Here is a 57,671-nt window from a genome sequence, read left to right on the forward strand (position 1 = left end):
ATTTGCTTCCAAATAGGCATAGGTATGCCAGGAAGCACAAACATATTTTTTTATTCATGCTATATTAGGGTTGGGTAGAGAGGATGACCCTATCGGGAGTTGTCACGATGTCCTAACACGCAGCGCATCTGTGACCACCAGATTTACCAAGAACACATTAATTGATCAAGGCCTTATTAAAAAGGTCATCAACTTTCTACCTGGATAAGAAATAAATTGAATATCACTGGTCTCCTTCCGGTATCCCGGGCAACCGGAAAAATGGACAGCAGTGCTAGCCTCCCGAAGGCGGCCAAAAATCACTTGCCGAAAAGCAGACAAGGAACAACTAGGAAAATGGGTCAAGCCGAGAGCAGGCAAAAGCACCCATTGTATAATCGGTTATATTGGATTTTTTGGTTTACGACGGAATACGATCTCGAAATTGGTGATTCCTTGCTTGATTTGTATGTACAAGGTTCTTTTTGGATAAACCCAAGCAGGAATATCAATTTGATTGTCTTTTAATAAAAAAGGATATACAATAAGTCCCATATTTGTAAAGTCTTTTATGGAACGTCTTTCGCAAAAAATAAAGCGTGAGCTCTCCTTCTTGCCGAAACTGAGGTACGACCAAGCACCTTGGAACGAACAAGCGAGTAGCTCACGCCAATGGCGTGAGCATTTCCCCACTTTTTGTCTCGTTCCTTATGAATTGGTCGTTTCCAGTTTCAAGACGCAAAGTGCGAATGCTTCGAATGTCTTACGAAAGATTCGCTAAATTAATTTATTCTTTTCAAGAAACTAAATCATGCAGGCATAGTTTTTTGTTTACAGTTTTTTATTGATAAATAAAGTTTAAAACACTAACTCAATACATAAATATACACTTAATTATACTAAAATACAACTTTTTACATATAGACTTTATACATAACGAATATTTACCTTGCATTTAAATAATCAGTATTCATAACAAGTACTATAGTGCATAGAGGTAAGGTATTAAAATCGATTATTAATTCTCATCCTGATTCTGGAAAAATTATTGCTAAAAGAGCAGGGTATGAACCTGGAACATTATATAAACATTATCAAATTGAAAATCTTTCCTACCAAATTATTACTAAATATGCTAAGGCAATGTGGCGAGACTTATCTTTTGAGTTTCCCGAGATAATTAAGGAAATATCTTTCCAATCATTTAAACAAGAATACGATAAAAGGAATAAGCAACTAAATGCAGAAACAGCTTATGAATGGAAAGATAAATACCATCGCCTCCTAGAAAGTCACAATGAAATTCTTAAAATGAATATGAATCTTAAAGAAGAAATTAGAATTCTTGAAAATGAATTGAAGAATTTGAAAAGGGAAAAAAGATAGAAATGGCAACCAGAATCAATCAGACTATCACTAAGTAAACACAAGGTTTTCAAAGGCTTAATCGCAGCAGCAATCACTTATAAATTTGGTCTTAATTGGGGGTTAGCTAACCCCTAGGGTTGACAACCAAGAAAAATCCCCTGCCTACCCAACAGAAAGTCAACTTTTGAAATCCCTTCCACCAAACTGTTGTCCGATAAAATGAAATCCCTTTACTTTGCAAAAGGCCGGAAATGGCGGATCGATTTCATATTCAAACATTCCCAATATGCCCAATCCCAAACTACAGGTTTACCTGATGGCCTTTATGGTGGTCGTAACCCTGGTCATCCTCTTTTGGAACAAGCTGAGGATGGACAGGTTCTCCATCAAGGAAGTTGCACGGCCAGAAATGGTCAAGGAGTATAAGCTGCTAAAAAGGATAAGCGGTTATTATTGGTTGATCTTTTCCTGCTTCGGGCTTATGACCATAGTATATGCAGGTTTGCCCCAATTCTATTATATATTCTTGCCGCTGGACGCCTTTGACTTACCTGTAATCAATACAATGGGGCTGCTTATTCTTGGGGTTTCACTGGTATGGATCATCATTGCCCAGATCCAGATCGACAAGGAACTTTACCGGCTTTCAAGAAATATTGAAAAGCTGGAAGCAATGGAAATGGTTCGGTTTTCCGAAAGGCTCTTGATATCGGGAATGTTTATCCTGTTCCTTGGTTTTTCTACCACCATCACCAATATTACGGGCATAGCCCTGGTCCTTATCAGTGGCTTTATCTATTTAAAGCAGTTTGGCACAAACAGGAACCTCTCCACCTAGCGTAAAGTAAATGACATTCCATCATCAAAATGTCTAAGGACCCTGTCCAATAGTGCTGACAGAAAAAGATGACAGGAACTTACCGGACCTCTTGTGAACACCTAAAAGTACACTTATTATATTATCCCCGCCAGTCGGTGATGGTCAATGGTCGGGATTTCTTAAAAAAAGGAACATTAAGTCAATTGGCAAGAAAACTTTATTTATCCACCTGTTTATCACTCCCAAGGATAAACATGGTAACGGAATCACACCAATTGGTTCAGTTGACCCGTTGGTCCAACATTTGCCCCATGCGGGAAGAGCGTCACCAGGACAGCAGGGACGACATGTTGTCCCACTTGAACTTTCATGGCCTAGTTACCCTCGATTTTTCACTTTTATTGGTCATTTCTGCCCTCTCTCAGGAACAAAAGGACACATCCACTTTTATTTCCTCAAGAATCTCACTGGAAAGGGGTTTTGCTAAAAAATCATGTACAATATCAATTCCCTTTGCGCGGTCAAAATCCCTGGGATCGATGGAAGATGATACAATAAAAACATGTAACCTATCTGTCAGCCCCCTTTTGAGCAATTCATCAATAAATTCCCACCCGCCCATTTGTGGCATATGTATATCCAGGAACAGGAGAAAACATGTCTTTGGATGGAGCAATATATAATCCAGGCAGCCCCTTGCCGATGTATGCACTTCCAATTTGAAGGAAGGGAAATTCTTTTTGATCATTCTTTGGTGCACAAGGTTGATCACCTGATCATCATCCACCAATAAAATTTCGCGGTTAAGCATAAAATGTCAGTTGAAATATAAAAAACGGCCAAAGCTTTCGAATCTTAGCAACCACCTTCAAAAACATTAAAAAAGTGGCCAATTAGTGCAATGACCGGGACTTCCAATCCCGAAAATGGTTCATTAGCCAACCAAAAAGGATGAGGATTAAAATCGATAACTAAAAAGCTCGGCATTTGTCAATCCCGCCTTGCAAATCCACTTGACCTCCCCTAGGCGACTGTCCTAAATTAACCATATTATTTATACATATACAACTTAATATTATATTATTAATATATCCCTGGAAAATCAGCACATACAACCTAATTGGCGCATTTCAGGTACGGCATAATTAATTTCACAACCAATAACGCTTGTCATGATCCTCCATTACCTCAAAAAACCATAAAATTAAGCCTACATTTTCCCTCATTTATACCAAAACAATTGTCTCAACTTTATTTTAAATGGACCTGGTTTATCATGTCTGCATGATGGTGGAAAAACAGCAGCACTAAAGGGACAACAAGTGAATGCGAACAAAAGGGCCGAAAGCTCCCGCTAGCGGTCGGATTTACCTCCATCTCATTGTTGTGCGGGCTTATTGAAAACTACTTTGCCTACTGTAACAGGCCTCCTTTCCGGATTTACTGACCATTCTGTAACATTGCAACACCTAATCATGAAAATGGAAAATAAAGTAATCGACATCCAATACTACATCCTGACATCGAAGCTTATGGTATTGGCAGGAAAAATACCGAACTCATCCATTCCCTTTCCGTATTCTTGACACCAACCTGCCGGGCACCTCTTTGAAAGTCCCATCCAGTAACATTAACGTGCTAAACAAGAATAAAAAAATGAGGCCTACAATCTCACGGAAACCATTGCCGACCTTGAACATTTCCCCCATACGCTTGCCCATGACATTCCATCCACGACAACAATCCGGGGATACCGTAGTAATTCGGGGACAATGCCTCCAACCTGCTCTCTTGGTGAACCTGAAGAACCAACCGAAGGCAACAGGCCAAGGCCTTCGCTTCAAGAAGGTTGTTCGGCCAATGGAAGGGCAAACCAGAACGTACTTCCCTTTCCCTGTTCCGACTCCACCCCTATTTTCCCATGGTTCATTTCCATGTATTGCCTGCTCAGCACAAGTCCCAGTCCGGTACCTATTTCATGGTGGGTACCTTCGGTGCTCATGTTCACCTCATCGAAGATATGCGGAAGTTTTTCGGCAGGAATCCCTGTCCCTGTATCCTCTACAGAGACCACCAACAACCTTTCCCCACTTTGGATACTGGAGCTAATTATGATCCCATCGCCCTTACCGGAATATTTAATGGCATTGGCCAGAAAGTTACGGACAACAATTTTGACCATTTCCACATCGGCAAAGACCATCCCTGGCCCTGTTCGGTCAAGGACCTCTATCCCTTTCCTTTTTGCGTCCGGGAGGAGCAGCGATATGGTCTTTTCCACTATTTCCTTTATTTCAAACCTGACCGGGCGTGCCGAAGCTTCGGTCATCTGGCTTTTCGCCCACAGGACGAGGTCATTTACAAAAAAATTTACCTCGTTCAATTTCATGCTGATATCATTGGTAAGCATGCCCATTTCTTCCTTGGTGAACATCCCTTCCCGGTACATGTCAACGGTACTTTTCAGGGAGTTCAACGGTGTCTTTACATCATGTGCCACTACCGACAATATCCTGTCCTTGAATTTCCCCATCCTTTCAAGCTCCCTGTTCTGCGCATCAATCTCTTCTTGGTGAAGTTTTTGTATCCTGTTGGTACGGCGGATATTCCGGAGATAGAGAAATAACAACACGACCATCACGACCAACAATATCGATAGGACAAGGATAAAATAGGTTAAATTGCGCTGGCGAAGCAACTGCTCCTGGTGCCTTTGGTTGACTGTCCTTATTTCCTGGCCATGCCGGAACTGCTCCTCGGCCCGCACCAGCTGCGTCCTTACCTCTTGGTTCATCAGACTGTCTCCAAGCGAGGTATATTCCCGATAACTGTCGAGTGCCGCTTTATAATCTCCCATAGCCGCTTGTATTTCACTTAAGACGAGTACTCCCTCCCTTGTCAAGGTCATATGGTTGATTTTCCGTGCCAGTCGGAGTCCCCTTTGCACCTGAACATATGCCTCTTCTGGTTTTCCTGTCCCAAGCAGGCACTTGGCTACTTTAAGGTCTGCTTCGGCCACTTTTTGTTCGGTTCCCAGCTTCATGGCAATGTTTGTTGCCTCGGCATACTTTTCCATGGCCTCCGTTGGATTTCCCGTCTGTTCCAAAAAGTCCCCTAAGGCCATAAAGGACCTGACCATGCCGGCCCTGTGGCCCAGGTCCCTACTTTCTTTCAGGGCCTTTTCGTAAAACTCAAGGGCTGTTGCAGGCTGGTTTTCCTTGAGGTAAACCCGGCCTATCCTTATATCCAACATGTGCAGGAGATCCTTGTAACCTGCACGGTCATAAAGGGCCTTGCTCCGGGCAAAGGACTTCCTTGCTTCATGCAAATTCCCCTGAAGCTCATGGACCTGCCCAAGGGTCCAATGGTTGCGGGCCACCTGCTTGTCATAACCGTTCTCAGTGGCGATTTCCAGGCCCCTATAGGCCAGTTGCTGTGCCTTTTCGTACAAACCGATGTCCATGTAGACCATCGACAGGTTTATGCACAATACCCCTATTTCCTTTCTGAGCCCCATCTGTTCGGCCCGTATCATGGCATCCCTTTCCACCTCCATGGCCTCTTGGAAGTTCCCTTTTTCATAATGGGCCGTACCGATATTGATCATTGCGACCACCACTCCCCTTTGGTATCCTATGCGGTTGCTGAACAGGAGGGCCCTTTTTGATATGGCCATCACAGAATCCGGAACGGTACTCCAATACCGATAGGCAAGATGGTTCAGGGCCTTGATATAGGCTGTGTCTTTCTTGTAACCGGGTGTTTGCTGAAACTGCTCTACTTTTTTCCGCAAACTATCCCTGTCCAGCTCCTGTCCGAACGTTACGGAGGACAGTACAATATTTATTGCCCAAAGGTACCAAGATGCTATACAGGACTTACGTACCATAAAAATGTACACTTTAGTTTTCTTGCTCTTGATATACAATAAATAGGGCATCTTGTTAATTAGCTAAATCACTGATTCTTAATAAACAGGGTTGCGGAAAAATAACTCAAAAACCCCGAAAATCGTCCAAAAGGGCTTTTTCCGGGGTTTTATTTTTCGTATTTTTTGTTTGCAGACAAAAATACTATGAAAGATACCATACAGCTCCCTATTTTCAAAGACTTTGACGGATACTCTCCAAAGTATCACTTTTTCAAGAATTCCTTGCTTGGCCAGATCCATGACAGCCTGCCATGGGAAAAGCTTTCGAGCCTTGTTCCTGAAAAGCTGCAGGGGCCTGGTGCCCCAAGGTGGTTCGGTGCCAAGGGCATGTTTGCCCTGATGTTTTTGAAAGCCTACCTGAATACCTCAGACCGCCAATTGATTGAGCGTTTCAATACCGACTGGAGCCTTCAGTATTTCTGCGGGAAAGTATTGGCAGTAGACCAACAGATCCGGGACCTTACCATTATGACACGGATCAGGGCCTACATCGAGGAACACTGCCACTGGGAACAGGTCCAAGAGGTACTAATGGATCACCGGAAACAGGATGTGGACAACAGCCACGTCTTATTAATGGATGCCACCTGTTATGAAAGTTATGTCCGTTTCCCCACCGACCCCAAACTACTCTGGGAATGCTGCCAGTGGGTGTTTGAAAAGCAACTGTTCAAAAAATGTAAACAATTGGGCATAAAAAGGCCCCGGTCAAAATACAGGGAGCAGAAGACCAAACAGCTTGGCTACTTCCGTAAAAGACGCAAATCCTTTAAGGAAACTCTCAAAAGGAAAAAATCCCTGGTCTTCCTGTTGGAAAAAGGACTTGGCCAGTTACAAGAGATCCTGGACTTTTATCAAGGGGCGGGTTTTAGACCAAATGACTTTGCCTGTCTGAAGACCATCAAAAAAGTCTTGGTCCAGCAGCAGTTTTTGTTGGAAAATCCTCCCTCCGAACTTAAGGACCGCATCGTTTCCCTCCATAAACCTTATCTCCGGCCGATCGTCCGGGGAAAGGAAAACAAACGTGTGGAGTTCGGTATGAAAGCCCATATCCTTCAGACAGGCGGGCTATCATTTATCGATAAACTGGACTTCAACAACTTCAATGAATGTACCCGGTTGAAAATATCCACGGTAAAACATACCCGGGTTTTCGGACAGACTTCCCAGCTGGGTGCCGACCGGATTTATGCCACCAATGCCAACAGAAAGTATTGTACCTCCAAAGACATATTCACCGGCTTCCCCAAAAAAGGCCCCAGACCCCACAGCAAAGCCGAAAAGATGCTGAGTGCTGAAGTCTCCAAACAAAGGGCAACGGCAATGGAAGGGGCTTTCGGAAACCATAAAAACCACTATGGACTGGTTAAAATACGAGTAAAGGGAGATAAAAGGGAAAAGCTGGCCGTGCTGTTCGGCATTATGGCAGCCAACGCCGTAGCAGTTGCCAAACGAAGAAACCAACAGGAATCCCCGCCCACCAACAAAGCTGCTTGACAAAAACTACCGCCGGAAAGAAGAATTACAGGACAGGTGTGTCCAATTGTCAAAACCACCCCAAAAATCAACCTCTTCAATTCAGTAATTGTACTTTTCCTTACACAAATTGTACTCTTTATTTTACTTCAAAGTACCCTAAAAACAAATTAACCTTTCAGTTAAGTCACTAAAAGGTTAATTATATCTATTTTCCAAGGAGGCCTAAATAAACTTTAACATTAAAAAACCATTATTCCCCCTTAGAATTTTCGGAAAAACCACTATGCCACCATTGGTTTTGCCATGATGAATTTTATAAGAAAAGCCCATGTAAAGTCCTTCAATCCAAGAATGGAGGGAAACCATTTCTGAATACTAAAAGGCACCTTCGATACGGATTTCGCAATCCCTTGGCCTTTCATGAGCCTGCCCTATTTTACCATTCAGCTGTCTTACTTTTGCAATTCAACCATGGTTCAATCCGCTATGGGCTTCAAGTCACCAATTATGGACCTTTATCGCTTTCTGATGATCAGGCCTGCCAGTCCTGGGCTGTCCAGCATCCGGTCCAGTTCCGATTCTATCAGTTCGCTGACCTCGGATTTGATCCTTTTGTAATTATTGGCCACTTCGTGTTCGGTTAGTTTCCTGCATGGTGGAATGGGCTGGTACCCACTTTCTTCCCTTCGGATTGCCTCATGGTCATTTTGGATAGCGGCATGAAATCCTTTTAATTTCATGGGCTGATCGGGCGTATCGGCCACCATCCCCACAAATTCCCCCGAGGACAGGGAGGCGATCGTAGATTGGGGCACTGCAAGGTCAAGCTGTACCGAATGGCTAATGGTGGTATCGTTGGAATTGACGGACCTGCTCTGCCTGGGCTGTCGGATCTTCCCAAAGCGTTCGGACAATTGCTTTGCCGTATCGCCAAGCACCTGCCCCGATACGATATTGCCCACCGTGTTCATGATCACCTCTGCATGCTCCCTGCCGTAGTCCTTTTTGAGCTGGCTGTAATCCTGAACGCCCAAACAGGTCGCCACCTTGTTGCTCCTTGCCGTGGCGATCAGGTTATCTATCCCGTTAAAATAAATGGTCGGAAATTCATCGAAAACTAGGCTGGACTTGAGCTTTCCCTTCTGGTTGGCCAGCTTGGTGATCCTGGAAATATACAGGCTCAGCACTGCACCGTACACCTGTTGCTTTTGCGGGTTGTTTCCCATGCATACGATCTTCGGCCTGTCCGGATTGTTGATATCCAATGTAAATTCACTTTCGGAAAGCACATAGTAAAGCTGTGGGGAGGATAACCGGGCCATGGTGATCTTTGCACTGGCAATCTGGCCTTCAAGTTGATCGGCAGCCCCTTGCATAAATGCGGAGACAAAGGGATTGATCAGCACCTCTATCTCCGGTTCGCACCGCAGGACCGAAAACAACTTCTCGTACTCTACCTGCATCATTTCAATGACATGGGGAAGGGTACAATACTTCCCTTCCTTGTACCGTTTGAGAAACCAGATCACGGCGGTCAGGAAATTTATAGGCGATTCCACAAAAAAGTCCCCTTGTTTTTTTATCCATTCCCGGTTGAGTCCCATCATAATGGTCCTTGAAGCCTCACTGGCATCGGTGATGTCCAGCATGGTGGACGGTTCGAGGGGGTTGCACCGATGACTGCGGGAAAGGTCATCAAAATTGATGGTGTAGAAGGTCGGTGCTATCCTATAGGCTGCCCTGTTTTTTTGCAGGGCATTGTAGGCGATCCTGGAAAGGTCATCGTACTTGAAGTCATAGATAAACATGGAAAACCCCTTGGCGATATGCTGGGTGATCACATGGCGGATCACGAAATAGCTCTTCCCGGATCCCGGGGTTCCCAGTACCAAAAGGGCACGGAAAGGGTTGATGATATTGATCCAGCTGGCCCTTGTCTTCTGTTTCAGACGGTAGAGGGCCGGAAGGTTTATGGAATATTCATTTTCAAGCAGGCGTTCCTGTTGAGGGAAGGTCTCATTCTCATAGTTGAACACATCCTTTCCCACCTGTTCCTTTAGACAGCGGGACAACCTTCCCCCTCCCCACAGGACCATAAGGAAGCCTGCCACCATGGAGACCAGGTAGCAGTAGCCAAAAGCCACTAGGTCCGGTACTATTGCCTTCCAATAAACTGACACAAAAAACAGGATACTTCCCAGCACCAAGGCGGTCAAAGCAGGTGGCCATTTAACGGCAGTGTCTTTTTTTCCCTTTGCACCAAGCAGGCTGACATAGAGCAGTCCCAAACAAAGTATTTTGGCATTTTGGGCATCTCCCAGAAAGGGCAATTTCCCCACATTCTCCACAAACACCACCAGAAAGGGCCACGAAAGGCCCCACTTGGAAAACACGTATGGGAGTGCCAGGTAAAAGTGGATTAGCAGGACGGCAATGCTGATCTTGCGCGTGAGGTCAAGGATCTTGCGAAGGGCCTGTTGGTTCTCTCCTGTAGCCATTATGATTGTTTTGGTGACAATCTTTCTTTTTGGGAACCTTTGATCCGGGAAGACTTCCTGAACTGACCCCTCCTTATCCTGCCCACGTTTTCCATAAAATCCTGGAGTACCGGTGTGGCATCCAGGTTCCATACAGGCATCCTTTCCATTTCTTCCTCCCCACCAATACTGTTCCCCATTCCATCTAGAAGCAAAGGGTACTTCTCCTTCAATTTTACTTTCATAGGCCGTGAAACACCGCCCAACAAATTTCCCGAGACAGTAAACGCAGTCCTGTTAAGGTGGTCAATGGCTATGGCCCTTTTATCACCCCTTCCCTTTTGGATACTGATGGCAAATCCATTCTTTTTAAGGCGCCCGTCCAGGTCCGGGAACCTATTTTTGGCGATTTCATCCAGGACTTCCAAAAAGCGTTCTTTTGCTTCGGACACTTTGGAGATGAACCCGCTTTTCCTCCGTTCTATATGATTGGAGATATTCTCGAATGTGGGCCGTATGGAAAAGGAACTTGCCCTCACCAGACCGCCCACATGCTTTCCATTATTTCCCATTGGACAATAGGCCAGTCCACGGTTCCTCCACATCCTCCCTCCTCTTTTGCCCTGTACCAGCCCAACGTTGAACTGGCGCAAAACAGCTGCAAATTCAGGTATCGAGCCAAACGTATACAGGCGTAGGACATCTTTTATGATGTTCTCCATTGTACCAAGGGTTTCTGTTTTACCATACTCAAGTTTCTCCAAACGTGCCGGATATGAATATTGCTCCGGTCGTTGTGGAAAAGTATGACGTCCCATCTCGGCCACCAACTCCCTACGAGCCTTCTTAGAGAGGGTCTTTCCCAGATGATGGGTTTCCAACCGTTTTCCGTTTTTGGATATGGTGGTACTGAGGACATGTATGTGGGGATTGTAACTATCTGTATGGTTGAAAACCAAATAGGGTTGTTTGCCATAACCGATTCGCTTCATGTATTGCTGGGCAATATACCGTAACCTGTTTTTATTCAAACTGTCAGTTTTGGAAAAGTGCAGGAAGATATGGATGGCATTCACCTTTACCCTATTGTTCCTGCGGGTATAGGATCGAAAATACGCATTCAGTTCCTTTCGGTCCATACGCTCCCCCTGGCTCCCAAAGCCATGTACCGTAATCAACTCGGCCTTGCCTTCTCTGATCTTCCTGAAATGGTAATAAAGGATACTGTTGATGCTCCTACCTACATTTATTACTGCTATCATGTCCCGAAATGTCCCTGCACCATCTTCTCCAATACTTCCAATTTCCACAGTGCCTCTTTCAGCTTCCCTTCCAGTCGTCTGGCCATTTTCCGATCCTTGGGAGTACCACTGTTGACCAAAACGTCATGGACCATTTGGTCAACGTTTACCGCTATTTCCTGGATTTCCATCTGAATGGAATGCATTCCTTCCAGGACCCGGTCATAGGTCTGGTCATATGTTCTACACTTGACAGGCCTGTTTGAAAGGATTTGCCTTATCAGCGCACTCATGGAATGGTTGGTGGATTTCGACAACAGTACCAACAGCTCCTGGTAGCGGTCTCTGGATATCTTGGACATCACCACCACTTTTTCGGTCTTTTGCTTTGTCGCCATAAAACACTAGTTTTCGAGATTGTACAACCAATCATTGGCAGCTTCTTTCCAATTGTCCAGCGGCATCCCGTTCTCCTTGTGCCACCCGGTGGACTGGTAGTAAAAATAAAAGACTTCTGCCTCGGAAACGGGGACGGACTGTTGGATAAAAAATGACTTTACCTCTTCAAAATGTGGTGTCGAGGAAAGGACATTGTTTGATGATTTTGTGTTATAATTTGCCATGATCAATATTTTTTGATTCAATGGCAAATTCACAAACAGAAAGAAAACAATTTCACCATTTGGACCGGAGTCCTGAAAAAAAAGACAATAAAAAAGCCATTCACTTTCGCAAATGGCTTTCATCCAATTTATAAAACTGAAATTCTTCTATCTACATTCGGATTTTTTTTCGCTCCCATAATTTCCCTGGATAAACACATTTCTGGTGCAGAAAATTCAGAGCTTCTTCCACGGTAACCTTGTCCTCCGGATAGGTCACGCCAAACCAGGTCTTTCCACCTTCCAATATCTTGACGGAAGCCTTGTTTTCGGCAATAAGGTCATTCACCACGGTGGGGATATAGAATTCTGCTTTGATATTGTCCTTGTTTTCTTCCAAGAAAACTTTCCATCGCTTTTCTGTATCTTCGAAGAAGGATGGCTGAAATCCCCAGCAGTTCATGGAAACCGGGGTATTTTCACTGATTTCAAGAACGTCCTCACCCATGCGGCTAATGACCTTCTCTCCTTCCCGGGAGATCTTTTCGCGCTCGGTCATTCCGGTAAGTTCGTCGTTATCATTGGCTTCACAGACACCTCGGTTAACAGTACCGTGCTTCGAAAGCACATTTTTAAGGGCATAGCCCACCATACAATGTTGGTTATCCCCTTGAGGCTGGGTCAAAAAGGCTCCCAATCGCTCGATGGCTTCCTTACCATAGAAATCATCTGCATTGATGACCGCAAAAGGTTCCTCTATTACCTCCTTGGCACAGAGTACCGCATGTGCTGTACCGTAGGGCTTCGTCCGTTCAGGGTTTTGATGAGCTGCAGGTACCAAGCTGGTGAGGGATTGGATCACAAATTCGACCTGGATCTGATCATTTATCTTATTCAGAAAACGATCTTTTACCAGGTCTAGGATCTCTGCCCTTACGATAAACACTACCTTGCCGAATCCGGCCTGGATGGCATCGTAAATGGCGTATTCCAAAATGGTTTCGTTATTAGGGCCAAAGCCATCAATCTGCTTGTTCCCCCCATACCGCGAGCCCATACCCGCAGCTAATATCAAAAGGGCTGGTTTTGTTGTTTGCATTTTATGTTTTGTTTATTAGGGTCTGTTGTTAGAAGTTACCCCCTAGCCCCCTGAAAGGGGGAATAAAATTGAATCCTTCAATAACGATTATTACTATATCAAAGAATCCCACTTTATCCACGAAGGAACCAGAAACGTAATCTCAGTTTTTAGAACTACCTCATTATAAAAACAGTAAACCAGTTTCATTCTTACCTCTCAAGACTCAAGTCTCCTATCTCCATACTACTTCTTCCCTATCAAATAAATTAAATGCGCTTGTGCAAACACACTGAACTTGTCCTTTCCAACCGGAAACTCTTCCGTACTGGCAGGATCAAGCTGCCACTGGTAATTGAGTCCATTGATCATTTGAAGACAAGAACTTAGCAGAAATCGATCCCACTGATAATCGAACAGGAAGCCTAACGAAAGGTCTACCCAAGGTTGTCTTTCTTCTTGCTGACCTAAACCACGATAATAAAAGTCTTGGTGGTTAGCTAGGCGTTCTAACACAATGCCATATTTATTTAATTTATCAATTAAGGAGACTTCGATGGTTTGAACATTGCTTCCCGTACCGATACCTACTCCCAAAGGTTGTCCATAATGCGTAAATCCCCTAACCTGATAATGTGTCCCCCAAGACGTTCCTCCGTCCAATCCTCCGTACCGTATATAACGGTTAACTGATTCTTGTTGTTGGGTCATTTCGGCCCTGATCTGCACATATTTATTTGGATAAGGTAGTTCAAAGAGTTTGTTAAAGCCCAACAAATAAGCCCGTGCGTGCTCTGGATTCAATACAAACTCCCTGTCAGTATAAGCATGATCCCTTCTTCCATATTCAAAATAGATCTCTGCATTGGCTTTTGTTATAAGGTATCTTCCAAATACAGAAACCTGTTGATCCTGTGCCCTGCTATCATAATCTACAGAATTTCCATCTTCAAACAATCCGCTTTTTGTAAATACTTCAAAGATCGGAAACCAGTCCTCAAAGGAATCGCTCTTGTCCTCACTATATTGCTGGAAGGTCCTGTTGAATCCCAAGAACAATCCCGGTACCCATTTGGGTTGGTAGGAAACAGAAATACCGTTCAGATACCGCCAGTCATCTGACAGCGGTCTAAAAAATTGGTCATTCAAGGCCTTCAACTGGCTGGGGGCATGGCCGGACGGCTCCAAGCGGCCCATGATAAGTTGTCCTTCAAAAGAACCTAGAAAGGTTTTTGCCGGACGGGTCGTATTCAGGGTCAAGTGGGGAAAACCAGGGGCATTATTGGAAAAGATCAAGGCATTGAACTGCCCCGGGCCCCACCAAATGTTTTCAGTGGAAGCGCCTATTTCAAAAGCGCCATAGCCCAAGGTGATTTTTGACTGTCCCCAACCTAATCTGTTATAACTCTTTTCTCCAAACCTTTCCGGATGGTCCCCATAATTCCAAAACCAATACCGAGCCTTATTTACACTATTGCTAAAATTGTTAGGATACCCATCAAAATCATTGTTCTGCGCCCATACCCATTCAGGCATTAATTGGATATTGATAAAATGGAATTTGGCTGCCACTCCCCCTGAAAACTTATTTTGAAAACCTACATTAGGGATCATAGGTCCGTCTCCCCATCCGTAAGGCCTAACGGAATTATAGGCCAAGGTGTTTCTTAGGGGCAAATAGCTAAAATACTTCTTGTCAGTTTTCCGTTCGATTGCTCCCAATTTATCTCCTCCTTCAAAATACTGATAATCCGCATACACCTCTTGATTATATAAAAACCTAAGCTGAATTGGTCTAATATTGAAACTAACGGTAGAATCCAGTTCACCTAATAATTGCTTTCTCCGGATAGCTTCTTCAAAAACTGGAGAGCCTGCTGGGGTGGTCTGACCCCATCCTAAATTTATCAACACTAAATAGAGCAGCGCTCCTAAATAAAAACGCCTTTGGTTAACCATATAATTCATTATTACCTTCTCATTGTCAGCTCTTCTCATCCACCCCTAGCACTTTCTGTGCCATATTTAATTATGCGCTTAAAGATAAGGTTTTACTTTTAGGCAAGTCTTTAAACAATTTTAAATGCAGGTTTGACTTAGGAAAGAATATTGCCCAAGCAGTCAGAAATATTAACAGAATATCAAGTTTAAAAGAATAATTTTTCTTATACCAAACCTCCAATTCGCCCTTATAAGGGGCGATGTCTTCTTGGTAACATTGTAAGTGTGGCTTGGGAGAATTGGCCAACACACTTTCTTCATCCCTAAACACTATACTTCCTATCCCTGTAAGCCCTGGTTTCAAGTCTCTAATTTGCACTTGAATACTTTCTGGATAGAAACCAAAAGTTCGTGGGGTCAAAGGTCTTGGGCCTACCACACTAATATCTCCTAAAAAAATATTCAGCAATTGGGGAATTTCATTGATCTTGGTCTTCCTTAACACCCTACCTACAGGAAGCACTCTTGGATCGCTTCCTGCCGTTACATCCCCTCCAGCCAAATTTGGACTATTTTCCAGCATCGTCGCAAATTTGAATAAACCAAAGTTCTTCCCACTTTTCCCTACCCGTTGTTGAATATAAAACACCTTACCCTCACCTGTCAACCGAAGCAGGATCATAATAGGAATCATCAAAGGAGAAATCAAAACCAGGACAATTAAAGATGAAATAATATCAAACGCTCTTTTCAGCATATTTTTACATTTTTTTATCTAAACTTAACCCTGTTTCAATATGCTTAAACTCAGGAATATATTTTTTCAGCCATCTTACAATATCTGATTTTTTTGTTTCTTCTCTATCCATTATCTCATGTAACTCCTCAAATATATTATCAAATTCACTCATAGGATAAGTAGCCTCCTTGGCAATTGTCCCCAATGCATTAAATTTATCCAAATCAAATAGTTCTTCTTCCGTATAGAACTCTTCAAACAATTTTTCTCCTGAAGTGTCCGTCTTAAACACGTAAACTGGATACTTCCCTTCATTGATCAGATGTATATTTCTTCTTGCTTCAACATCAGAGTTAAAAATTACAGGTTCAAAGCCGAGCTCTCGTAAAAGAGGAGTGAAAATATCCGCAAACTTGATCAAGTCCTTTTCCATATCCAATTTTGGAAAGAAAATTTCTTTATTTCGTCCCAGTACACATGCCATTAAACAAATTTCACCCGACTCCTGAGGAGAAACAAAAAAACGTTTCACATCACTTGGACAAGACAAAGGTTGACTTTTCTCAATCCGCCTTAAAAAACCATCTAACAATGATCCATTTGAAAAAGCTACATTGGCAAATCGAGCAGTAGAGACTTTCAACTGATCTCCATAGGACAGTATTAGTTCCTCCATCATCTTTTTACTAGCCCCCATTATATTTACAGGATTAGCTGCTTTATCTGTAGAAACACAGAAAAAGTGCTTAGGTGGATATTCAACCAATAAATCCAATAATCCTTTTGCCTTTACCAAGTTATTTTCTAATAAAGCTTCTATAGAAAATATATCTTTTTCGCTTCTGACATGTTTATGCGCCGCAAAATTGGCGACTATATCAAAAGGACCATGAGAAATAAACAACTTTCTGAAAGCAAAGCTATCAAAGGAAAGTGGGTAAGTATAGAATTCCTCAGGAATATATAGGTCTGCTATACTTCTAAGGTCTCTGACCAATTCGGTTAAACCATTTTCATTGATATCAACCACTACTACCTTAGCAGGTCTAAACTTTAAAGCTGCTTTAATAAAAGAAGAGCCTATTGTACCTGCACCGCCTATAATTATCAGGCTTTTTTCTTCTATATTTCCTTTAAGCTCTTCACTATTAGCTTCTATATCCTTAGAAAAAAGGCTCTCCTTACGTTGAAGATAATTTAAAATGAAATTGTTGGTATCCATACTTTATGTTATTTCAGAATTTCAGCTAATTTTTCCAATACATTACTTGGACTCCACCCCAATTCTTTCCTTGCCTTACTGTCATCAAAAGTAAGTACAGAAGTGATTTTTTTTAATTTATCTGAATCAATAGGAAAGCGGTTTCCGGTTATATCTCCTATCCTAGCTAACCCGTTAGCAAACCAAAAAGGTACTTTGATTGGTTTTTTCCTTTCAAGTGAAGCCGCTATAACCATCTCTAATTCCCTAAATGTAGGGTGATATCCATCAGTTAAATTATAAGTCCCACCTTTTTTAGCTAATAGTGGAATAATTTTAGCAATATCCTCCCCAAAAACCATACTTTTCCTCGCATTGGCGTCTCCAATACTCAAGTACCTGCCAGATTTAATTCCACTAATCATTTTTTGAAGATTACCTGGTGGGTTAGGACCAACAATAAGAGGCAGACGCAGAATACCTAATGTAACATTATGCTTATATGCCCAATCTTGTAACCAAGTTTCTGCTAAAATTTTACTATAAGCGTAAGCAGATACACCATTAAGAGGATGCTCCTCTTTAATATCTATACCTTCAGTCACACCATACACTGCTACAGTACTTATAAAAATAAACTTTTTTGGAATAACTCCCAACCCTTCTAAAGCACGACAAAGGTTTTTTGTACCTTCAAAATTCACAAGGTGAAACTCATTTTCTTCCTTAGTTGTAATTGGGTTTGAATGTGCTTTTCCTGCAGCATGTATAACCATATCGAAATTTTCGCTGGTTGGAATAGTAAAAACATCTCTTATATCGACTTGAATATCAGCATTGCTCCGCCCAACAGTTACAACGTGCATATTTGATTCCTCTTCTAATGCTTCTATTAAAATAGTATTTAGAAAACCTCTACCTCCTGTTAACAGCACATTATTCATTGACAATGGATTCTAGGTAAGTAAGATAAGTTGATGCTAATTTGTCTCTATTAAACTCATTTTCCGCCAAAAAATACGCATTTTCTCCTGCCACCCGGACTCTCTCCTTGTCCATGACAAAATCCATAATGTTTCTAGCAGCATCTTTTGGTCGGTCTAAATCAATATTAATTCCGCAATTATGTTGGTCAACGAGGTCTTTAATCCAACCTTTAGTCGTCTGAATAATGGGTCTTGACGCAGCAAAGGAATCAAAAATCTTATTCGGACTACAAGTGCTTTGAACAGGATTATCTAAAGTAGCAAACAAGGTGGCATGGCTATTTTGTACCCAAATTGGCAATTCTATTTTCGGTTTAAGCCCTAAGAACAGAATATTCGTTAAATTCATTTTTTCCTTATGCTGCAAAAGTCGTTCTTTATCAGCACCATCTCCTATAAAAACCATTAGCACTTGCTTTTTGACATCTATTTTCGATATCTCTTCAGCTATGTTCATCCAATAATCAATATTATGAATAAGACCCAATGACCCTATATGGGTTAATAATATCTTATCAGTTGTCCAAGAAGGCAATTGACCAGTCACATTTCCGCCAAATAAGTCTAAATCCGAAGCGTTTGGTACAACTTCAATGCGTTTATTTAAGGTCCTACTTGCAATATGTCTTTTTTGACCAATCGAAGCTGTAACAATTAGATCAGCATTTTTGTAACAAGATTTCTCAAACCATAATGCCAATTTCTTTTGAAATCCTGATTTAAGGAGATTAAGTTCAATCGCCCCAGCGGGCCAAAGATCCCTCACTTCAAATACTGTTTTTTTGTTCCTGATTTTTTTTGCCAGAATCATTGGCAACCCTATAGTAATAGGACCAGATGAAGCCAAACAAATATCATATTTAGATGTAAGGGAATACCAAACGCTGACCAATGAAAATAAAATGGCTTTCATCACACGAACTATAAATGAATTTTTATTTGAATCAGCTGAATTTATCACAATTAATTTTATTCCATCAATCTCTTGATGGCTTATAAAGCCGCTTGATTTTATATCGGATTTTTCGTAAGGTGAAGTGACCACGGTAACTTTATGCCCCTCATTTACCCATCGCATTGATAATTCATATATACGTGTACTCCAACTACCTTTTGGGGTACCAAAATATTGATAAAACAATAATATTCGCATCTATTAAATGATATTTTACATTATAAATCCAACATTTATCAACTATATAAGGTCTTTATAAATGGATATATATTGTTGTATAGGTTTAGACCAATGAAATTCATTTTCTACTTTTATAAAGCCGGCTTCTTGTATGTTCTCTCTCAATATTGGATTATCTATAAGAGTTCTAAATTTTATTATTAAGTCAGAAACAGAATTAACGTATAAGGCTTCCTCATCTTCTTTTAACCAACCATATATTCCGGTTCTAGATTTCCCAATGATTGCACATTTGCTTAATGCAGCTTCAAGATAAACCAAACCAAAAGTTTCATTTTCACTAGGCAAAACAAATATGGAAGCTTTGACCATTTCAGCAAGAACCTCCTTTTGAGTTTGTCGGCCCAAGAAAATAATTTGATCACTTTTATTTGCTAAAGATTTTAATTTGGAAATTTCTGCTCCATCTCCTATGATTTTTAGTTTCCAATTTTCAGCTTTTACCTTTTTAAAAGCATTGACCACCCAATCGACATTTTTTCTCTTTATGAGGCTTGAGACACATAAAATGGTGGCTTCTTTTTTATAATTAATTCCTTTAACCATGGAGGTATCAATACCATGTGGAATTTTAGTGCATTGCCTACCTCTCCCGAGCACCCATTGCTCAGTAATATAATTATGTACAATCACTTCATCAGCCCTCTCTATTACTTCCAAATAATTTCTATACATTAGACTATTCTTTGAAAGTTTATTAATCTTATCAAGATCACCATTTCTTAAGGTTACAACTAACGGTATTCCGAAACGATCCTTTAAATATAATCCCATCTTTCCATCAGGTAAAATATAATGCGCATGAATTATATTATACTTTTTAGCTTGTTTTACTAACTTCCTGTTTAGAAATAAAAAGGATTTAATAAACAAATACGAGAACTTTAGGGTAGGTAGTCTAAAATAACTTGCTTTTTCAACAAAAACCCCTCCCTCTAAAAAGCTTTTCGGTAAATTAGAAAGGATATCATAACGATGCTTGAAGGCAAATGGAAGCTTAGGTAAGTATTCGCACGGAAACCAAACCGATAAAGATACCCCCTCTATCTTTTTAACCGATTTAGCGATTCTTAAAATAATATCATTTTCCCTCAATCCAGGAACTGGAATATTCCTGCAAATAAAAAGTATATTTAGATTATTCATTTCTACAAGTCACTTTCTTCCTTCAATTAAATGTATACTGCTTGGGGTATAAATAGAAGCAGTTTCATTTTCTCAATAAAGATCTTTTTATTTTGTTAAAACTTACTTGGTAGCCAAAATTCTTTTGTTACAATGCATTATGTAGCCACTCAGGAATTACATATAAACCAGAAATATAATTGTTAAAAAACAGCTATTTTAAGCAAAGATTGTAAATAGACCATAAAGCACTTGACACTTATAAGAATTTTACCTTCCCTAAAAAGGCGGTACGTATACCTTAAAAAAAATCCTCTAAAATAAGACAACACTTTACTATCTGATAAATCAGAAAAAACAAAACTTCTATAATTTATTTTATTTGCGTAAAATTCCATCTTTAATTTATTGGACGAACTATTTGCAGACGAACTAAGCTGAGCTTCGTGCATCCGTCGAAACACAAAAATATCATCCAAAACTAAAAACATCTTATCCCTTAATATTATCCTGAAGAAAAACTCCTTCTCCTGATGTCTCTTCAAACTAATATTAAATAAATCCATTGAATCAAGAAATGCTTTTCTAAACATGGGGCCAGGTGTGAAAATCTTAACTTTAAATGTTAAATAATCAAAATAGAAGTCTGTAGAATTAAGATTTTGATCATATGGGACTACTTTAGATGAATCATCATTATTAAAATACCCAGTATGACATACTACATAATTAACTGACGAATTTCGATCTAATGCTTTGACCTTTTCTTCTAACATTTTCTCATGCATTAAGTCATCGCTATCGAACCACTGTATGTATTCACCAGTCGCAAGTTGAAACCCATAATTCCTACAAGAGTTTCCTCCTTTTTTCATATGGGAAGGTCGTTTGAAAATCTTAAAACGACTGTCTATTGAGATAAAATCTCTAACTATACTTATACTATTATCAGTGGAACCATCATCTATACAAAGGCACTCCCATTCAGAGTAAGATTGGTTAAGAATGTAGGTAAGAGTTTCTCCAATATAATGCTCGCTATTAAAACATGGAATTATTATTGAAACTTTAACTTTGTCCATCTAATATTCTATTTTTCTAATTCAGCAAATGTTTTTTTCCACATATCTTCACTCAACTGCTTTTGTATAATTGCCTTCGATAACAGCTTTTCCTTAATATGAAAATTAGATGTAGGAATTAGTACAGATTCCAATTTTGATTTTAACTCATCAAAATCAATTAATAAATCAGTCAAAAGCCCATCTGAATACTCATAATCATCCAAAAGCCTTTTATATTTATGACTCCAACTTGTCGCCAAGCAAGGGACTCCCTGCGAAAGAGCACTTACTAACCCATGAAACCTAGACGTTATAGTAGCGTGAGTTGCTCCTATTATCCCTTTAATTTCCATAGCATTTTTACCAGCTATTACCGGAACTCCCTCTTCCAACATTAAATTTATATCATTCGCAATAGCCTCATCTCTTTCCCCTTCATGAATTAAGAAAAAAGGCGAGAAATTCATGGATTGAATAATCACTACACAATTTTTAAGTAGTTCTTTATATTTTTCAATTCCTCCATCTACACCACCCATTTTAAAATTTGGTATAATCGCAACTTGATTTTCAGCTGAGTTGAAATCTTTTGGAGGAACACATTCAATGAGATTAGTGAAATCAGGGTATTTGGTAATCTTATTATCTTCCTTATGCAATTTCAATAGGCTTTCATAAGATGTAGTATCTCTTGCAAAAATAAGATTAGCAAACCGAAAAATTTTCGACATTTCCTCTCTGACTGAGGTATCGTTAAATGGCCCAAATGCTTGAGGTAACAATATTATCTTTTTCCCTTGGTTATGCCACCTTTCTATATTTGCTGTCAACCTCCTTTGGGCAAAGGCTGCGCCCCATTGATCTCCAAAAGCAAAACCAGAAGCATCTAATATAACATCAATATCTTTCTCTAAAATTATTCCTCTCTTTTCTCTAATTACCATTGGCAACAAATTATATAACAGAGGAATATTGATTCCATGTACTCGACCTGCAGGCTTGGCCAGTATTCCCTCTTCGCGTACTCTCTTAACAAGATCGTTGGACTCCTTAACCCCCCTTCCATAGGGAATTTCAATTGCGAGATTTATTTCTGGATCATACTTAAAAACTTTCTGTTTTATCGCCTGAAGCATTAACTCTGCTCCTTTATTCACAAACCCGACACCTCTAACCTCAATATTAATTCTTCGTTTAGTTCTCATAATTGTATTTTCTTAATAAAGATAGCGGTCTTTTTTCTGAATAGGCAACTTTACCTTCCGGATCCGGGTACCCCACAGCCAAACACATAATTGTCCGTTGGTGTTGCTCCAACCCTAAAAAGCGATCCATTTTCTTTTCTCTTACTTCGATGTCTGGCCAGTTAATAGCGCAACTGCTTAACCCTAATGTTTCCAATGCCAACATAAATGACATTGCTGCCAACGAAGCATCTATATAAATAATGTGACGATCTCGTTCGTCAAAATATGCGTCTAAATTCCCCACCAAAGCAATCATCATAGGGACATTATTTGCATATCCCTTGGTCCCCATTGGCAATTGGACAAGCTCACTAACCAAATTTGGGTCATCAAAAACACGAAACTCATACGGCTGTCGATTGCACGCACTTGGCGATTGGTTACCTGCTAAAATCGCTTTATCAACAAGCTCTCTAGGAACCTTTTTATCCAGAAACCATCGAACGGAACGACGTTGCTTGGTAAGCTTGTAAAATTCTTCATATGCAATCGTACTTCTATCTTCCTCTAATCTATGATATGGAACCGAACTAGATTTCACTGATGAATCAGTATGATTACTATGGGCTCTACTTTTAATAATTTCTATAAATCGGCTACGCTGTAAGTCAACAACATCATCGCTATTACAAGCATCAAAATAATTTTCTAACACATCGTAAAACCATTTCATTTGAGGGTTTGTCTCAACAACCTCTGGCTCCCATATTTGTTCAAAACTGTCAATCGTTTCCGCTATATACTCTCGCGCAAAAACTGGTCTCCGAGGCCTCATTAAAAGCCCTTTTTCGATCCTATGTATATTTCTAGTCAATAAGAAATAATTACCTCTATTAACTTGGCTTTCTTCCAGATGTTTAACCTTTCCAGATAAAACAGCCTGATGTTCTCGCTTAAACGACGAATTAAAGAAAGTATAATATAGTGTGGCTAATCCTCTTGATTTAAAACACACTTTTATTAACCGCTTGTCTAAGACGTTTTTTCCTTTTTTAATTACTTCTCTAATCATACTTTTTGATTGCTACGCCTTTCACTTTCAGACATTACATTAGACACCTGTTGTTTAATTTCTTTACCCATTAATAACCATATCACTACATAATAAATAACAAACAAAATTAATGTCGATATAATTAAATTAATATCATATCTATTTAAATAGACCATTATACTGTAAGTTATTACTGATGCTATCCAAGGACTTTTTACCACGTTCCAAAATTCCCCTGTGCTTATTTTTATCATTAAAAGCTTATTAAAAGTATATTGAGCAATGATCACTGCAATAATTTTATTCACCACGACAGCCCAAGCAGCTCCTAAAATGCCGTAGAAATGAATTCCAAAAAATAATGTAGGAATAAAAATTAAAGATTTTATTATTTGAAGTGTTAGTTCCAATCGCGGTTTTCCCATCCCCCGAATCAATGATGTATTACTATTAACCATCATATGAATCATAACAGCAAAAGCAAGAATACTTAGTGGAGCAACTGATTCTTCCCATTTCTCTCCAAAAATATCAAGAATAAATTGCTCACCCAACACGATCATAAATAGCATTATAGGAAATATAATTATACTATTATAATTAACAGTAGTTAGGTAATACTTCTTCAAACTCTTCTCGCTTGATTGCATTTTACCATATACAGGATACATTACCTTATTAATAACAGACATCAACTTACTTCTGAAAGTATCAGTCAAAACAAATGCAAAAGTATAAACTCCTAATAGCTGACTATCAAGTAGTTTTCCGATCATCAAATAATCAAAGTTGCCTATTAAATAGTTGACTATGCTGGTTCCAGTTGTATATAACCCAAATCCGAAAACATCTTTAAAAGCAGCTTGTTCCCACATCAATTTTGGTGTCCATTTGGTGGCATTAAAATAAAGGGGCATTGCAACAACAATGGATGCGACAGCATTAAAGGCTAATGACCACACACCTGCCCCCATGAAAGCTAAAGTTATTGCTATTACACCTGACACAAAGCTCGAAATATTCTCTACGACAGCTATTTTTTTAAAATTCATAGCCTTTGTTAATTGAGCCTTATGCACCAAATTTATTGGACTTGATAAAATGCCAAGACTCAATACGGGGATCAAATCCTGTAACAATGGTTCTTGATAAAACGAACTGGCCAAAGGGGCTACGAGTAAACACATTAGCAAATATAGCATTCCGCCCCAAGCCAGGCCTGTCCAAAAAGCAGTATGAAAGTGAGAATCTTTCAAATCCTCTTCTTTCTTTTGTACTAAAGCTGAGGCTATTCCCAAATCATTAAGTACTTGAACAAAGCCCGTAAAAACAACTGCCATGCCAATTAATCCAAAATCTTCTGGGAAAAGTAATTTAGCAAGTACTAACTTTATAATAAAAGAAAACGATTGATTTACTACCAATTGAATTCCACTCCAGAAAACTCCTTTTACGACTAATATTTTTGAATTACTACCAGACATTTCACCTACCCTTAAGAATATTATAGATAATCTTAAAAAATCTTATTGATACTCTATCTATTTCCTTTATTCTCTTCAATCCAATTGGCTACAAGCTGTGAAACTTCTATTCCAGATGACTTATGTAGATGATTACCATCTGTGTATTTAAACCTAGAGTTATATTCAGTCAAATCAAGATACCCTTGTGAATTTTTAATAGCATCTTTAATGGTATTGTTGAAATTTGGCATTAATTCTTCTTCAATTTCCATCATCTTAAAGTGAACAGGAAGTCTAACCAAGTAAACTTCTCCATAATCCGATAAATAATTTATAATTTTTAATAAGTATTCATATCTCACCTTTGAATACTTAGTTTTTAATAGATACTTATTTCTATAATCATATAATTTCTCATTAATCCTATTAGAAACTGACAAACTATCCATAGGAATGTCCTTAATTTCAAGCCAACCATCGTGGTGCAAAAAAACTTTACGTGTTCGAGGCAGTAAGATATCTTTATAATTTCCCTTCAGATTTTTCAACAAATACTCAAAGTTAGGATACATATTTACATTATGCGTAATACCTAAACTTAATTCGTTTTCCCTAAATTTTGCTAAATCATTTGGGTCATTGCACCAACTTGAAATACTCCAAGGGTCAACTGCCAAAATAAAGACCCCGTTTTTCTCTTTATTATGTTTCTTTACTATACTCTCATAATATACCTTTCCGTATGGACTATGAGAAAGTGTAAAAGAATAATTATAAATTTCCAGACCTAGTCGTTCTTTAAAAATTTCTGGTTGTAATCCCTGAGCTGCTCTAGATGTTCCTAAAATTAAGTTCTTTTGTTTATGAGATGTAAATCTAAGATAAAACGGATCAGTATAATGAGCATACCCCAATAGTTAGGACAGATTTTCTATAATCTCAAGTATACAGAGGTCTAATGAGTTTTCCCTATTTCCACACCTGAAAATCCCCTTTTAGATTTTCAGGATAGTGAGGGAATGTGGTAGACTCGATTTTATGCCACCTGCCCAACCAAGGAATAGACTTCTGCCGGAATTTGGTTATCCAGGCTGCTGTGCCTTCTTTGGTTGTTGTAGTAATCCATATATTCTGCTATCTGCGCATAGAGGTCCAATCCGTCCTGTGGTGGATTGAGATAGATCTTTTCATATTTGATTGTTCGCCAGAACCGTTCGATAAACACATTGTCAATTGCTCTTCCTTTTCCATCCATACTCAGACGGATGTCGTTGGACTTTACTGCTGCAGTAAAGACTTCTGAGGTAAACTGGCTCCCTTGATCCGTATTGAGAATCTCCGGGCATCCATATTGACTGATGGCCTCTTCGAGTACTTCTTTGCACCATTCTGCATCCATATTGTTTGAGATAGACCAACCGACAATATGCCTGCTGTACAGATCAATGATCGCTGTCAGATACATAAACCCTTTTTTCATCGGAATGTAGGTAATATCCATGGCCCAGACCTGATTGGGACGGGTCACTTCCAGGTTCCTGAGCAAGTAAGGATACACTTTATGGGCCTTGTGCCTTCGGGAAGTATGTCTGCCGGGCATGACTGCCTGCAGCCCCATGCAGCGATAATACAGCCGTTCCACCCGGTTTTTGCTGATCTTATATCCTTTATCCCGGGTCAGCCAGGTGTGCATGCCAGGCGCTCCCTTGTAGGGGTGATGGAGATAGTGTTCGTCCATCAACCTCATGAGTTCCAGATTCAGCTCCGATTCCGGCTTGGGCCGATAATAGATCCCAGAACGATGGACATTGAGGATGTTGCATTGAGCCTTTAGACTCAGTTCGGTATGACCCTTGCGTATCATGCTGCGTCGTTTTGCCAGAGGTTCTAGCGCAAGGCGTCTTTTAAAAAATCATTCTCAACTTTGAGCTTGCCGATAGTCTTGAGCAGCTGGTCTTTTTCCTCATCGGCAGGGTTTTTCTTGTTTTTGCTGCTTTTTTCAAAAACCTCTTCAGCTCCATTGAGAAATTCCCGCTTCCAGTTGCTCAGTTGCTGGGGTGACAGTTCGTACTTCTGAGCCAGCTCAGCAAGAGACGAGCGCTCTTTTAACAATTCCAAAACCACCTTGGTCTTGAACTTCGATGTAAATTTTCTTCTTGTGGTCATCACAGTAAATTTAAAGGTAAATTTTTAACTTAATTTACTGTCCCAATTTTTGGGGTATGTTCATGCGTATCTGTAAACACGTTTCCATTTGATAGTTAAATTTTCCAATGCATATTGTTGTTCTCGACCCAGCCACTCTATTACTAAAAAAAGAAACAATGAAAAAGGTAACACGTAACCAATTTCTCTAGAAAATAAACTTAGTGTCTCAACGTACCCATCTTTTTCAGTTAAACCCAACACCATCCTTTTAATATAATTTAGAGCATGCTTAATATTCTCTGCTCTAAAAAATATCCATGCAAAAACAGTAAGCCCAAAAGTTAGTAGCAAAGATAAAAATTCTCTAACTGTTGGCAGGTAGTTCCCTTGTGCTATTATTTCCAAATTATTTCTATTATTCTTAGTCAATAATAATGGTAGAAAATAAAGTGCGTTTAAAGCCCCCCAAACGATAAACGTCCAATTCGCTCCGTGCCAAAAACCACTTAATATGAAAATTATAAAAGTATTTCTAACTCTCAACATAGTACTTCCTCTACTACCACCTAAGGGAATATATACATAGTCTCTAAACCAAGTCGATAGTGAAATATGCCAACGCCTCCAAAACTCTGCAACATCTCTAGAAAAGTAGGGGAATGCAAAATTTTGCATCAATTTGAAACCAAATAAACGTGACGTTCCGATAGCTATATCTGAATATCCAGAAAAATCACAATAAATTTGAATAGTAAAAAATAAAGCACCTACAATTAAAGTACTTCCTGTATAACTATCTGAATTATTAAAAATTAGATTAGCATATTCAGCACAATTGTCAGCAATAACAACTTTCTTAAATAATCCCCATAAGATTTGACGCATGCCGTCAACTCCTTGTGAATAATCAAACTTTCTTTTTGTATAAAACTGAGGTAATAAGTTTGTAGCCCGTTCAATTGGTCCAGCCACCATTTGTGGAAAGAAACTTACAAAAGCTGAAAAGGCTATAAAATCATTAGTTGGTTCAAGTTTTCGTTTATAAATATCAATTGTATAACTCATTGTTTGAAAAGTGTAAAAGCTAATTCCAACAGGTAGTACTATATTTAAGGAACTTGCTTTAATTTCTGTACCAAAAAGCGAAAAAGCCGTTGTAAAATTGTCAAGGAAAAAGTTGTAATATTTAAAAAAACCTAAAAATCCAAGATTCACAATAATACTTACCCACAAAAGAGCCTTTCTCCTAGCTTGACTTTCTTCATCCTTAAGTTTAAGTCCAACAGTATAGTCAACTATTGTACTAAAAAAAATTAAAGCTAAAAACCTCCAATCCCACCATCCGTAAAACACATAACTGGCAAATGAAATCAGTAAATTTTGAAGCCTTAATTTATTAGCAATTAACCAATAGACACCAAAAACTATTGGTAGGAAAATAGCAAAGTCAATTGAGTTGAAGAGCATTAATTACAGATTATCAGGGAGTGTTATCTCAACTCTGTCCTTTCCCTTCCCGGGGGCTAGCCCCCGGGAAGGGAAAAAATTCTCACTAAATAATTAGGTTTCCGTATTGATGTCCAACCGGAGCCTCCCCTCAAATTTAATGGCCAACTGCTGGACTGTCAAGCTCCAGTTCTGTAAAGGGGTCGTCCATTTTTTCTCGATCCGCTGCGTGGCCAGATAGACCAGCTTTAGAAGTGCCATGTCACTGGTAAATGCCCCTTTGGTCTTGGTCACCTTTCTTACCTGCCGATGGAAGCCTTCCACCGCATTGGTGGTATAGATCAGCTTCCTGATGGGCGGTGTATAGGCAAAGAAGGCACTCAGCCTCTCCCAGTTGTCGTTCCAGGAACGGATCACTATGGGGTATTTCTTCCCCCACTTTTCTTCCAGTTCCAACAATGCCGATTCGGCCAGGTCCTTTGTCTCGGCCTTATAGATCTTCTTCAGGTCACCGGCAAACTCCTTTTGGTTTTTGCTGGCCACGTACTTCAGGCTGTTCCGGATCTGGTGGACCACGCAGAGCTGGATCTCTGTTTTCGGGAAAATCGACCCGATCGCCTCGGGAAAGCCCTTAAGGTTATCGGTACAGGCGATCAGGATATCCTGTACTCCACGGTGCTGTAGATCGCTGAGTACCTGTAGCCAGAAGTTCGCCCCCTCGCTTTCGGAAAGGTACATGCCCAGTACCTCCTTCTTCCCCTCACGGTTGATCCCTAATACATTGTATAGGGCCTTATGGCGTACCTTCCCTTCCTCACGTACCTTGAAGTGCATGGCATCAAGCCATACAATGCAATAGACCTCTTCCAACGGCCTGTTCTGCCACTCCTTGACTTTCGGGACGACACGGTCGGTAATATCGCTTATCACCTGCGTGGAGACCTCCGTATCGTACATTTCCTTGATGTACCCGGAGATGTCACGTAAGCTACTGCCAAGCCCGTACATCCCTATGATCTGCTTCTCAAGGTTATCGGCAAGGATACGCTGGCGCTTCTCGACGATTTTAGGTTCAAAGCTGCTGTGACGGTCCTGGGGCGTCTCGATCTCCACTTCTCCCAAGTTGCTCTTCACACGCTTGCTGCCCTTGCCGTTACGTTTGTTGCCTGCACTGTGGCCTGCATCTTCATCCCGAAGGTGCTCGTCCATCTCAGCCTGGAGGGCTTCCTCCAAAAACTCCTTCAACATCGGAGACAGCGCACCGTTCTTGCCGAACAGGGACTCTCCTGATAAAAACTGGTCAAGTACTTTCTTCTTAAATGCTGATTCTTGTTCTTCGCTCATAACACTCTATCTTATAAACTTTAATTGATTTTCAAAGTCTCAGACAGAGTTTAGATTACAGTCTCGATTATCAATGTAGAATTAGTTCCTAAAATCCAATGTAATCATCTGATAAAAAACATTATTTGACAAAAATAGCTGACACAAGATTATATTGTAAATTAAATACTTTATGATAGCAGCCTGCATGTTGATTAAAAGAATATAAAAAATATTCTATTCGATCAAAATCAAAATTGGACTTCGGTCATCAGATTCCCCCGAAATTGATCTCGACTTTATTTTGTTATTTTTGCTAGCGGGTAAGGTAGAAGTATTATCTCTATACTTTCTTATTCCCCTCTGATTTATACTTCCAAAAGATTTACGGTAATCTGTTTTTCCACTTTGCTTGTATTCCCATTTTTTTTCACCATTTGCATATGGTAGAAGCCAGTTATACCCAGAATGAATTGATTTTCCAGAAGGAGTTTCATAATTCCACAAATCAATACCAACGTGCTCTGCTAAACGCGCAATTCTAAACCAATAATTCAAGTTCGCTAAACTATAGTTCCAAGACTTTGTTCTCTTCAATTCTTCCGGTTGCTTACCTTCCTTATCGAATTGATGATCAATAAGTTCGGGTATATCATTTTTGATTATCTTCCTAGCAAGGAATTTATTATCAGTATACAAGGCAACAGAAATTAATTGCATATAATAAGCTGTTCCAATATTATTGGTTAGTCTAGAGGCTCCAGTTCCAATTTTACTTGTCTGCATCCAATTTAAATAAGACTTAAACCATCCTTTCAATTCATTCTCATTTTCTTTGGTCCAAGAAATACTTCCCTCCAATAATCCAACAACGTCTATAACGTCTACTAAGGATCTCGCATCTATTATTCCATCCCTCCTTCCTTGATTTCTTCCAGGTATAAATTGCGCATGGTTGAAGTTTGGGTTCATTCGAGTTTTATCATTCAAAAACCAAGTTTTTAATTGGGAAGCAGCTTTAGCCGCATATTTTTCATCTCCTGTATAATAATAAGCTACAGAAAGTAATCTAATATTAGCTGCCATCTTTCTTAAATAGGAGTTATCCTTATATTTATAAAAATCAGGATTTGTTTTTCCATCTTTTCTAATATACGGCAACCCATCAGGCTTCTGTGGATCTGGCCACCAATACTGCCCTACACTTACATAGTCTCTTTTATCCCCACTAGGGGCAATCTTTTTTTTATTATTAGTAACGGATAAATCCGGAGTAGTCAAAATAGCATTTGCATCCTTAATTATCTTTTTTAATGCGACATTCAGTTGTTCATCACCACTTCTTAATGCTTCTTTTTTAGTATTAATCAGGTCTTCTTCTATTATCAATGTTTTCTGAGGATAACATGCACTCAAACTTAAAAAAACACCTAGAAAGATGAGGACAGAACGAACCAAAATCAATTTCATTATTAAACAATTTTTATAAGTGAAAATAAACTCAAAACATAAATCGTAGTAACCTCACCCTTTTTCTTACCACCATACTCAATTCAGCAATAATTTAGTATCCTGAACTTTCACCTAATGGATTATCATTAAAATAATAATAATCAGTAATAAAATCAAAAAAACATGATTTATAATGAGGATAAATATTTCGTGAGGTTACTATAATTCCTATTTGCTTCATAGTTATTTAACCAAGTATTATAAGCTGAATTTCTTCGTTCCTTGTGCTCTTTCAAATCAATATTTTTAATTTCCCTCCACAATTCAGCTGCTTCAAATTGCGCAGGTAATAAATGTCCATTGTTGCTATTGACAATTTCAGAAGTTCCACCAACATCTGTAGCTATACAAGGTATACCAAAAGACATTGCTTCCATGATACTAACAGGAACTCCTTCGCTTTCACTGACATTGATAAACCAGGTGATTTTATTGTTTTTGTAAAAATTGTAAATGTCTTTTTGACTGCTCCAACCATGAAACTTTACTCTAATATGGGAAGGTAAAGTCTTTACTAATTTCTGTAACTCATCAAACTGCTTGCCATCACCAAAATGATGCCATTCAACTTGTTCATCACTATCACTCATTCTAAGAGCTTCGATTATAAGATGCATTCTTTTTACCTTTTCAACCCTACTACAAGAAACAATTCTTATAAAGTTTAATTCTCCTTTATCTTCAAAATCCTTCCAAGAGAATTCTAAATTTGAAATTCCTAACCGGCTTAAATGTATTTTTTCCTCAGGTATCTTATAATCCTTTTTTAATATACTTTGAATATCATTAGATATTGGCAATAATACATTCGACTTATTATAAATTTCTTGTCTAATTGGCAAATAGCCTCTATTGATAGGTAAATAAAAATCCGTACCATGCATTCTTACTACTTTTTGATATTCTTTGCATAAGTTAGTAGTGAACAGAGGACATTCCGCCCAATAAGAATACAATAATGTTTCATCCTTGGTCAAATTGTATTGTCTTATACTATTAGAAAATTTAGTACAAACTGTTCTGAAATTTAAAAATGAGTTTATCCAACGGAGGAATTTGTCCTTAGATAAAAACACTTTTTCTGTATAAAAATCATTTAAATAACTACCTATAGGGCTCACATTAAATACACCTTGAATAATTCTTTTTCCCTTATTCAAAGAGACAAAAGGTGAGACAAATTTAACATTAGAAGGCACATTCCGTGCCACACTATTATTAGAAGGATTATACAAGGGGAAGAGATAAACTTCTTCAAATGTCGAAGCCAAATAGGGGAGCTCATTCTCAAAAAATGTTTCCTTACTTCCAAAAGGAAACGACGCAGTAAAGCAAACTAATTTCTTTTTCATTGTTAATAGTTTAATTTTTCCCCTCCTTCAATGTAAAGTATATTAAAAACAATGATTTTACTGTACCTGATGTCCTTATTAAAAATGGTTCTTTAAATTCTCCTAAAAAGAAAACAAACAATAACCCAAGCAGAACCAAAGAATATTTCTTTGAGTTATTAAAAAGGTTTATAATATATACTATATAAATAGAATAGAACAAAATAGTAAATATAATACCTACAGCAAATATAGCTCTTACATAACCTACATCCGAATCCACCTTTCTACCAAAATAGTTTCTGGTACCTGGCGCTCCATCCCAATCTCCAGCACCAATCATCAATTTAATAGGGTCGTTAGGTAAAAAAAACATTGTTTGCAGATTATTGGTAGAGCTAGTTTCTAGTTCACCTGTAGCTTGGTAAACCTCTATTAATTCAAACGCCCTTGAAATCACCTTTTCTTCAAAATAAGTGATTTTTTCCTTAGGAATAACAAAAAACAACCCTATAAATCCAATAATTAGAGTAATAATAATAATTGCCACCCTTTTAATTAATAAAATAACGGAACTTTTATTTATAGCTTCTTGAACCATTGTAACAACAAATAGTATGGCCGAAAATATTAGACCTGTCCTCGCTATAAATATTTGGGAAAGTACTATTATGCTAACAAATAAAATAACTTTTATCTTTTTTACCTTTCTAGTTTCTTTTAAAAATAAAATGCAACCGCTAAATGCACCTATAGTTTGAAGATAAGACAAACCGGCTCCTCCAGAGTTAGAAAATCCTTTCATTCGGTAATTACTTAGATATCTTTCATCATTTATCTTTAAAACTAAATTAGTAAAATCTCTAAAGTCCTTACTAATAAATGATATAATGACGAAAATACTTTGGATAAAAATAACAACTAATAGTCCATATAATATTTCATCATTAGTGTATTTAATAGACAAATATTGATATAATAAATAGGTTCCAATTATCGCTTCTGTTATAAACCAAAAATTTTGCTGAATAAAAACAAGGCTGTTACTATTAAATAATTTAGTTACTATAAAAAATTCAAAAGTTACAAATACTATCACCAGCAGACAGTAAATAATAAAATTATCCTTAAGAATTTCAACCATTAAGGATGGCTTGTTAATAGCAAAAATAAAGAGAAACAGTAACACAAACTTTGAAAAAGTAAAAGGTATTATTGTGAAAACAATTCCATAAATAAAAATGAATACTAATGAAAAATCCAAAAATCTAGAAAGCGTCTTCATTTTCATTTATTATATTTAATAATCATATACAAAATAAATCCTGGAATTTTCCTTTTTATAAAAAAGGATTGAAAAAAAAAGCGGTAAATATTTAATTTCAGTTTAAATCCTCCATTCAGGAGTACCTCTATCTGAGCATCAGAGTATATTTCATCCATTTTACTTAGTAAAACACTTTTATCATCATATTTATTAAAATTTCTAATATGCCTATAAATAAGCTTCTCAGCTAGCCATAAATATCCTTGCATATACTCTAAATATACTATTCCTCTCTTTTTACTGATTAAAGGAATTGTTTGCAATAAAAATGAATAAATTGCCTCAAGTTGTTTTCTTAGAAATTCTTCTTTATTCCAAACAACTCTATCATCGTCATTTCTATGCAAAACATCATATTCTGTCTTATGCATCAGGTATTTGACAGAAATCCTGTCACTCAATAAGGCCCTTATATGTATTTCTGGATCTTGTAATCGTTGAATTTTCTCGTTAAACCCGGATATAGAGAGTAAAAAATCTTTATCCCATATTGGACCTGAAGTATGCCAAGGTAAATCAAATTTCAAGAATTTCCTCAAAAAGTAATCCTCCTTATTTTTCGCCCCGATATATTGTTTAACCTCAAGTGGTGGTGGTCCCTCTTTCGCATATGGCGTGGCTTTAGGTCCTTTACAGTATGCAACGTTAAAAATATAAGAGGAATACCCCGGGTAATCCTTAATGCACTTTATCCTTTGCTCAATACAGTGTGGTAATAACAAATCATCTGAATCAAGAAATATTATAAATTTTCCTTGCGACACATTCATTCCAACATTCCGACATACATTAGCTCCTTTGGTGTCAGAATAATCCTTGCGCTCATAAACCTTTATCCTAGAATCCTTTTTTGCTATTTCAGAAGCAATATTTAATGAATTATCCGTAGAACCATCGTCTATTAATAACAATTCCCAATCATCATATGACTGAGAAATCACTGACTCTATTGTACTTTTAATATACTTTCCCTTGTTAAATACAGGGCTTATAACTGAAACTAACATTTGAATAATTTACAACCTCTAAATTAATTATAGTAGTTCTAAGATTTCAGTTTAAATAAACCTACTTAGGTTTACTAAATCAAGTTCGGTTAATTTTCTTAAAATATAATTTTACAAATTATCTCTTACAATTTGTAAATAAGCTCGACCCCAAACATAAATGAAGTAAGAAAAGGCTCCTAAAAAAATAAATAATATAATTATAAGTAATTTCTTTGGGGCTGACTCTCCTACTGGAACTACTACAGGTTGTATCGTAGAAAATATTGGAGTATCCTGTTTAACCCGTAGTTTTGCTTGTTCTAATTGCTTTGCGAGTTCAGTGTATACTGATAAAGCTAAATTATATTCTGCCTCCAAGTCTTTCAACCGGTTCAAAGCTGTCGACCTGGAAATATTTTGATTTGAATCTTTGAAACTAGTTAGTAATTCTCTTTTTTCTTCAAACTCTTTCTTCTTCTCCAAATACTGCTTTTTGGTATAACTTAATTGTTCACGAGCGTTTTGTATTTTAAATTCTATTACTTTATCCTGCAATAACCCTTCGACATATTTGGCTAATTGAGCAGCGGCTAGGGCTTCCGGCATAACAACCGTCAACTCAAGAAATCCTTCTTTCGAATTATACGAAACGGAAATTTGATCTTGCATTTTACTGAACAAGCCTAGTTGTTTACCTGTAACTGACAGTAGCTTGTTCTGATTCGTACTTTTTGAAACCTTTGGCTCTTCTGATTTAAAAAGTGATATTATTATTTTGGGTAGGCCTAAAGTATATTTTTTTAGATACCAAAATATTCCAGGTGTATAATAGCTATCATAGTATTCTTCATATGTCACTGTTTCACTTAATTCATTAAATTTTAGTTCGGCCTTTAAAACATCTAGCTTAAATGGCGTACTATTAATAACATTGGGATACAAAATAGGAGGTATCTCACTTCTATTTACCCCTTCCCCTAAATTAAAACCAGCCATACTTGCAATGCTTCCTAAACTGCTCATTTGACTATCTCCAGACATCTGAGGTATATAGCTTGACACTACTTTATATTCTTTTTTGGAAAGAAACGCAATTAAAACTCCAATTATAAAGAATACAAAAACTATTTTATACCCCTTCCTTCTATTGACCCATAATAACTTTATTATTGTTAAAAAATCTAAATCTTTGACGCTTGACTTGTATTTGCTATCCGTTTCTTTCATATTTTAATACTTTGTAATGAATCACCAGAGATTTACTTCTATATCATTATAAAAAAACATTGCACTCTCTTTATAACCTCGTCAGAGTTATACTTTATTCATGAACAATTTATCTATTATAACCTTCCGTCAACTAATTGTTTTGCATAAAAAGCTTTAGTATCATACAAAACGGTATTACCATTTGCTTTTATTTTTTCCAAATCCATATCACAAAACTCTTTATGTCCCACCGCTAAAATAATAGAGTCATATTTTTGTAATTTCTCCTTTGCTATCAGTGTCAGATTATATTCAGATTTGACTTCTTCTATAGAAGCCCAAGGATCATATACATCAACCTCAAGACCAAACTGTCCTAATTCCTTATAAATATCAATTACCCTTGTATTTCTTATATCAGGGCAATTCTCTTTAAAGGTAAAACCTAAAATCAATGACTTACTCCCTTTTATGGTCTTTCCCTTTTGTATCATTAATTTCACGACTTTATTGGCCACAAACATTCCCATATTATCGTTTACCCTTCTTCCTGATAGAATGACAGCAGGGTGATAGCCAACCTGTTCTGCTTTATGTGCTAAATAATAAGGATCTACTCCAATACAATGCCCTCCAACGAGACCAGGTTTATATTTCAAAAAATTCCATTTCGTGCCTGCTGCTTCTAATACTTCATTCGTATCTATTCCAAGTCTATCAAAAATCAGTGCCAATTCATTCACAAAGGAAATATTCACATCCCTTTGGGCATTTTCAATTGCCTTAGAGGCCTCTGCTACTTTGATACTAGAAGCTTTATAGGTTCCTGCTTTTATTATAGAAGCATATAATTCATTCACATAATCAGCTACTTCAAACGTAGAGCCTGATGTAACCTTCTTTATCTTAGTCAAGGTATTGATCTTATCCCCAGGATTGATTCGTTCAGGCGAATAACCACAATAAAAATCCTGATTAAATTTTAAGCCTGATTCCCTTTCCAAAACTGGTACACAATCTTCTTCGGTACACCCCGGATAAGTAGTCGATTCATAAATTACTACATCCCCCTTCTTCAACACTTTTCCCAACATGGTACTTGCTGCAATCAAAGGGCGAAGATCTGGTGTTTTATGTTCATTGATAGGAGTAGGAACCGTTACAATGTAAATATTACAGGTCGAAATAGTCGATATCGCATTGGAAGGCAAAAAACCAAGTCTTTTCTCCTCCAATTCCATAGAAGATTTTACCAGAGAAACCTGAAGGTCTCCGTCTTCCACTTCCAAAGTAACATCATGGCCTTTTTCTAAACCATCAATTCTTTTGGGCGAAATATCGTAACCAACTGTAGGGTATTGCTTTGCCAATTCAACCGCCAAGGGTAATCCCACGTAGCCCAAACCAATTACTGCAATCTTTGATTGATTTAAAGGTATCAGTTGTGAAGTCATATATTCAGTTATTAAGTTTTGTTGTTTTAATATTGCTTGAAAAGAATACTTATTTATTCTCTTCTATTTTATATTATTGCGCCAATCGATCAATTAAAATGGCCAATGTCGCCAAACTAGAAGCTACGCCTATCCAATTGGTAGCAGATAAACTTTCTCTTTGTGGCTTCTGTGGTACAATAATCTCAGCCCCTGGTTCAATTCTTGGGTAATCCTTAAAGAAAATAAAGTTTTTGGTCCGCTTTACATCTCCATTGGCATAAACCACATATGCTTTCCCCTTTCTTGCGTTATCAGTAAAGCCGCCAGCTTTCGATATGTACCTTTTAAAGCTGTTTCCATTTTCGTATCTAGCGGAAGTAGGGAACAGTACTTCCCCTCTCATCCTTACCGTCTGCAATTGTTTCGGAATACTTAATATATCTCCTTCCTGCAAAATTAAATCTTGGGCAGAACCAGGGTTTTCTAAAATCTCAGTCAAGTCTATGCCTATTAATTCTTGTGTCCGGAACTCCACTTCTGCTACTCTACTGCTATCTGAAGCAGCGACTTCCTCGACCCTACTAATCTTGTATTCTCCAGAAGCCAAACCTTTTTGGTTTGCTAAATCCCCTCCATTCTCAAGAATCTTTTCATCAATCCGAGAAAGAATTTCGTTTTCAGCTTCAGTATTTTTACCATCCTCCTTAATGAGATTGTTTTTTACCTCTGTCAAATCCTGAGACTTAATATCATTATCACTTTTGGGTGTAAAAAACTCCGTTCTTCGGATCAATGTAGCTCCTTTGACATAGGCAAACTGGTTCATCCCTCCAGCTCTTTTCAACAAATCTGATATCCGCTCATTTGATGTGGAAATCGTATACTGGCCAGGATAGGTAACTTCTCCTTCTACACGTACCAACTTCTCCCGCTGAAAGCCGGGGCTTCTGCGAATGATAATATGGTCAAAAGGCTCAAGCACTACTTCTTTATCATCGCCATCAATTTGCAGGTTCTCATCGATATCGATGGTAAAGATTTCTGCAATTTGTCCATTGGTACGGTCTTTTACCCTTCTGGCCACTTCGATATAGGCGTCGGAAGCAGATTCCTTAAAGCCCCCCGCCTTTAGCACCAAGTCTTCTACCGTCATATTATCTGCATAAGCAAAGGCACCGGGTCGGTTGATCTCACCGGAGATTTTCACATAATACTCTTCCTTGAGGTCATATTTGCTTGGGATATGCAAGACATCCTCACGTTGCAAAGGAATATCCTGTGCAGTACCATTTACCACCCCTTGGACATTTACAGGAACGATTTCCAGCGTCATGTCATCCTGCGTACGATAAAGCGTTGCCCGATTCAAAAAGGCCTCCCCTCTTAAACCTTCGGCTTTCTCGATCAAATCCTTTACCGTCATTCCATCAAAGAGGGCAAATTCACCAGGATAAAATACCGCACCTGAAATCTGCACACGGTTCTCAAATCGCTCCAATTTCTTCCCGATCAAGAACACATCTCCATCTTGGACCTTGAAACTGCCAAACTCCTCTTTACTAACATCGGCCACTTTTCTGGCTTGGTCGGATATCCGACGAACCGCCACTCGTCCAGTATAGGCTTCACTTTTAAAACCACCCGCATAACGGATCAGGTCTTTGATATCTTCTTCGGGTTTGATCTCAAAATACCCTTCTCGTCTTACGGGCCCCTGTACTTCTACCCTGGTATCCACTGCCGGTACCATAATGACGTCATTGTCCTGCAAGCGCACATTTTGCTGCTGGTCACCATTCATCAGATATTCATATACATCCACCTCGGCAATTTGCCTGGAATCCCGAAACACCTTGATTTTCCTAAAGGAACCTTGTCTGCTTGGCCCTCCTGCTGCATATAACGCATTAAACACGGAAGCAAAAGAAGGCAAGGTATAATCCCCAGGATGCTGCAATTCCCCGACCATGGCTACTTTAATGGAGCGGATATTCCCCAATCGTATCTGCATAAAGGTCCGTGGATTGCTACTATTCAAGTCTGCATATATATTGCTTAATTCCCTCTTCATTCTTGCTGTAGCAGCCTGAATACTGGAACCGCCCACATTGATCGGTCCTACATTCGGAATATACACTCGGCCCTCAGGGTTTACCGTCAAATCATAGGATTGTTGGGAATCGCCATAGATGTCGATCAGCAGCTGGTCTCCTGCTCCGATGACATAACTTTGTGGAGTCGGAATATTCAGGTTAGGAGAAAAATTCAGTTTTTTGTTATGGAACAACCCAAACCCAAAGATTTTCTTCTCTTCTTCTGATAAACTATCCTGCTCTCCCGCACTCATCCCTACATTGGCTGAATCGGAGAGCTGTCGTTGGGCAGAATTCTCTCCTACCTCTCCAGCGTCCATTCCTGAAGTACTCAGTTGATTGATCCTTGTGGCCAATTTACTGGCCTCCATGGCCGGCATGCCTCTTTCTTCTGCCAATGCTGGAATTTGGGATTTTGAAATTCCCTGCTCTTCTGCCTTTTGGACAATGGAAGCAATTTGCGCATCCGACAGCTGATCCACCTTTGCATGTTGAATATCCGAAAGGGACTGGGCATATAATGCGATCGAAACGATAAACAGGATGAATGTAAGGTAAAAAGCTTTAATGTTGATGGACATACCTTTTCTAATTGGGAATGATGAATTGAGAATGATGAATTAGGAATGATTGTAAACCATCTATTTTATGGTTTTCTTCTTAGTTTTCCATTCATGACTCACGAGATGATTTTATGATTGAGTTCAAAATTGAAATTATTTGATCGATTTCACTATATAAAAACGGTAAATGCTTATGATCTTTGAGGAGCTCATCCCGATTAAATAATCTTAGCCAGTACTTTGTCTCCCTCGCTTCTCTTGCTGCAATTACCATTTTTGAAACAAAATCCTTTCTGGAATGAGCTGCTTGTGCCTCCTCTACATTAGCCCCTATAGATGTTCCAGCACCTACTATCTGTTCTGCTAAACGGTAATGATTTTTATTTTTTAACTCAAAATAGATATCAAGGATCCTCTCGCTAAAAGCAAACGTTTTTTCTAAAATCACATTTTCCTTCGCCATGGTAATCCTTCATTTCTAATTTTTAATTCTTCATTAAATTCCAATTCCATAATGCTCAAACCCCTCCTCTTTCAAATACTTGGCATCGTAGATGTTTCTACCGTCAAAGACGACTTTATTTTTGAGCAATTTGCTCAGCGCTGACCAACTGGGTAGGCGAAATTCCGACCACTCTGTCACGAGGAGCAAAGCATCTGCATCGATGCAAGCATCATAAGCATCCTTACAATAAGTGACTTTATCCCCCACATATACCTCCTTGGCTTCATCCATGGCTATGGGGTCATAGGCTTTCACTTCTGCTCCTGCTGCCCGTAGTTCATCGATCATGACAATGGCCGGCGCCTCGCGCATGTCATCGGTATTTGGCTTAAAGCTCAGTCCCCACATGGCAAAGGTCATCCCGGTAAGGTCCTCACCAAAGTGCTTCTTTACTTTTTTGACCAATACATGCTTTTGGTCATCGTTGACATCTTCCACGGATTGCAGTACACGCAAATTGTAGCCATATTGCTTTGCCGTTCTTACGATGGCCTTTACATCTTTGGGAAAACAAGATCCCCCATACCCCACGCCAGGATAAATAAACTTATTCCCAATCCTGGGATCAGACCCGATGCCTTTTCTTACCATGTTTGCATTGGCCCCTACCAACTCACAGAGGTTTGCGATGTCGTTCATAAAACTGATCTTGGTGGCCAGCATGGCATTAGCCGTATATTTGGTCATTTCCGCGGAAGGAATGTCCATATAGATGATCCGCTCTCCGCTAAGTTGGAAGGGCTTATATAACCTTCTCATGATCTTTTCTGCCCTTTCATCCTCCACGCCGATCACAATTCTATCCGGCTTCAAAAAATCCTCTACCGCGGCACCTTCTTTTAGGAATTCCGGATTTGAGGCCACGGCAAAATCCAAGGCCCTGTCCCGCTTTTCCAACGCTGACTTAATGGCCTGCTCAACCTTCTTGCCCGTGGTTACCGGAACGGTGCTTTTCGTCGCCACTACGATATAGTCGGACATCTTTTGCCCAATTTCATCTGCCACGGCCAAGACATATTTGAGATCGGCAGAACCATCCTCGCCCGGAGGTGTCCCCACAGCAATAAACGCTACTTCTGATCCCTGAATGGCTTCCCCTAAATCGGTAGTAAACTTCAGCCGACCACTTTCATAGTTCCGTACGACGATTTCTTCCAGTCCTGGTTCATAGATGGGCATGACACCTTGCTTGAGCTTATCGATCTTTTTTTGATCAATGTCCACACATACCACTTCAATCCCTACATCTGCAAAACAAGCTCCTGAAACCAAACCGACATAACCGGTACCTACTACAGTGATTTTCATATGTTATTTATTGATTAATTGTTTTATTGTCGAACCGTTGAATTGTGTAAATGTCAAATTGTTTTTTTAAGTTTTATCAAATCTCATCTTTTAAATTACTTGATCGCTTGATCTGAAATTTATAAAAAGCATTGAGCTTATTGATAAGCTCATCAAACTTTAACCTCATTGTTAAATAGCTATTCTCGTCCATATATTCTAAATCATAGGCTGTGATCAGATGATCCAATACTTCCAACGCACTTGCGTAAGCCGTATTGGTGAAACGTGCTTTGTCCCTATCTGAGGCCCTTCAACTTCCTTCCACCAAATTTGCAGTAATGCTGCCAACAGCTCGTTTTAGTTGACTGGTTAGGTTATACAATTCATCTGATGGAAAAGCTGTGGTCAAAATATAAATTTCTTTCCTAAGTTTTCTGGACAATTGCCACACCTCTAATCTTTCGAAGGAATAGGTGTATGGTTTCTTCATTCTTCCAATCAAACAATTCGACAGTACAACAATTCTACCTCATCAGACGCAGCTTCGCCCGGTCAGTCACATTTCGTGCTTAGCGGGGTGGTAAAACTAAGAAAGCCAAGTAAGCGTGTATCCTACTCAGCGGCTTTGTTATATAAAATGATGCCAGAGGGTAAATCTTTCTCCAGCAGGGTAAAATTCACTTTACGGTCGATCATTTCTTGGATTCTGATCCCCAACATGTCGAGGTATTCCTCATTGAGGGCATTGCCCTTGATGCTGACATCAATGGTACCGGTATCAAGACCATTGGCGTAATCTCCGGTGAGAACGACCCGTTCCACATCGCCCATCCGGTTCAGGACTTCCTCCACAAGGGTGTCCAAACCAATATATTTCCGTATGATATCCTGCAGGGACAAAAACAAAGGGTGCCGGGTGTTGGCACTGTAACAGATCCTGTTCTTTTCGGATGCTTTCTGCAGGTAACCGGCTTCTGATAGGTTGTTGAGTTCCTTTCTTATGGCATTGGTAGATTCACCAAACTCCTCGGCCAGGCCACGCAGGTGGCTATGGTTGTCCGCATTGATAAAAAACTTTACCAACAGTCGCAATCTGGTCTTGGATGTAATCAACGAATCGAGCATAAAAAAGCACCTTGGCCTAACGAGCACCAAAAGTACTCGTTAGCCATTACATCTCCAAAACTTTTCATTTTTTTCGTTAAAAATGCCCTTTACTCCGTATTTTTTAACATTTGCATAATATTGTTGCTCAAATGAAAATCAGCCCTTTTAAATGAATCGTTAAATAATGTATTGCATAAAAATGAATTTTAAATTCTTTTTACAGCGTATATTTTTTTTTCGACCTATAGCTGATGAATATTTCACCTCACCTAGCCTCTCCTACTAGGAGAGGAACCGAGTGGTGATTATGAAGAGAATAGTTGAATGGTCATGGGCCACGAAGGTTCGAAGGCACTAAGGATTTTTTGTTCCTTTCCTTGATTATTAAGGTGAGCCCTGTGGAAAAAGTATTGTTTGCTCCTTCTCTGTATTCTAGGTGGCTCTAAGCCTTAAGCACTCACCTGAATCTTTGTCCATTGGAGGCCTTCATCAATACGGCTACCGGTTATCAAAAATCCGAAACAGTTCCCCCTTTTAGGGGGCTAGGGGGAAATCCAAGGTTTTATACACCTCACCTAGCCTCTCCTACTAGGAGAGGAACCGAGTGGTGATTATGAAGAGAATAGTTGAATGGTCATGGGCCACGAAGGCTCGAAGGCACCAAGGATTTTTTGTTCCTTTCCTTGATTATTCAAGGTGAGGCCTGTGGAAAAAGTTTTGTTTGCTCCTTCTCTGTATTCAGTTAGGTGTGACTCAGCCTTAAGCACTCACCTGAATCTTTGTCCATCGAAGGCCTTCATCAATAGGGCTATCGGTGATCAAAAATTCGAAACAGTTCCCCCTTTTAGGGGATAGGGGGGAATCCAAGGTTTTATACACCTCACCTAGCCTCTCCTACTAGGAGAGGAACCGAGTGGTGATTATGAAGAGAATAGTTGAATGGTCATGGGCCACGAAGGCTCGAAGGCACTAAGGATTTTTTGTTCCTTTCCTTGATTATTAAGGTGAGCCCTGTGGAAAAAGTTTTGTTTGCTCCTTCTCTGTATTCTAGGTGGCTCTAAGCCTTAAGCACTCACCTGAATCTTTGTCCATTGGAGGCCTTCATCAATAGGGCTATCGGTGATCAAAAATCCGAAACAGTTCCCCCTTTTAGGGGGCTAGGGGGTAATCCAAGGTTTTATACACCTCACCTAGCCTCTCCTACTAGGAGAGGAACCGAGTGGTGATTATGAAGAGAATAGTTGAATGGTCATGGGCCACGAAGGCTCGAAGGCACCAAGGATTTTTTGTTCCTTTCCTTGATTATTCAAGGTGAGGCCTGTGGAAAAAGTTTTGTTTGCTCCTTCGCTGTATTCAGTTAGGTGTGACTCAGCCTTAAGCACTCACTTGAATCTTTGTCCATCGAAGGCCTTCATCAATAGGGCTACCGGTGATCAAAATTCGAAACAGTTCCCCCTTTTAGGGGGCTAGGGGTAATCCGAGGTTTTATACACCTCACCTAGCCTCTCCTAGTAAGAGAGGGAGCAATGCTCTTTCGTTAATGAAATTAAGAAAGGTTAGGCCGAGCGGAGTCGAGGTCCTACACTACCCTTCGACTCTATCTGGCGAATAGACAGGTCCGCTCAGGGTGACAAGCGTGTTGTACTTCCCCTAACTTAAGCGCATAGTTAGGGGGTTAGGGGGGTAATTTCACAACCGCGCATCCACCAGGCTTTTGTCCAGCATGCCCTTGACATCGTAAACCACCTGTTTGTCGGACTTTTGGATGGTCCAGGACTTGAATTCCTGATGGGCGACGGCCAGGATGATGGCCGAATAGCTGGAAAGGTCGGGCTGCCTATCGCGGTCCAGTACCTGGATGCCATACTCGTGGGCCACTTCTGAGGCGTTTGCCCAGGGGTCGTACACGTCCACATGGATATCAAAGTTCTCCAGTTCCCGGTAAATATCGATTACGCGTGTATTGCGCACATCCGGACAATCCTCTTTGAAGGTAAAGCCCAGGATAAGCACCTTGGACTCCATCACCTTGAGGTCCTTGCGCATCATGTGCTTGATCACCTCGGTGGCCACATGCTTGCCCATAGAGTCGTTCAGGCGCCTTCCTGCCAATATGATCTCTGGGTGATAACCCACTTCCTGTGCCTTTTGGGCCAGATAAAACGGATCCACTCCGATGCAGTGTCCACCGACCAAGCCTGGGCGGAACGGTAGGAAATTCCATTTGGTACCGGCTGCTTCCAGCACTTCTTGTGTATCTATATTCAACAAATTAAAAATCTTGGACAGCTCATTGACAAAGGCAATATTGATGTCCCGCTGGGAATTCTCGATGACCTTGGCCGCTTCGGCAACCTTGATGGAAGAAGCCTTGAACGTTCCTGCGGTGATGACCGACCTGTACAGGGCATCAATAAAATCTGCAGCCTCCGGATTGCTCCCGGAGGTCACTTTCAAAATCTTGGCCACCGTATGCTCCTTGTCCCCGGGATTGATCCGCTCGGGGGAATAGCCCACAAAGAAGTCCTTGTTGAATACCAGCCCTGATCCCTTTTCCAGTACCGGCACACATTCCTCTTCGGTGACCCCGGGATATACCGTGGATTCGTAGATCACCACATCCCCTTTTTTGAGCACTTTGCCGATCGTCTTGGAGGCTTTGAGCATGGGCGTCAATACGGGCCTGTTGTGCTTATCGGTCGGTGTGGGCACCGTCACGATATAGACGTTACACCCGGTGATATCCTTTTGGGAGCTGGTGGGGTAAAACCCCGCTGATTTTGTAGTAAACTCTTCTTTTGAGCCGACCAGTACCGATTGCAAAAGGCCGTCCTCCACCTCAAGGGTATGGTCCACGCCATTGGCCAGCTCCTCCACGCGCGAAGTGGAAATATCGTATCCCATCACGGGAAATTTCTTGGCAAATTCCACTGCCAAAGGGAGGCCTACATAGCCCAGTCCGATCACGGCAATATTTGATGCTTCAAGGGGAAAAAGTAGTGTCTTCATGAGTAGTGTTGATTATAAAATAAATCAGTAAATGGTTTATATGGGTTTTATTGATCCCCCGCAAATATAGGGGTTTATGGATGAATTCATTTCCCAAATGAATAATTGCTTCACACAAACCGTTGAAACCGTCATTGCCAACGGAGCAATAGCGAAGTAAAGCAATCCCGTGTAATGGCTCCTCCACATTGAGAAGGACTCCGCTTCGAAATTGGAAACTGACACATCCTTCCTTGTCGGATCTCCCTGCTTATGGCGGTAGACAGGTTCGCAGTGACGTAATTGGAAAACATTGCGAACGGAGTAGGAATTCCTTTCCAAAAAACGAGATTGCTTCTCCGCCGCCGCGGATCGCAATGACGTAAAAAAACGCATAGCTTTTTGTCATTCGGCTATCAATGAAACAGTACTTGCAATAAAAGAAGGGTTCAGTAAATCCTCCTTGTTATATTCCAGTGGTCGGCTATTATCAGCTTGCAACACCTGCCCACCCAAGGCCTCCAACACGCCATGTGCTGCCGCGGTATCCCACTCCATGGTGGGCGCGAAACGTGGATAGACCTGGGCCTTGTTTTCGGCCAGGAGCATAAACTTCAATGAGCTCCCCATGCTAATGGTTTCAGCACCCGGATACTGCTCCATAAAGGCTTTCGTTTCCGGGCTTTGATGGGACAGGCTCACCACTATTGTTTTTATTCCATCCCCTTCCGGAAACCCCAATTTCACGGGTTCACGCCTCCCCTCCTGCTTCCAGGCACCTTCTTCTCCATTCCCCCAATACATCCACTCCGCCACAGGGGCATACACCACCCCAATCACGGGACGGCCTTGCTGGATCAACGCGATGTTTACCGTAAACTCATCACTTTTCTTGATGAACTCCTTGGTACCGTCCAAGGGATCGACCATCCAAAAACAGTCCCAATCCTTACGGGTTTCATAAGGAATGTCCTTTCCTTCCTCCGACAGCACCGGTATCCCCGTTTCCTCGAGGTATTTCATGATGGCGTCATGGCCTGCTTTGTCTGCTTTGGTCAGGGGCGAATCGTCCCTTTTGTATTCCACGCCAAAATCAGCGGAACGATATACCTTCATGATTTCATCCCCTGCTGCCCGGGCTGCAGTCACCGCTGACCTTGTCAGTTCCTTTAAGTCGATTTGCATAAGTGCAAATGTAGCATTCTTTATTTTAAATGGACCTTTAAAATGCGGATACAGGCGATCACCGTAAAAGCGAAAGAGGTGCTAATCCACCAGTTCAGGTTTGTCCTTCTCGAGCTTTTCGAACACCTTTTTTACCTCCTGGGCACGCTCCTTTTTCAGTACAAGTACCGCATCTTTGGTCTGTACCAAAATGGTGTTTTCCAGCCCCACGAATTCTGTGTGGACCTTGCTGCCGATGATCATATTGCCTTGGGCATCGGCCTTGTAGCCATGCTGCTCCATATATTCAAAAACGGACTCAAAAGAGCCCATGTCCGACCAGCCAAATGAAGACGGCACCACCTTTATTTTTTGCGTGCGCTCCATTACCGCATAATCCACCGAAATGGAAGGGATCTCCATGGACATCTCCTGGTCCAAAAAGCCATCACTGGCGGCGGCCATGGCTTCCTGTGACCGCTTGAAAACCTCTGGTTCGTAGCGTTCCAACTCGGAAAGGAACACCTGGGACTTGAAACAGAACATGCCCGAATTCCATAGAAAATTCCCTTTATCCAAAAACTGCTTAGCGGTGTCCAAATCCGGTTTTTCCCGGAAGCCCTTTACCGACTCTTCATCGGCCTCGATGTAGCCAAACCCGGTTTCCGGACGGGTAGGTTTGAGGCCAAAGGTCACGATATAATCCTCCTTGGCCAATTCAATGGCCCTCTCAACACTTTTGGTATACTCATCTCCTGTGGTAATCAAGTGGTCTGAGGGCGTCACAAAAAGAATATCATCCGGTCCGGAACGAAACGCCGCAAATGCAATGGCCGCTGCCGTATTGCGTGGACAGGCCTCGATCACTTCGAAATATTCGGTAATGCCAAGCCCCTTGATGTCTTTTCGGGACAGCTCATAATTGGCCTGGTTGCCCACGATCATCAGCTCGTCACAAAGGCCTTGGTTCCGCTCCACGGTCTTCTGGAACAAGGTCCTTTCCTCAAAAATGGGCAGGTACTGTTTCGGGCAGCTCTTACGGGAAAGGGGCCATAGCCTGCTTCCTACCCCTCCGGACAATACTACATTTATTATTTGCATGGTATAATAAATTCATTTCAGTTAAAAATACTCAAGATTCTACCGTATTGGTCTTTTTAAAACTATTCCAATACCATTCACATGCCAATGCAAGCCCTTGTTTTACGGAATATTCAGGATCATACCCCAATACCTGCCGGCCCTTGGCAATGGATGCCAGTGAATGCGGCACGTCCCCGGCACGCTGTGGCCCATATTCCAAGGGGATCTGTGCAATTTGCCCCCCGTATTTTGACAGCTCCTCCTTCAGGTAGCCTACAAGCTGGTTCAGGTCCACGCGCTCGCCAAAAGCTACGTTGAACACTTCCGATATAACGGCCCCGCTGTTGAAGGGTTCTCCAATGTGGGCATAGTACGCCGCAAGGTTTTCCTTCATAACCGAGGAATCGGTCACAGCTGCTTTGATATTGGCCTGGATGACATTATCGATATAGGTGAAGTCCCTGGAAAAGGAACCGTCGCCATTGATCTTTGGGGACTCCCCTTCCACCAGGCACCGTACGAATTTAGGGATCACCGCTGCATAGGCCCCATCAGGATCCTGCCTTCTGCCAAAGACATTGAAATACCTTAGCCCGATGGTCTCCAGGCCATAGGTATCGGCAAAGTTTTTGGCAAACAGCTCGTCCACAAATTTGGTAATGGCATAGGGCGATAGGGCATTGCCGATGACATGTTCCACTTTGGGAAGGTCGGGATGGTCCCCATAGGTAGAGGAGCTGGCGGCATACACCACCCGCTTGACCCCTGCTTCCTTGGCGGCAAAGAGCACCTTGACAAAGCCGCCTATGTTCACATCGGTAGTGGTCATGGGGTCGGCAATGGATCGCGGTACGGATCCCAATGCTGCCTGGTGGAACACCAGTTCACAGCCTTCTGCAGCAGCCCTACAGGTATCATAATCACGGATATCCCCCTCCATCAATTCAAATTTGGGGGAATTTAAAGCATCCTTTAGGTTTTGGTGCTTGCCCGTGGAGAAATTATCAAGGCAGACCACCCGGTTTCCGGCCTCCAACAGCGCATCGATCAGGTTGGAACCGATAAAACCGGCTCCGCCCGTGACCAATACCTTTGCACCAGTGAGCAGCTGCTCTTCAGTTGTTGCTATCATGTCGTATCGTTTCCAATTATACTTTTAAGGTAAGCATAATTAAATTCCAATACCATAATGGGTGAAGCCCATCTCTGCCAGGTATTTCCTGTCATAGATATTCCTACCGTCAAATACCACTTTGTTGGTGAGCAATTTGCCCAATGCACTCCAGCTTGGCATCCTGAACTGCGACCACTCGGTCACCAACAGCAGTGCGTCTGCATCCACACAGGCATCATAGGCATCATCACAATAGGTTACCTTATCGCCAATATACACTTCCTTGGCCTCTTCCATGGCTATGGGGTCATAAGCCTTTACCTTGGCTCCCGCCGCCCTGAGTTCATTGATCATCACAATCGCCGGAGCTTCACGCAAATCATCCGTATTGGGCTTAAAGCTCAAGCCCCACATGGCGAAGGTCATGCCGCTAAGGTCATCGCCAAAGTGCTGCTTGACCTTGTGCACCAAGCGGTGCTTTTGGTCGTCGTTTACTGCTTCCACGGACTGTAGCACGCGCAGGTCATAGCCATAGGTCTTTGCTGTACGGATAATGGCCTTTACATCCTTGGGGAAGCAGCTACCACCGTAGCCTACGCCGGGATAGATGAATTTATTGCCGATCCTTGGATCCGATCCGATCCCCGCCCTGACCATATTGGCATCGGCACCTACGAGCTCACACAGGTTGGCGATATCGTTCATAAAGCTGATCTTAGTGGCCAACATGGCATTCGCGGTATATTTGGTCATCTCAGCAGAAGGAATGTCCATGTAGATGATCCGGTCACCACTCAACTGGAATGGCTTGTACAGGCGCTTCATGATCTCTTCTGCCCGCTCGTCCTCCACACCGATGATGATCCTGTCCGGCTTCAAAAAGTCTTCCACTGCTGCACCCTCTTTCAAAAATTCCGGATTGGAAGCTACAGCAAAAGGCAGGTCGCTCTTGCGCTTGTCCAAGGCATTTTGGATGGCCTCCTTCACCTTACAGCCAGTGGTCACCGGAACGGTACTCTTGGTAGCCACCACGATATAATCGGACATGGTCTTGCCAATTTCATCGGCCACGGCCAGTACGTACTTAAGGTCCGCCGACCCGTCCTCGCCCGGAGGTGTACCCACAGCAATAAAGGCCACTTCTGATCCCTGGATCGCCTCTCCCAGGTCCGTGGAGAAAGACAGCCTTCCATCCTTATAGTTTCTGGTCACGATTTCCTCCAAGCCCGGTTCATAAATGGGCATGATCCCATTTTTGAGCTTATCGATTTTCTTTTGGTCGATGTCCACACAGACCACTTCTATGCCGACATCGGCAAAACAGGCTCCTGAAACCAAGCCTACATATCCGGTTCCTACTACAGTAATTTTCATTTTTTACAATTCATGTTTAAGCGGTTAAAAATACTTAATTTTTTCGGATCAATACTTTTGTTCCCCGTATCCAAATTCCCTTCACTGGAAGAGAGGGTGTATCTTTATCAATTTCATTGCCACTGTTCAAATTGCAGCGGCAACTGTTCAGGGCCGATGGAATTATCATCAACATCAAAATAAGTTGTATTAGGTTATATCGGGTAAATTGCGCTCTTGCGAATCTCCTTAATCCAGAAATCACAAAATACCTGGCCCCACTTTTAGAGCTACCAGTGGTTAGGTTCATTTCTATCAAACAGCTTTAAATCTCCAACACCTACCTGTCTGCCCGACCGTGCCCAATGTCCTTCACGCACACGGTACCTTACGTAAACAGTTGGGATTGGTCGATCAAACCACTTCACCTTTCCTTCATCCACGCCCTGTGTCATTTGATATTCTAAAAGTAGAACAATTTATTTTAAATACAAAAATTTGTTTTTAAAAATTTAATTAATGTATTTCAGATAATTTAAACATTGTTTCACCTTCCATGTCATTACTAACTTAAAGCACAGGTCTTTTCTTGAAAAGAGTACTATTTTGGTGCCTTATTATGCCCAAAGGATCGCAAAAAAAGCTTGGTATTGACCCGATATATTGCCAATTTTAGGTTTTTAAACCTAGCATCAACATGAATTCGGACAGCAGTTGGTACGTCATGTACACCGCTCCACGGGCGGAAAAAAAAGTAGAAAAACGTTTGGAAGAAAAAGGGGTGGAAGCCTACCTTCCCATGATCGAGGAAGTCCGGCAATGGAGCGATCGAAAGAAAAAAGTCCAGCGCCCACTTTTCAACGGCTATATTTTTGTGCGGTCTCAAAAAAGCAGGCTATGGGAAGCCCTGCAGGTACAGGGAGCGGTAAAGTTTGTCAATTTTTCCGGTGACCATGCAGTGGTCAGGGATGCCGAAATCGAAGCGATCAAGCGCGTCGTGGAAACCGGTGTGGCCGTAGAAGTGGAAACCACCCATATCGAGGAAGGCCAGCAGGTAAAGATCATCGGCGGTCCACTACAGGGATTTGAAGGCGAATGCATCCAAAAAGGAAACCAGGATTTCTTTATCATCCGCGTACCAAGTATCGCCCAAACGGTCATGGTCAATATCCCCATAAAATTCCTGGAAATAATCAGTTAGACCTGCCCGTATTGCTTTTGCCCTTGACTGTTTTACTGAAAAAAATGTGGAACAATGCGACATTTAGGTGTGAACTTTATTGATAAAATGTCATTATTCTTCAGTAATAATTTGCCGTTAATCACTAGATCCTTACCAATTGGTGTTAACCTATAATCAGACATTTTCTTGCAGCCTCGACTACCTCTTTGTTAATCGCCTGCAAATTATTGATTTTGATAATGCGTATAATCTGACTAAATAAACGGTCAATGAGTCTAAAGTTTCCAGCGGTAAAGCGAACAATTGTGTTCAGTGCTTCTACATCCGAGTATTGATCAGGATTGTAAGTCAACCCCATGCTTGCCCATATCTTAGGAAAGATGAACCGCATTTCATCATCGCTCAACCTTTTGAACTCATGACTGAAACCAATCCTGGAATACAACTGCGGATAGCGGGAAAACCGTTTTTCAATGCCCGGCATGCCGATAAGTATAAGCCCGAATTGGTATTGGTCATATAGACTTCTTACTTCCTCCAAGGAATTGATGTTAAGCCGGTCGGCTTCATCAATAATAACCAGGGGGCATGACATGTAAACATCCCTGACCCTTTTACAAAGATCAGGTTCGCCTTTGGATTTAGCTAAGGTAATGCCGTAGCCGAATGTCCTGCGGGTAATTTCTGTCCTGATGATCTTGGGCGTATTGGTTACCGGAGCTGTAACCAAAGCCCCCTTGCAGTTCTTAATTACCTTCTTCTTTTTAGGTGAAAGTTCGTCTATTGCATTTTCATGCACAAGTTCCTCCTCCCATTGGGAAAAGTGGATTGCAGCAAGTGATTTACCCACGCCTGGTTCACCATGACAGATACCGATATAACGGAAGTCCATGCAGGAGTTGGCGAATTCCTCAAACCTGTTGAACTCTTGGGTCAATATAAAGCTCTTTAAAGATCTACCTAATAACTGGGGTTCATTCATTGTGGTATAGTTTTAAAGATGATGTTGGTGGGAGGTGATGTGATGGCAGGTCCTCTTGCTTTAATGTTATACTTTCTGCTTTCTTTGCATGGGAGAGCTTTTTTACCAGTAATTGAGACTGCTTGATTTGTCCGTACAATTCTTTTTTTACCGCACTCCTAGCTGCTTTGATCTCTTTTAAGCTGACGACCATTTCAGCAATATCCTGGCATATGGCTTTGCACAGGAATTGCTCCCTGTAATATACCTTTATCTCTGCCAGATCCCGAGGATCATACCTGATGGTAACAAGTTCACCTACGAAACCTGCCAGTGTTGGAGTGATATAGCGCATGCCCTGAAAACGGATCCCATCCCTTTGTACCTTTCTCGGCTTGTGGATAGTCAATAGCAGCAGATCAAGTAACTCAGGTGATTCAGGAAGCTGTGGCAGGAATCCGTTTGCCCACATCTGAATCGGCGGCAACCCGGTTGAAGAATGGCTGGTGACATGGTACTTATTCAGAATAAAATCCAGGACGGCAGCTTCCAGCTGCCCTAAACTCAATGTAGGTTTTGAAGCAGGCTTCCCTTTGACTGAATATCCGGGTAAGTCCATCAGTACACATTCGTTCAGGGTTTGAAAGAAGCGCTCGATCTTGCCCCGGCCCTGTGGTCTGCCTACTGCCGAGTTAAGCATTCTGATTTTTAATCCGACGCATACCTGCTCAATATGATGGGACATAAAGTCACTGCCATGATCGGTATACAGGATTCGGGGTATACCACATATTTGCCAGCTTGATTCCTCCTTTTTCCAGATCGCCTGTCGTAGTGCAAGTGCAGTATTCATCGCACTGGGTGCTTCCAATGATAGGAATATACCGGCAACGGCCCTGCTGTAATCATCTATGATGGTCGTCAGCCAGGGTTTTCTTTCTCTGCCATCTGCATCAACAATATAAATATCCATTTCAGTATGGTCAGATTGCCATATCTCATTAGGTGTGCTGCATTCCCTGCGATAAATAAGTTCATACTTCTGCTGATAAGCCGCGCCTCCTTCATGTGCAAGTGTCAACAAAGCAGGATTGATATTTCTTACGAAGCCATAAACGGTTTCATAGGAGGGAGGCTTGATGTTTATTCTTTCGGCAAGAATGCTGATCTTTCGGTGAATGGCTGATATCGAAAGTGGGGGCTTTTGCAGGGCTAGACCCTTAATCAGCTTGGTTATTTCCTGAGTCATTATTCGCGAATTGCCGCTGTCTTTTCTTTTTGCCCGCTCCAAGCCGGTTAGGCCTTTCTCAGAAAACTGTTTAACCCAGTAGCGTATAGTGCGCACGGGTATCCCTTCACTTCGGGAAACATTGATTGCAGAAACCTCCCGTTCCAGGATAGGAAGGATTAACCGGTACTTGTCCAACGAGGATAACTTTGCCATACCTTATATATATGTAGATGCCTGCAAAAAGAGAGTAAAGTATTAAAAAATAAACCTTCCTTTTCTCGGTAAGGATAATTTAGCAAAAAACATGTACTTTTAGATCATAAATATTATAAATTATTTTATTTAATAGGGTTTTCTTCTAATTCAAAAAAATGCCTCGGAATATTGCGTATTTACGTGTCTCTACCTTAGACCAGGATCTGGAAAAAAACAAGTCTGACATCCTTCATCTCGCCAATGAAAAGAACTTGGGAAAAGTTGAGTTTGTACAGGAAAAAGTATCAGGTAAGGTTTCCTGGAAGCAGCGGAAAATCGGCCCTTTATTGGAGGATCTAAAAAAAGGTGATGCCATCTTATTAAGCGAGTTCTCCAGGTTAGGCCGGAGTATGTTGGAGTGCATGGAAATAATTTCTATTGCGGTGCAGAAAGGAATCCGGATCTATACCGTTAAAGGTAATTGGCAACTCGATGACACAATCCAAAGCAAAGTCATGGCCATGGTGTTTTCAATGGCATCAGAAATCGAACGGGATTTGATCAGTAAACGAACCAGGGAGTCATTAGCCTCCAAAAAACTGGCAGGAGTCAAGCTTGGCAGACCTAAAGGCCCAGGTAAAAGTAAACTGGATAAATTTAAGCCAGAAATAGAAGCCTTGTTGAATAATGGTTCTACTCAAAAGTTTATTGCAAAACGCTATCAGGTGACAGAGGCAACTTTATCTAATTGGATTAAAAAGAATCAGGTGAAAAAATAGCTTGCCATCATAATTGAGGATGGTTTTTTTCAATTAAAAATGCATGATCAAGGATTTAGGGTTATGGTCCCCTTACTTGGCCAATTTCAATATCCTTAATGCACCCCGAATCACGATTCCGAAAATGATAATACCAATCACTAAATCCGGATACTTGCTTTGGGTAAGGTAAACCAGAACACCGGCTACTATGACCCCTGTATTTATGACGATATCATTTGAGGTGAAAATGGAGGATGCCTGCATATGGGCTTCTTTGCTTTTGGCTTTTTGAATTAGATAAAGTGAAACGGAATTGGCAATTAAAGCCAAGAATGAAACAATTATCATGGTTTGAAATACCGGAATTGATTCCATTCCCAAGAAACGTCTCAATACCTCAACCAATCCAAATACTGCCAATGAGATTTGGAAATAGCCGCTGAGTTTGGCAACACGTTTTTTGCGCATCGTGGAAGCTCCTACGGCCCAAAGACTTAAGGCATACACCAATGCATCTGCCAACATGTCCAATGAATCCGCTATCAGGCCCATTGATTTAGAGATCCAGCCGAACAACATTTCAACAACAAAAAAGACAAAGTTGATGATGAGCACCGCCCAGAGCATTTTCTTTTCTTTTTTATCGTTCTGTGCGATGTTGATTTGATCATTTGTTTCAGCAACAGAAACGAGTTCTGATCCAAGATTTAATTCTTTCAGGAGTTTATCAATCACGTTGCTATCCCCACTATGAACTAATGTCAATGTTCTTTTGGGGATGTCGAAATCAAGATTTTTGATTTCATCCATGCCGTCCAATTTCATCCGGATCAACTGCTCTTCGGATGCGCAATCCATTTGTGATATTTTAAAAACCGTCTTATTCATTCCTTCCTAATTGTTAATGTTCATGCGACTCGCCACCGAACGGCTTTATAAGAATGCCCACCGAAATAACGAAACCGTCAGTGGGGGCATAAATCTCCTGAAAAACGGGATTTCGGATAGTACCTGCCACCTCCGGAGAAAACCTGTTTTGCCTTCTATCTGTGAAGTTTTCGAAGTTGATGTAAGGGCTGCCCCAATTAAAATGTCTCTGCAACAACAAACCCAATAGCAAATAATCCCGGGTTTCGGCACCGTTGGAAAGATATTGCTTTCCGGTGTAATACATTTCGTAGCCGATTCTCCACTTTTCATTTTCGTACATCAACACCGTACCCGCATTATGTTTCGGTGTCAAAGGTTTTTGGGGACTGCCCGGAAGGTAGTTTAGCCTGGTATCGATGAATGCATAGTTGAGGAACCACCTAAAGTCATTTAAACTGAGTTTCAAGTTGGTTTCACTCCCCAAACTCTGGAGGTTATCAGGCGCATTGCCAAATGCATATTGACCTGTAGGCGTGGATTCCAACAACAAAGCATCGGAAATATAGGTGGTATAAAAAAGCTGGTTAACAGAAAGGAATAAATTGTCTGACAACGGCGTCCGGTAGTTGAAATCCAGGTTGACGCCATAGGATCTTTCGGCCTCCATGGTGCTTTTGTCCAGGGGCAGTACGTTCCGGTAATGTAACATAGCCGCCTCCTCTGTAAACAAATCAGGTATTTTGTAGCCTAACCCACCACCTAAGCGGGTAGAAAACTTTTCATTTACATTCCATAAAAGAGAAATCCGGGGCAAGGTGAAGAAACCCCAATCTACCGAATAATCCCCCCTGAAACCTGTTTCGAGCGCAAGGGAATTGGCTAAATCGGTGGTGTTGTTTCCAAACACACCGTAGGTAACATCATTTTGATCCCTTGGCATTACCTCCCTATTTTCTATAAATGAATCGGTATAAAGATTGGCACCAAAAATCCAGTCTGATTTGTCGTATCTCTTCGCGTAGGATATTTCTGAAAAGGTATTTGTCTGTTTCCCATCAAAGGTATAACCGGGGAGCGTCAATACCCGATCAAAAAATGATACGCTGTTTTTAACGGTAATATCCTGATCATCACCGAGGGAAAGCTCATAAGCAGCCTGGGTACTTATTCTATTGGATTCATTTGTTTCAAAATACTGATGAATGCCGCCAACTTCGTTCCTTACCACCTCCATGTCTCCCCCTTCTCTTTTGTCCAATGTAGCATTGATACCTAACCATAATGTTGATCTTTCTGAGGGATAATAGAATATTTTAGGATTGATGGATAAGGTTGTGGTTTTTGGGATATTTGTGAAACTGTCACTGTCCGGATTATATGGGCTATGGTAATGACCTGCACCATAAAGGGTAACACCGAATTTTTCACCCCGCTTGCTGTAGAAAATATTTCCGGTACTTCCGCCAACATGGGTTTGGGATAATAATAAATCCAGACTTGGATCTTCTTCGGGTCTTCTATGTTGAAAAACAAGAGAATCAGCCAAAATCCTTTCA

The 57,671-nt window shown here is 40.7% G+C and carries 47 protein-coding genes and 1 pseudogene (1 of these 48 only partly in view); 5 read left to right on the forward strand and 43 right to left on the reverse strand.

Translation table 11 applies throughout. From position 1 onward, the window contains the following. Nucleotides 1–58, reverse strand: the 5' portion of a protein-coding gene (locus FDP09_RS21680) for a TlpA family protein disulfide reductase (RefSeq protein WP_137404594.1). The gene continues 1,523 nt to the left of window position 1, outside the view; 58 of the gene's 1,581 nt are visible here — the first part of the coding sequence; it begins with the start codon at nt 56–58; its stop codon lies off the left edge, out of view. Nucleotides 59–966: 908 nt separating this feature from the next. Here FDP09_RS21680 and FDP09_RS21685 point away from each other — a divergent pair. Further along, on the forward strand, nt 967–1,365 hold the full coding sequence (locus FDP09_RS21685) for a hypothetical protein (protein WP_137404595.1): 399 nt from the start codon (nt 967–969) through the stop codon (nt 1,363–1,365). A 268-nt stretch (nt 1,366–1,633) separates the two neighbouring features. Next, nucleotides 1,634–2,185 (forward strand): hypothetical protein, encoded by a 552-nt coding sequence (locus FDP09_RS21690; protein ID WP_137404596.1) that lies wholly within the window; start codon nt 1,634–1,636, stop codon nt 2,183–2,185. Nucleotides 2,186–2,588: 403 nt separating this feature from the next. Here the strand turns inward: FDP09_RS21690 and FDP09_RS21695 are convergent, their stop codons facing one another. Next, on the reverse strand, nt 2,589–2,978 hold the full coding sequence (locus FDP09_RS21695) for a response regulator (RefSeq protein WP_137404597.1): 390 nt from the start codon (nt 2,976–2,978) through the stop codon (nt 2,589–2,591). Nucleotides 2,979–4,007: 1,029 nt separating this feature from the next. Next, nucleotides 4,008–6,107, reverse strand: coding sequence for an ATP-binding protein (locus FDP09_RS21700; RefSeq protein WP_137404598.1), 2,100 nt, complete (start codon nt 6,105–6,107; stop codon nt 4,008–4,010). A 135-nt stretch (nt 6,108–6,242) separates the two neighbouring features. Here FDP09_RS21700 and FDP09_RS21705 point away from each other — a divergent pair, with 135 nt between their 5' ends. Continuing rightward, nucleotides 6,243–7,595 carry a transposase gene (locus FDP09_RS21705; protein ID WP_137404599.1) on the forward strand — a complete coding sequence of 451 codons (1,353 nt, stop codon included), beginning with the start codon at nt 6,243–6,245 and terminating at the stop codon, nt 7,593–7,595. A gap of 497 nt (nt 7,596–8,092) precedes the next feature. On the opposite strand, the gene mobC is transcribed toward FDP09_RS21705, so the two are convergent. The 36 genes and pseudogenes from mobC to FDP09_RS21885 all read right to left on the reverse strand — a co-directional run bounded on the left by mobC (nt 8,093) and on the right by FDP09_RS21885 (nt 50,935). Further along, entirely contained in the window at nt 8,093–10,075 is a 1,983-nt protein-coding gene (gene mobC, locus FDP09_RS21710; protein ID WP_137404600.1) for a conjugal transfer protein MobC, read from the reverse strand. Beyond that, nucleotides 10,075–11,364: a relaxase/mobilization nuclease domain-containing protein gene (locus tag FDP09_RS21715; RefSeq protein WP_187328744.1), complete on the reverse strand. Its 1,290-nt coding sequence runs from the start codon at nt 11,362–11,364 to the stop codon at nt 10,075–10,077. Before FDP09_RS21715 ends, mobC begins: the two co-directional genes overlap by 1 nt. Then, nucleotides 11,313–11,693, reverse strand: a complete 381-nt coding sequence (locus tag FDP09_RS21720; protein ID WP_137404602.1) for a hypothetical protein — start codon at nt 11,691–11,693, stop codon at nt 11,313–11,315. Before FDP09_RS21720 ends, FDP09_RS21715 begins: the two co-directional genes overlap by 52 nt. A gap of 6 nt (nt 11,694–11,699) precedes the next feature. Continuing rightward, nucleotides 11,700–11,918 (reverse strand): hypothetical protein, encoded by a 219-nt coding sequence (locus FDP09_RS21725; protein ID WP_137404603.1) that lies wholly within the window; start codon nt 11,916–11,918, stop codon nt 11,700–11,702. Between the two features lie 151 nt (nt 11,919–12,069). Next, nucleotides 12,070–12,996 carry a nucleotidyltransferase family protein gene (locus FDP09_RS21730; protein WP_137404604.1) on the reverse strand — a complete coding sequence of 309 codons (927 nt, stop codon included), beginning with the start codon at nt 12,994–12,996 and terminating at the stop codon, nt 12,070–12,072. Nucleotides 12,997–13,221: 225 nt separating this feature from the next. After that, the gene (locus FDP09_RS21735) at nt 13,222–14,934 is read right to left on the reverse strand and encodes a capsule assembly Wzi family protein (RefSeq protein WP_137404605.1); all 1,713 of its coding nucleotides are present in this window, start codon (nt 14,932–14,934) and stop codon (nt 13,222–13,224) included. Nucleotides 14,935–15,004: 70 nt separating this feature from the next. Then, nucleotides 15,005–15,673, reverse strand: a complete 669-nt coding sequence (locus tag FDP09_RS21740; RefSeq protein WP_222840308.1) for a sugar transferase — start codon at nt 15,671–15,673, stop codon at nt 15,005–15,007. Nucleotides 15,674–15,677: 4 nt separating this feature from the next. After that, on the reverse strand, nt 15,678–16,877 hold the full coding sequence (locus tag FDP09_RS21745; RefSeq protein ID WP_137404606.1) for a polysaccharide biosynthesis protein: 1,200 nt from the start codon (nt 16,875–16,877) through the stop codon (nt 15,678–15,680). Between the two features lie 8 nt (nt 16,878–16,885). Next, complete coding sequence (locus FDP09_RS21750) at nt 16,886–17,800, reverse strand: NAD-dependent epimerase/dehydratase family protein (protein ID WP_137404607.1); 915 nt, start codon at nt 17,798–17,800, stop codon at nt 16,886–16,888. After that, nucleotides 17,793–18,995: a glycosyltransferase family 4 protein gene (locus FDP09_RS21755; protein ID WP_137404608.1), complete on the reverse strand. Its 1,203-nt coding sequence runs from the start codon at nt 18,993–18,995 to the stop codon at nt 17,793–17,795. Before FDP09_RS21755 ends, FDP09_RS21750 begins: the two co-directional genes overlap by 8 nt. Nucleotides 18,996–19,037: 42 nt before the next feature. After that, a complete protein-coding gene (locus FDP09_RS21760) occupies nt 19,038–20,183 on the reverse strand; it encodes a glycosyltransferase family 4 protein (protein ID WP_137404609.1) in 1,146 nt (381 codons plus the stop codon). A 182-nt stretch (nt 20,184–20,365) separates the two neighbouring features. Further along, a complete protein-coding gene (locus FDP09_RS21765) occupies nt 20,366–21,244 on the reverse strand; it encodes a glycosyltransferase family 2 protein (RefSeq protein ID WP_137404610.1) in 879 nt (292 codons plus the stop codon). 8 nt (nt 21,245–21,252) lie between these two features. Continuing rightward, entirely contained in the window at nt 21,253–22,431 is a 1,179-nt protein-coding gene (locus tag FDP09_RS21770) for a polysaccharide pyruvyl transferase family protein (protein WP_137404611.1), read from the reverse strand. Then, nucleotides 22,421–23,485, reverse strand: coding sequence for a nitroreductase family protein (locus FDP09_RS21775; protein ID WP_137404612.1), 1,065 nt, complete (start codon nt 23,483–23,485; stop codon nt 22,421–22,423). The genes FDP09_RS21770 and FDP09_RS21775 overlap by 11 nt, the downstream gene beginning before the upstream one ends. Then, entirely contained in the window at nt 23,482–24,951 is a 1,470-nt protein-coding gene (locus FDP09_RS21780) for a lipopolysaccharide biosynthesis protein (protein ID WP_137404613.1), read from the reverse strand. The genes FDP09_RS21775 and FDP09_RS21780 overlap by 4 nt, the downstream gene beginning before the upstream one ends. Before the next feature lie 53 nt (nt 24,952–25,004). Continuing rightward, on the reverse strand, nt 25,005–25,847 hold the full coding sequence (locus tag FDP09_RS21785; RefSeq protein ID WP_137404614.1) for a hypothetical protein: 843 nt from the start codon (nt 25,845–25,847) through the stop codon (nt 25,005–25,007). A 122-nt stretch (nt 25,848–25,969) separates the two neighbouring features. Beyond that, nucleotides 25,970–26,815, reverse strand: coding sequence for an IS3 family transposase (locus tag FDP09_RS21790; RefSeq protein WP_262710674.1), 846 nt, complete (start codon nt 26,813–26,815; stop codon nt 25,970–25,972). A 5-nt stretch (nt 26,816–26,820) separates the two neighbouring features. Further along, nucleotides 26,821–27,099, reverse strand: coding sequence for a transposase (locus FDP09_RS21795; protein WP_137404616.1), 279 nt, complete (start codon nt 27,097–27,099; stop codon nt 26,821–26,823). Between the two features lie 60 nt (nt 27,100–27,159). Next, a complete protein-coding gene (locus tag FDP09_RS21800) occupies nt 27,160–28,548 on the reverse strand; it encodes an MBOAT family O-acyltransferase (protein WP_137404617.1) in 1,389 nt (462 codons plus the stop codon). A 93-nt stretch (nt 28,549–28,641) separates the two neighbouring features. Next, the gene (locus FDP09_RS21805; RefSeq protein WP_137401357.1) at nt 28,642–29,871 is read right to left on the reverse strand and encodes an IS256 family transposase; all 1,230 of its coding nucleotides are present in this window, start codon (nt 29,869–29,871) and stop codon (nt 28,642–28,644) included. A 216-nt stretch (nt 29,872–30,087) separates the two neighbouring features. Beyond that, nucleotides 30,088–31,320 (reverse strand): alginate lyase family protein, encoded by a 1,233-nt coding sequence (locus FDP09_RS21810; protein WP_137404618.1) that lies wholly within the window; start codon nt 31,318–31,320, stop codon nt 30,088–30,090. Between the two features lie 170 nt (nt 31,321–31,490). Further along, entirely contained in the window at nt 31,491–32,714 is a 1,224-nt protein-coding gene (locus FDP09_RS21815; RefSeq protein WP_137404619.1) for a glycosyltransferase, read from the reverse strand. Between the two features lie 10 nt (nt 32,715–32,724). Continuing rightward, nucleotides 32,725–33,978, reverse strand: a complete 1,254-nt coding sequence (locus tag FDP09_RS21820; protein WP_187328745.1) for a hypothetical protein — start codon at nt 33,976–33,978, stop codon at nt 32,725–32,727. Between the two features lie 2 nt (nt 33,979–33,980). Continuing rightward, nucleotides 33,981–35,027, reverse strand: coding sequence for a glycosyltransferase family 2 protein (locus FDP09_RS21825; protein WP_137404621.1), 1,047 nt, complete (start codon nt 35,025–35,027; stop codon nt 33,981–33,983). 111 nt (nt 35,028–35,138) lie between these two features. Further along, nucleotides 35,139–36,236 (reverse strand): GumC domain-containing protein, encoded by a 1,098-nt coding sequence (locus FDP09_RS21830; RefSeq protein ID WP_137404622.1) that lies wholly within the window; start codon nt 36,234–36,236, stop codon nt 35,139–35,141. A 116-nt stretch (nt 36,237–36,352) separates the two neighbouring features. Then, a complete protein-coding gene (locus FDP09_RS21835; protein WP_308421182.1) occupies nt 36,353–37,672 on the reverse strand; it encodes a nucleotide sugar dehydrogenase in 1,320 nt (439 codons plus the stop codon). 73 nt (nt 37,673–37,745) lie between these two features. Beyond that, nucleotides 37,746–40,328 carry an SLBB domain-containing protein gene (locus FDP09_RS21840; RefSeq protein ID WP_137404623.1) on the reverse strand — a complete coding sequence of 861 codons (2,583 nt, stop codon included), beginning with the start codon at nt 40,326–40,328 and terminating at the stop codon, nt 37,746–37,748. Between the two features lie 91 nt (nt 40,329–40,419). Further along, nucleotides 40,420–40,773, reverse strand: a complete 354-nt coding sequence (locus FDP09_RS21845) for a four helix bundle protein (RefSeq protein ID WP_137404624.1) — start codon at nt 40,771–40,773, stop codon at nt 40,420–40,422. Between the two features lie 33 nt (nt 40,774–40,806). Next, nucleotides 40,807–42,123 (reverse strand): UDP-glucose dehydrogenase family protein, encoded by a 1,317-nt coding sequence (locus tag FDP09_RS21850; protein ID WP_137404625.1) that lies wholly within the window; start codon nt 42,121–42,123, stop codon nt 40,807–40,809. Between the two features lie 76 nt (nt 42,124–42,199). Beyond that, nucleotides 42,200–42,595: pseudogene (locus FDP09_RS24380) on the reverse strand (four helix bundle protein). A 122-nt stretch (nt 42,596–42,717) separates the two neighbouring features. Next, on the reverse strand, nt 42,718–43,230 hold the full coding sequence (locus tag FDP09_RS21860) for a helix-turn-helix domain-containing protein (protein ID WP_137404626.1): 513 nt from the start codon (nt 43,228–43,230) through the stop codon (nt 42,718–42,720). Nucleotides 43,231–44,901: 1,671 nt separating this feature from the next. Then, nucleotides 44,902–46,221 carry a nucleotide sugar dehydrogenase gene (locus tag FDP09_RS21865; RefSeq protein WP_137404627.1) on the reverse strand — a complete coding sequence of 440 codons (1,320 nt, stop codon included), beginning with the start codon at nt 46,219–46,221 and terminating at the stop codon, nt 44,902–44,904. Between the two features lie 384 nt (nt 46,222–46,605). Further along, nucleotides 46,606–47,385, reverse strand: coding sequence for a 3'(2'),5'-bisphosphate nucleotidase CysQ (gene cysQ, locus FDP09_RS21870; RefSeq protein WP_187328746.1), 780 nt, complete (start codon nt 47,383–47,385; stop codon nt 46,606–46,608). An 81-nt stretch (nt 47,386–47,466) separates the two neighbouring features. Beyond that, a complete protein-coding gene (locus FDP09_RS21875) occupies nt 47,467–48,465 on the reverse strand; it encodes a mannose-1-phosphate guanylyltransferase (RefSeq protein WP_137404628.1) in 999 nt (332 codons plus the stop codon). Nucleotides 48,466–48,496: 31 nt separating this feature from the next. Beyond that, nucleotides 48,497–49,579 (reverse strand): SDR family oxidoreductase, encoded by a 1,083-nt coding sequence (locus FDP09_RS21880; RefSeq protein ID WP_137404629.1) that lies wholly within the window; start codon nt 49,577–49,579, stop codon nt 48,497–48,499. A 39-nt stretch (nt 49,580–49,618) separates the two neighbouring features. Then, entirely contained in the window at nt 49,619–50,935 is a 1,317-nt protein-coding gene (locus FDP09_RS21885; protein ID WP_137404630.1) for a UDP-glucose dehydrogenase family protein, read from the reverse strand. A 676-nt stretch (nt 50,936–51,611) separates the two neighbouring features. Between FDP09_RS21885 and FDP09_RS21890 the strand changes: the two genes are divergently transcribed. Beyond that, complete coding sequence (locus FDP09_RS21890; protein WP_137404631.1) at nt 51,612–52,115, forward strand: UpxY family transcription antiterminator; 504 nt, start codon at nt 51,612–51,614, stop codon at nt 52,113–52,115. A gap of 145 nt (nt 52,116–52,260) precedes the next feature. Here FDP09_RS21890 and FDP09_RS21895 read toward each other — a convergent pair whose 3' ends face one another. Then, nucleotides 52,261–53,079: an AAA family ATPase gene (locus FDP09_RS21895; protein ID WP_137404632.1), complete on the reverse strand. Its 819-nt coding sequence runs from the start codon at nt 53,077–53,079 to the stop codon at nt 52,261–52,263. Further along, nucleotides 53,072–54,502 (reverse strand): Mu transposase C-terminal domain-containing protein, encoded by a 1,431-nt coding sequence (locus FDP09_RS21900; protein WP_137404633.1) that lies wholly within the window; start codon nt 54,500–54,502, stop codon nt 53,072–53,074. Before FDP09_RS21900 ends, FDP09_RS21895 begins: the two co-directional genes overlap by 8 nt. 158 nt (nt 54,503–54,660) lie before the next feature. Here FDP09_RS21900 and FDP09_RS21905 point away from each other — a divergent pair, with 158 nt between their 5' ends. Beyond that, nucleotides 54,661–55,263: a recombinase family protein gene (locus FDP09_RS21905; protein ID WP_137404634.1), complete on the forward strand. Its 603-nt coding sequence runs from the start codon at nt 54,661–54,663 to the stop codon at nt 55,261–55,263. 72 nt (nt 55,264–55,335) lie between these two features. Here FDP09_RS21905 and FDP09_RS21910 read toward each other — a convergent pair whose 3' ends face one another. Then, nucleotides 55,336–56,133: a cation transporter gene (locus FDP09_RS21910; RefSeq protein WP_137404635.1), complete on the reverse strand. Its 798-nt coding sequence runs from the start codon at nt 56,131–56,133 to the stop codon at nt 55,336–55,338. A 13-nt stretch (nt 56,134–56,146) separates the two neighbouring features. After that, nucleotides 56,147–57,661, reverse strand: coding sequence for a TonB-dependent receptor plug domain-containing protein (locus FDP09_RS21915; protein ID WP_137404636.1), 1,515 nt, complete (start codon nt 57,659–57,661; stop codon nt 56,147–56,149). Between the last annotated feature and the right edge of the window lie 10 nt (nt 57,662–57,671).

It is taken from the genome of Echinicola rosea (assembly GCF_005281475.1).
Classification (GTDB): domain Bacteria; phylum Bacteroidota; class Bacteroidia; order Cytophagales; family Cyclobacteriaceae; genus Echinicola; species Echinicola rosea.

Coding starts and splice junctions, on each gene's coding strand:
- FDP09_RS21690 (WP_137404596.1), top strand. CDS start 1,634: ATGCCCAATCCCAAACTACAGGTTTACCTGATGGCCTTTATGGTGGTC.
- FDP09_RS21695 (WP_137404597.1), bottom strand. CDS start 2,978: ATGCTTAACCGCGAAATTTTATTGGTGGATGATGATCAGGTGATCAAC.
- FDP09_RS21700 (WP_137404598.1), bottom strand. CDS start 6,107: ATGCCCTATTTATTGTATATCAAGAGCAAGAAAACTAAAGTGTACATT.
- FDP09_RS21705 (WP_137404599.1), top strand. CDS start 6,243: ATGAAAGATACCATACAGCTCCCTATTTTCAAAGACTTTGACGGATAC.
- mobC (WP_137404600.1), bottom strand. CDS start 10,075: ATGGCTACAGGAGAGAACCAACAGGCCCTTCGCAAGATCCTTGACCTC.
- FDP09_RS21720 (WP_137404602.1), bottom strand. CDS start 11,693: ATGGCGACAAAGCAAAAGACCGAAAAAGTGGTGGTGATGTCCAAGATA.
- FDP09_RS21725 (WP_137404603.1), bottom strand. CDS start 11,918: ATGGCAAATTATAACACAAAATCATCAAACAATGTCCTTTCCTCGACA.
- FDP09_RS21730 (WP_137404604.1), bottom strand. CDS start 12,996: ATGCAAACAACAAAACCAGCCCTTTTGATATTAGCTGCGGGTATGGGC.
- FDP09_RS21735 (WP_137404605.1), bottom strand. CDS start 14,934: ATGGTTAACCAAAGGCGTTTTTATTTAGGAGCGCTGCTCTATTTAGTG.
- FDP09_RS21740 (WP_222840308.1), bottom strand. CDS start 15,673: ATGCTGAAAAGAGCGTTTGATATTATTTCATCTTTAATTGTCCTGGTT.
- FDP09_RS21745 (WP_137404606.1), bottom strand. CDS start 16,877: ATGGATACCAACAATTTCATTTTAAATTATCTTCAACGTAAGGAGAGC.
- FDP09_RS21750 (WP_137404607.1), bottom strand. CDS start 17,800: ATGAATAATGTGCTGTTAACAGGAGGTAGAGGTTTTCTAAATACTATT.
- FDP09_RS21755 (WP_137404608.1), bottom strand. CDS start 18,995: ATGCGAATATTATTGTTTTATCAATATTTTGGTACCCCAAAAGGTAGT.
- FDP09_RS21760 (WP_137404609.1), bottom strand. CDS start 20,183: ATGAATAATCTAAATATACTTTTTATTTGCAGGAATATTCCAGTTCCT.
- FDP09_RS21765 (WP_137404610.1), bottom strand. CDS start 21,244: ATGGACAAAGTTAAAGTTTCAATAATAATTCCATGTTTTAATAGCGAG.
- FDP09_RS21770 (WP_137404611.1), bottom strand. CDS start 22,431: ATGAGAACTAAACGAAGAATTAATATTGAGGTTAGAGGTGTCGGGTTT.
- FDP09_RS21775 (WP_137404612.1), bottom strand. CDS start 23,485: ATGATTAGAGAAGTAATTAAAAAAGGAAAAAACGTCTTAGACAAGCGG.
- FDP09_RS21780 (WP_137404613.1), bottom strand. CDS start 24,951: ATGTCTGGTAGTAATTCAAAAATATTAGTCGTAAAAGGAGTTTTCTGG.
- FDP09_RS21795 (WP_137404616.1), bottom strand. CDS start 27,099: ATGACCACAAGAAGAAAATTTACATCGAAGTTCAAGACCAAGGTGGTT.
- FDP09_RS21800 (WP_137404617.1), bottom strand. CDS start 28,548: ATGCTCTTCAACTCAATTGACTTTGCTATTTTCCTACCAATAGTTTTT.
- FDP09_RS21805 (WP_137401357.1), bottom strand. CDS start 29,871: ATGAGCGAAGAACAAGAATCAGCATTTAAGAAGAAAGTACTTGACCAG.
- FDP09_RS21810 (WP_137404618.1), bottom strand. CDS start 31,320: ATGAAATTGATTTTGGTTCGTTCTGTCCTCATCTTTCTAGGTGTTTTT.
- FDP09_RS21815 (WP_137404619.1), bottom strand. CDS start 32,714: ATGAAAAAGAAATTAGTTTGCTTTACTGCGTCGTTTCCTTTTGGAAGT.
- FDP09_RS21820 (WP_187328745.1), bottom strand. CDS start 33,978: ATGAAGACGCTTTCTAGATTTTTGGATTTTTCATTAGTATTCATTTTT.
- FDP09_RS21825 (WP_137404621.1), bottom strand. CDS start 35,027: ATGTTAGTTTCAGTTATAAGCCCTGTATTTAACAAGGGAAAGTATATT.
- FDP09_RS21830 (WP_137404622.1), bottom strand. CDS start 36,236: ATGAAAGAAACGGATAGCAAATACAAGTCAAGCGTCAAAGATTTAGAT.
- FDP09_RS21835 (WP_308421182.1), bottom strand. CDS start 37,672: ATGACTTCACAACTGATACCTTTAAATCAATCAAAGATTGCAGTAATT.
- FDP09_RS21840 (WP_137404623.1), bottom strand. CDS start 40,328: ATGTCCATCAACATTAAAGCTTTTTACCTTACATTCATCCTGTTTATC.
- FDP09_RS21845 (WP_137404624.1), bottom strand. CDS start 40,773: ATGGCGAAGGAAAATGTGATTTTAGAAAAAACGTTTGCTTTTAGCGAG.
- FDP09_RS21850 (WP_137404625.1), bottom strand. CDS start 42,123: ATGAAAATCACTGTAGTAGGTACCGGTTATGTCGGTTTGGTTTCAGGA.
- FDP09_RS21860 (WP_137404626.1), bottom strand. CDS start 43,230: ATGCTCGATTCGTTGATTACATCCAAGACCAGATTGCGACTGTTGGTA.
- FDP09_RS21865 (WP_137404627.1), bottom strand. CDS start 46,221: ATGAAGACACTACTTTTTCCCCTTGAAGCATCAAATATTGCCGTGATC.
- cysQ (WP_187328746.1), bottom strand. CDS start 47,385: ATGCAAATCGACTTAAAGGAACTGACAAGGTCAGCGGTGACTGCAGCC.
- FDP09_RS21875 (WP_137404628.1), bottom strand. CDS start 48,465: ATGCAAATAATAAATGTAGTATTGTCCGGAGGGGTAGGAAGCAGGCTA.
- FDP09_RS21880 (WP_137404629.1), bottom strand. CDS start 49,579: ATGATAGCAACAACTGAAGAGCAGCTGCTCACTGGTGCAAAGGTATTG.
- FDP09_RS21885 (WP_137404630.1), bottom strand. CDS start 50,935: ATGAAAATTACTGTAGTAGGAACCGGATATGTAGGCTTGGTTTCAGGA.
- FDP09_RS21890 (WP_137404631.1), top strand. CDS start 51,612: ATGAATTCGGACAGCAGTTGGTACGTCATGTACACCGCTCCACGGGCG.
- FDP09_RS21895 (WP_137404632.1), bottom strand. CDS start 53,079: ATGAATGAACCCCAGTTATTAGGTAGATCTTTAAAGAGCTTTATATTG.
- FDP09_RS21900 (WP_137404633.1), bottom strand. CDS start 54,502: ATGGCAAAGTTATCCTCGTTGGACAAGTACCGGTTAATCCTTCCTATC.
- FDP09_RS21905 (WP_137404634.1), top strand. CDS start 54,661: ATGCCTCGGAATATTGCGTATTTACGTGTCTCTACCTTAGACCAGGAT.
- FDP09_RS21910 (WP_137404635.1), bottom strand. CDS start 56,133: ATGAATAAGACGGTTTTTAAAATATCACAAATGGATTGCGCATCCGAA.